This window comes from Citrobacter sp. Cpo045 (assembly GCF_030332875.1).
In the GTDB taxonomy this organism is placed as follows: domain Bacteria; phylum Pseudomonadota; class Gammaproteobacteria; order Enterobacterales; family Enterobacteriaceae; genus Citrobacter; species Citrobacter portucalensis.
The window spans coordinates 1-57,671 of record NZ_JAOWGZ010000076.1; the positions used below are offsets into that span (position 1 = coordinate 1).

The window sequence follows — 57,671 nt, forward strand, 5'->3', positions numbered from 1 at the left end:
AAAAATCGGCCCAGATCCGCGAAATTTTAATCAACGAGTCAGCTTGGGAAGACATGACCTGCTTATTCGCACCTTCCCTAGGTTCTTTCTATATCTCCGGTTATCAGCAAGATTACTGGGGACTGGCGGGATATGAGCGCACGGTATCTGTCGGTTATAACCAGAACTGGGAACGGATCCGATTTATGCTCAACTATTCGTTGACGCAAACGCCAACCTCACATCGAGATGAGCAGGTTTCATTTACTGTCAGTATTCCCTTAGATAAATGGTTACCCAGTGCCTGGGCGAATTATACTTATACAGATAACCGTCATCGTAGTCAGCAACATCTGATTGGGATCAGTGGTACTGCATTGCAGGATGATAACCTCAATTATAATCTCCAGCAGTCCTGGGGGAATAATGGAATGGGGGAGAATGGAAGTATGAATGCCACCTGGCAAGGCTCATTTGGCTCTGTTTCTGGTGGGTACAATTATGACAACAACAGCCGGCAAGTGAATTATAAGTTACAAGGTGGGATTATCGGCCATGCTGGCGGGTTTACTTTAGCACAGTCGCTACCTGAAACGGTGACCTTAGTCGATGCCGACGATGGGCCTGATATTAAAGTAGAAAACAGTACCGGCGTATATACTGATTCCTATGGCTACGCTGTTATTCCATATGCCTCACCCTATCGAACGAATAACATTATATTGAATACGGCAAGTAACCCGCAGGTTGATATTGAGGAGCCCGTCAAACAGGTGATTCCTTCGCGTGGTGCGGTCACACTGGCAACATTTTCTGCACGCACCGGTATACGTGTTTTGTTAACGCTACAACATAATGGAAATAACGTTCCTTTCGGCGCGCTTGCGGCATTGGCAGGGGAAAACGAAAAAAATTATGCCAGTATCGTGGGTGATAATGGACAGGTTTATTTAACCGGTGTATCGGCAGGCGATCGCGTTATGGTGAAGTGGGGTGAGAAAGCAACACAGCAGTGTACCGCGCAGATTGCTATTCCTGCCGATGAACTTACCAACAAAACCGTTGCTATATTAGCGGCAGAGTGTAAATAAAGGTGAAAGTGATAATGATATCCTTCATTAGGTATGTGATTGTATTTTTTGTACTAAACTGGTCAGTGGTAAGTTATGCTTCATGTTATTATAAAAATGATACGACAGCTGCAACCTATACGGTCACCGTTCCGACTATTAACGCTCAGCGCGATGTCCCTGCAGGAACTGTCCTATGGGATAGCGGTTATCTTAGTGCTCCAAATCAATCGGATATATTTTGTAATGGGGTGCACCCAATCTATCGTGGATATGATGACTCATCATTGACGCTGGTAAATGGTGTTGAAGAATATGTTTATCAGACGAATAACCCAGGCATTGGGATTAAAATTTGGTGGTTGTCTGTTGATAGTGGCAAAAGCTACTCACCAAGTGATGCCCGTATTTTTTATTCTCCGGCAAAGGCCGAGGGTAATAAAACATGTAAGGGGTGTGAATACACAAATGTATCGGCAATGTTTGAGGTGCGATTAATCTCAACCGGGCAACCTATTACAGATACTCCCTTGCAATTATCACGATTTAGTGCTTCCCGAATATATGAATCCGCCGCCCAACTTCATATTAACTTTACCGATGCAGATGTGGTAGTTAACAGTGCCAGTTGTGTACTTAATAGTAAGAATATTTCTGTTAATTTGGGGCGTTACTTTAAAACTGTCAGCCTGAATAACCCGGGTGATACTGGTGATGCGGTTGATTTTAAAATTGATTTGACGTGCGATCAGGATACCAATGTCAATGTATTATTTTCTGGTACAACGGCAGCAGGCGATAGCACTATTCTGACATTAAATGACCTTGATTCTCCGACGTCTGCGCAAGGTGTCGGTGTACAAATTTTATATAACGATCGGTTAGTGAATTTTGGCGAGCTCCTGTCCACGATAAAAAATGGTGCAGAAGGGAGCGTCGCTCTGCCGTTTAAAGCTCACGTCATACGTTTAAATGAGAACTTGCGGGCCGGCGAAATCAACGCCACGGCGACCTTTGATATGATTTACCGCTAGCGGTTATTTTTTAAGCGTAAGAATAATATGCAGGGAATGATATTGCCGATCTTGTCGGCAATATCAATACGTCGAAAAATCAGCGTCATTCCACTCTGAAAGTGTTGTCGAGTTTGCTGTAGCCCAGCCCGTTGATTTTTTTCACTTTGATTTGCACCGGAATGCGTTCTTTCATTGCTTCGACGTGGCTGATCACGCCAATGGTTTTACCGGTAGCGTTGAGTGCATCCAGTGCGTCCAGCGCGGTATCCAGCGTTTCGCTGTCCAGCGTACCGAAGCCTTCGTCGAGGAACAGGGAGTCAATTCGCGTTTTGTGGCTGACCAGATCGGACAATGCCAGCGCCAGCGCCAGACTCACCAGGAAGCTCTCGCCGCCGGAGAGCGTACGCGTGTCACGCACCGCATCGGCTTGCCAGGTATCGACCACCTCCAGCTCCAGCGCTTCGCTGGCCTTGCGCTGCAACAGATAGCGACCGTGTAGACGGGTTAACTGGTTGTTGGCAAGCCAGACCAGGTTATCCAGCGTCAGTCCCTGGGCAAATTTGCGGAACTTATCTCCCTCTTTCGAGCCGATCAGCGCATTCAGATAGCCCCAGTCTTCGACCTGCTGCGCGACTTTTTCAATCTCCTGCATCAGCGCCTGCTGCTGCTGGCGGTTTTCAGTATCCTGCCTGAGCTGCTGGCGAATTTCTCCCTGACGAGTGGTGTTATCCCGCAGCAGTTGGGTGAGCTGCGCCAGCGTGTCGCGAAGATGTTGTGCCGTGAGCGTGAGATCCACCCCGGTTGGTTGCTGCTGTTGATGAGTCGCCAGCGCCTGCTGGGCCTGATTAAGCAGCGTTTGTGCCTGTTGTTGCTGGACTTCCAGCGATTGTTTCAACAGCTCAAGACGGTTGAAGGTCTCTTCATCCAGCAAGGCGGCGATAAAGGCGTCACGATTGTCAAAGATGCTGGCCTGCAATGCGGCATCAAACTGCGCCTGAATGTCCGCGGCGCGCTGAACGTCCTGTGCTTCCTGCTGCTGCAAGGTTTGCCACTGTCCCTGTAAAGAGAGGCAATCGTCGTGCACCTGCCGCCAGTTTTCCAGCGACAGATCCTCAATGTTTTCAGAAAGCGCCTCAGATTCTGGCAGCGTTTCCAGCAGCGGCGCAAGCTGGGCAATCCGGGCCTGTAACTCAGTCAGTTCATTCTGGCGCTGTTGCCACATTTGCGCTTCGTTCGCCCGTTCGCTTAACCATGAGGCGACGTCATCCTCGGGCGGAAGGGCCAGGCCATGACGGTCCAGCTCTGAGGTTAACGTTGCCTGGCGCTGGTCAATATGCTGTTGGAGTTGAGTAATCTGTTCGGTATGCGCGGCGATTTGCGCCTGCAGGGTATGACGCAAGCTTAACTGGTGAAGCTGTTGTTCGTACTCTTCCTGAGCGGCCAGCCACGGGGCAATGTCATCCTGCGGTTGTAGCGATACGTTGAGGCTGGCGGTAACGGTCAGCCACTCTTGAGTAAGTGCTTGCTCCTCCTGAGAAAGCCTCTGTGCTTCATGTTCATCGCGCTGAAGTTGCTGCGTTATCGCCTCAAGCTGCCCGCGCAGGGTTGAACCCTCATCGGCCAGCGTTTTGACCTCTTTTTCCAGCGCTTCACGTCGTGCCTGATTTACGCTCAGCTCAAGCGTCTGGTAACGCGCGATAGCCGGATGTGTAATAGAGCCACAAAGCGGACAAGGTTTGCCGGATTCCAGTAATGCCCGATGGCTTTCCAGATCTTTGATGCGGGCTTCCTGCTCGCAAATGAGTCTCACATCGGCAAGTTGCTGATTTTTATCTTTATAGCGCTGACGTTTCTCGGCAAGTACCGCGTTGCGCTGGGTCAGCTCTTGCTGGCGCTGCACCAGTGAAGCGCGTAGCTGTGCCAGCTGCTTTTGCTTCGGGGCGATTTGCCCGTGCAGATTACTGAGGCGCTGGCGTAGTGGACGAAGCTGCACATGTTGCGCCAGCGCTTCTGTCACTTCCTGCGGCGAAAGGGTCAACGTGGGAAGCTGCAGGGCATCGAGCTTACGTGTGTCGTTCTCCCGCAGCTGTTGCCACTGGCGTAGCTGGGCGCTGGCGTCGGACTGTTGCGCCAGCAGCGCTTTCCATCCTGCCAGTTCGCTACTCCATAAGCGGAAGCGGTCATGTTCGTTCAGCCAGTCGGTTAACGTCTGTTGTTCGGCGAGTATCGCGGTCGATTGCGTGTGCGCCTGCTGACGGATACGCCCGCGCAGCGCTAAGCTGCTTTGTAAGCGAGTATTCACTTCCTGAATCTTCTGGCGCGTACGCTCGATAGTAGCCGTTTGTTCCTGGATTCGCTCCCAGTGAGGGCGCAATGCTCTGGCCGGCTGCGCCAGGCTCAGCGCTGCCAGCTGCGGCTGCGCGTCTTCTTGCGCCTGAAGTGCTGCCTCTAATGCCTGCTGGTGGCGGTTTATGTCCGTCTGAAGCTCATTTTGCCGAATAAGCCAGTTGAGGTGCTGTTGCTGGGTTTGTTGGCTGGTAAGGTATTGTTTTTCTTCGTCAGTAAGTACCTGCAAACTTTCCGTCAGGGACTGCACCTGCTCTGGTGCTAACAGCGCCACGCCACTGGCCTGGGCCTGCAGTTTTTCCAGCTCCGTACGCGCCGACTTGTGCTTTTCAAACACCATGGCGGAGATTTGGCCGTAGATCTCAGTACCAGTTAACTCCTCCAGAAGCTCGGCGCGCTCTTTCGGTTTGGCATTAAGAAAGGCGGCAAACTGGCCCTGAGACAGTAGCATCGAACGGGTAAAACGCCCGTAATCCAGCCCGGTAAGCTCGGCTGTCATCTCCAGCTTGTCTTTGACTTTATCGGCGAGGATTTTACCGTCAGCGCAGCGGGCTAGCTCTACGCGCGGGACCTGCAGGTTGCCCTCGGGCTGATTGCGCGCCCGGTTCTGGCTCCAGAATGCGCGGTAGGCTTCGCCGCGCACCTCAAACTCAACTTCGGCCAGACACTCCGCGGTATCGCGAGTCATCAGGTCGTTTTGCGACTGTGACACGGTATTCAGGCGCGGTGTTTCGTGGTACAGGGCGAGGCAAATCGCGTCCAGCAGGGTGGTTTTCCCCGCGCCCGTTGGCCCGGTAATGGCGAACAACCCGTTGCTGGCAAAAGGTTCTGCTGTGAAATCGACTTTCCATTCTCCCTTCAGGGAGTTGAGGTTCTTCAGGCGCAGGCTGAGAATTTTCATGCTTCACTCTCCCCGGCAAGCGTGTGTAAGGTTGCGCTAAACAGCTGATTCAACCGCTCACGCTGAGGCTCCTCGAGCTCTTCCAGCGCCAGGCGGCGGTCAAAAACTTCCGTTACGCTTAGCTCGCTTAACGTTTCGCGTCGTTCATTGGCCATAATACGTTCACGTTGTTCTCGACTGCGGCGCACCAATAACACCTCGACCGGTAAATCTTCGGTTAAGGCCTGGATCTTACGTTGCATGTCATGCAGATAGTCGTCGGTGGTGATTTCAATATCCAGCCATATCGGCGGCTCTTGTGGCACGTTACGCCACTGCTCAAGCTGGGCGGTAATGGCGGCTAAATCGCCTTTCAGTACCGCAAGCGGCTGGGTGACCGGTACGGTGAGATTTTCAACGGCCCTGAGTTTCCCCGCTTCGAAACTCACCAGATGTACACATTTGCTTTTGCCGCACTCGTCAAAACTGAGGGCAATCGGTGAACCGCAGTAGCGAATATGGTCCGTCCCGCCGATAACCTGCGCCCGATGAATATGCCCCAGTGCGATGTAGTCCGCGGGTGGAAAGTTTTGCGCCGGAAAGGCGTCCAGCGTACCGATATAAATGTCACGTACGGCGTCACTTTTACTGGCGCCAACGGTGGTCAAATGCCCGGTCGCAATGATGGGCAGGTTTCGATCGCCACGCAGCGTGCAGGCGTCCTGATACTGCTGCTGGTAATAGTCGGTGATCGCCCCCAGCAGATGCTGCTGTTTTTCTTGTCCGGTTAGCCCGGCCTGGCTGGTAATGATGTCACGTGGTCGTAAGAAAGGAACCGGACACAGGATCGCTCCCGGCGTGCCATCACGTTGCGGCAGCACCTGCGGCGCATGGCCGGCGCTGGCAACGACCGTGGTGTTGAGAAACGCCAGAATATCGCGGGATTCATTGAGCGTGGCGACGGAATCGTGGTTGCCTGCCAGCACGACCAGATGACAGCCAGTTTGCTGCAAATTGACGACAAAACGGTTATACAGCTCACGGGCGTAGCTTGGCGGTGAGCCGGTATCGAAAATATCGCCCGCCACAATAATGGCATCCACCTGCTGGGATTGTGCCGTTTCCAGCAGCCAGTCGAGAAAGGCCTGATGTTCAGCGGCGCGGCTCTTGCTGTAGAAATTTTGGCCCAGATGCCAGTCAGACGTGTGAAGGATGCGCATAAGAGTTCCATGACGATAAAACAGTGGCGGGGATTATAACCTTTCAAGGACGGTAATATCTTGTCTCCGGGCTGTCATAATTCGTCTGGCTGCGTTAAACCTGGACTATCTTTTCATAAATCTGTCATAAAACTGACGCATAATGGCACCGTATTGATGGCAAACGATTTAATTATAAACAGGGCAAATCATGGCGAGACGTATTCTGGTCGTAGAAGATGAAGCTCCAATTCGTGAAATGGTCTGCTTCGTGCTCGAGCAAAACGGTTTTCAACCCGTAGAAGCCGAAGACTATGACAGTGCTGTGAACCAACTCAATGAACCCTGGCCGGATCTCGTCCTGCTTGACTGGATGCTTCCCGGCGGCTCGGGTCTACAGTTTATTAAGCATCTCAAGCGCGAAGCCATGACGCGGGACATCCCCGTAATGATGCTGACGGCGAGGGGAGAAGAGGAAGATCGCGTCCGGGGTCTGGAAACCGGTGCGGATGATTATATTACCAAGCCGTTTTCTCCCAAGGAGCTGGTGGCGCGTATTAAAGCTGTGCTGCGTCGAATTTCCCCCATGGCGGTGGAAGAGGTTATTGAGATGCAGGGGCTGAGTCTTGATCCCACATCGCATCGCGTGATGACCGGCGAAGAACCGCTGGATATGGGGCCGACCGAATTCAAACTGTTGCACTTCTTTATGACTCACCCCGAGCGTGTATACAGTCGTGAACAACTCCTCAATCATGTCTGGGGAACCAATGTCTACGTGGAAGACCGGACAGTGGATGTGCATATCCGTCGCTTACGTAAAGCGCTGGAGCACAGCGGACACGATCGTATGGTGCAGACAGTTCGCGGGACGGGATATCGTTTTTCGACCCGCTTCTGACTGACAAGAATCAGGGCCTGATGGATTAGGCCGTTTATGGAGTAAGACGTTTGCTAGAACGATTGTCATGGAAAAGGTTGGTACTGGAGCTGATCCTGTGCTGCATACCGGCATTTATCCTTAGCGCTTTTTTCGGTTACCTGCCCTGGTTTTTACTGGCGTCGGTAACGGGCCTGCTTATCTGGCATTTCTGGAATTTATTACGTTTATCCTGGTGGTTATGGGTCGACAGAAGTATGACGCCGCCGCCGGGGCGAGGCAGTTGGGAGCCGTTGTTATATGGGCTGCATCAAATGCAGCTTCGCAACAAAAAGCGCCGTCGAGAACTGGGTAACCTGATTAAACGTTTTCGCAGCGGGGCGGAATCCCTACCCGACGCGGTGGTGTTGACCACCGAAGAAGGCGGTATCTTCTGGTGTAACGGACTGGCTCAGCAGGTTCTGGGACTGCGTTGGCCGGACGATAGCGGGCAAAATATTCTTAACCTGCTGCGCTACCCGGAATTCACACAATATCTGAAAACGCGCGATTTTAGCCGGCCAATCAATCTGGTGCTCAATACCGGACGGCATCTGGAAATTCGCGTGATGCCCTATACCGATAAGCAATTGTTGATGGTGGCGCGCGACGTTACCCAGATGCACCAACTGGAAGGTTCACGGCGTAACTTTTTCGCCAACGCCAGCCATGAGTTGCGCACACCGCTGACGGTGCTGCAAGGCTACCTGGAAATGATGCAGGAGCATCCGCTGGAAGGGACAACGCGCGAAAAAGCACTGCATACCATGCGTGAACAAACGTACCGTATGGAAGGCCTGGTGAAACAGCTGCTGACGCTGTCAAAAATTGAAGCTGCGCCGACGTTGCAGCTGAATGAGAAAGTCGATGTACCCATGATGCTGCGCGTGATCGAGCACGAAGCGCAAACCCTGAGCCAGCATAAACATACGTTTACCTTTGATGTCGATAACAGCCTGAATGTGCGAGGCAACGAGGAGCAGTTGCGTAGCGCTATCTCGAATCTCGTGTACAACGCGGTTAACCACACACCAGCAGGAACGCACATTACCGTACGCTGGCATCATGTGGCGTCGGGGGCGGAGTTTTGCGTGGAAGACAACGGTCCGGGCATTGCCCCCGAGCATATTCCACGTTTGACCGAACGTTTTTATCGTGTGGATAAGGCGAGATCGCGACAAACGGGTGGTAGCGGGCTGGGGCTGGCTATCGTGAAACATGCGCTGCATCACCACGACAGCCGTTTGAACATCGAAAGCGAACCAGGCAAAGGGACGCGATTTAGTTTCATGATCCCGGAACGTTTCATTGCCAAAAGTAACGGCTAAGACGTATTCGTAAGATAATCTTTCCAAAAGCCAGCGCAAGCTGGTTTTTTTTATGTGGTCAATAGATGCCTCCTGAATTTCACGACGTTTGATTGTTTTTTGTTCGAACTATTACCCATACCTTTTTCCATGAAATGGTGTTTTGTGCTAACCCTATTTTTCATATCGCTATATTGTTCTGGTTTTTGGATCCCACCTTGCTTTAAAACGTTATAAGCGTTTAAATTGCGCTCCAGGTGCTGTCATACCGACTGCATTTACGCGGTAAATCGAAAAACTATTCTTCGCCGCGCCAGGTCGGGAGTGTTTCCCGCTGGAATTGAGCAAAAATGCCGCTGTATTGTCCCCCAGGAAAAGGCAAAAATTTACTATTTTCAACACCACATCCACAGGCAGTAAGACTTTATGACCCATCAGTTAAAATCGCGCGATATTATCGCTTTGGGATTTATGACATTTGCACTGTTCGTTGGTGCAGGTAACATCATCTTCCCCCCAATGGTTGGTTTGCAGGCAGGTGAACACGTCTGGACTGCGGCTTTTGGCTTTTTGATTACGGCCGTTGGCCTGCCGGTACTTACCGTTGTCGCGCTGGCGAAAGTCGGCGGTGGTGTGGACCGACTGAGCACGCCTATCGGTAAAGTTGCCGGTCTGCTGCTGGCGACCGTTTGCTATCTGGCCGTTGGGCCGTTATTCGCTACCCCGCGTACCGCGACGGTCTCTTTCGAAGTCGGGATTGCACCGCTGACTGGTGACTCTGCGCTGCCGCTGTTTATCTATAGCGTTATCTATTTCGCGATTGTCATTCTGGTTTCGCTTTATCCGGGCAAACTGCTGGATACGGTGGGTAATTTCCTGGCACCGCTGAAAATCCTGGCGCTGGTGGTCCTGTCTGTCGCTGCAATCGTCTGGCCAGCAGGCCCGATCAGTAATGCGATGGAAGCCTATCAAACTGCGGCGTTTTCTAATGGCTTCGTGAACGGGTATCTGACCATGGATACGCTGGGCGCGATGGTGTTTGGTATTGTTATCGTTAACGCCGCTCGCTCGCGTGGTGTTACTGAAGCGCGTCTGCTGACTCGTTATACCGTTTGGGCGGGTTTAATGGCGGGTGTGGGCTTAACGCTGCTGTATCTCGCGCTGTTCCGTCTGGGTTCAGATAGCGCGATTCTGGTCGATCAGTCTGCTAACGGCGCGGCGATTCTGCATGCGTATGTTCAGCACACCTTTGGCGGTGCAGGAAGCTTCCTGCTGGCGGCGCTGATTTTCATCGCCTGTCTGGTCACCGCGGTTGGCCTGACCTGTGCGTGCGCAGAGTTCTTTGCCCAGTACGTTCCACTGTCTTATCGCACGCTGGTATTTATCCTCGGCGGCTTCTCGATGGTGGTTTCTAACCTGGGTCTGAGCCATCTGATTCAGATCTCTATTCCGGTGCTGACGGCTATCTATCCGCCATGTATCGCACTGGTTGTATTAAGCTTTACCCGCTCATGGTGGCATAATTCTTCCCGCGTCATTGCTCCTGCGATGTTTATCAGCCTGATTTTTGGTATCCTTGATGGCATTAAAGCTTCTGCAATTGGCGACGTGTTACCGGCCTGGACCCAGCGTTTACCGCTGGCGGAGCAGGGGCTGGCGTGGTTGATGCCAACAGTCGTGATGGTGGTCCTGGCAGTTATCTGGGATCGCGCCGCGGGTCGACAAGTGACCTCCAGCGCACACTAATATCACTGACAATAAGTTTTAACCACGGGGCTATTAACATGGCCCCGTGGTTTTTTTATTGTGTTAACAGGTTAGGAATCGATGGAAAGTAATAACAAGCTAAAGCGTGGGCTGAGCACCCGGCACATCCGCTTTATGGCATTAGGTTCAGCAATTGGTACCGGGCTGTTTTACGGCTCGGCCGACGCTATCAAAATGGCGGGGCCAAGCGTATTGCTGGCCTATATTATCGGCGGTGTCGCGGCGTACATTATTATGCGTGCGCTGGGCGAAATGTCTGTTCATAACCCGGCAGCCAGCTCCTTCTCGCGCTACGCGCAGGAAAACCTCGGACCGCTGGCAGGCTACATTACCGGCTGGACCTACTGTTTTGAAATCCTGATTGTCGCCATTGCCGACGTGACAGCCTTCGGCATATACATGGGCGTCTGGTTCCCGGCGGTACCGCACTGGATTTGGGTACTCAGCGTGGTTCTGATTATCTGCGCCATCAACCTGATGAGCGTGAAGGTGTTTGGTGAGCTGGAGTTCTGGTTCTCGTTCTTCAAAGTCGCCACCATTATCATCATGATTGTCGCCGGTTTCGGTATCATCATTTGGGGGATTGGCAACGGCGGGCAACCTACCGGTATCCATAACTTATGGAGCAACGGTGGCTTCTTCAGCAACGGCTGGCTCGGCATGGTGATGTCGCTGCAAATGGTGATGTTTGCCTATGGCGGGATTGAGATTATCGGGATTACCGCAGGCGAAGCCAAAGACCCGGAAAAATCTATTCCGCGCGCCATCAACTCCGTACCAATGCGTATCCTGGTGTTTTATGTGGGGACGCTGTTCGTCATTATGTCTATCTACCCGTGGAACCAGGTGGGTACCGACGGTAGCCCGTTCGTTATGACGTTCCAGCATATGGGCATTACCTTTGCTGCCGGGATCCTCAACTTTGTGGTTCTGACTGCGTCGTTGTCGGCTATTAACTCTGACGTCTTCGGTGTGGGGCGTATGCTACACGGCATGGCGGAGCAGGGCAGTGCCCCGAAAATGTTCGCCAAGACGTCGCGTCGTGGCGTGCCGTGGGTGACGGTAATGGTGATGACTATCGCGCTGCTGTTTGCGGTGTATCTTAACTACATCATGCCGGAAAACGTCTTCCTGGTGATCGCCTCTTTGGCGACCTTCGCCACGGTATGGGTGTGGATTATGATCCTGCTGTCGCAGATTGCTTTCCGTCGTCGTCTGCCGCCGGATGAGGTCAAAGCGCTGAAATTTAAAGTACCGGGTGGGGTCACGACGACTGTTGTTGGCCTGATTTTCCTGGTCTTTATCATCGCGCTCATCGGCTATCATCCGGATACCCGCATTTCGCTGTACGTCGGCTTTGCGTGGATTGTCCTGCTGCTGGTCGGATGGGGATTCAAGCGCCGTCGCGAGCGCCAACTGGCTGAAGCACAGTAATATTTTTGCCGGGTAGCTTTGCGTTACCCGGCAAGTTTCTCCTCCCCCGAACTCCTCCCCCAATAAACGTTAAGATGATGAGTGATCCTGCACTTCGCTATGGCAAGGTGACGTCATTATCATCAAAGGGGATACGTGATGTTGAACGCCTGGCACCTTCCGGTTGCCCCATTTGTTAAGCAAAACAAAGATCAACTGACGATTACATTATGGCTGGCGGGGGAAAATCCACCCCAGCGGGTGACGCTACGCGCAGAAAACGATAACGAAGAGATTTCGCTGGCTATGCACAAGCAGCGCAGCCAGCCGCAGCCGGGTGTGACCGCGTGGCGAGCGGCGATCGATCTCTCCAGCGGGCAGCCTCGTCGACGCTATAGCTTTAAATTACTTTGGCTCGATCGTCAGCTGTGGTTCACCCCGCAGGGATTCAGCCGTTTTCCGCCTGCGCGTCTGGAGCAGTTTGCGGTTGATGTGCCGGATAATGGTCCGCAGTGGGTTGCCGATCAGATTTTCTATCAAATTTTCCCGGACCGTTTTGCCCGCAGCCAGTCGCGTGAAGCGGGCCAGGATAACGTCTATTACCACCACGCCGCCGGACACGACATCGTGCGGCGCGAATGGGACGAACCGCTTACGGCTCAGGCCGGTGGCTCCACGTTTTATGGCGGCGATTTGGACGGCATCAGCGAAAAGCTACCGTACCTGAAAACGTTAGGGGTCACGGCGCTGTATCTGAATCCTGTATTTACCGCCCCGAGCGTGCATAAATACGATACCGAAGATTACCGTCATGTTGATCCGCAATTTGGCGGCGACAGGGCGCTACTGCGTCTGCGGCACAACACCCAACAGCAGGGCATGCGTCTGATTCTCGACGGCGTCTTTAACCATAGCGGCGATTCGCACGCCTGGTTTGGCCGACATAATCGGGGGACAGACGGGGCGTGCCATAATCCAGAATCCCCCTGGCGCGACTGGTATCATTTCTCAGCCGACGGCGTTGCGCTCGACTGGCTGGGATATTCCAGCTTACCTAAGCTGGACTTTTCCTCGGAAAGCCTGGTGAATGAAATTTATCGTGGTGAAGACAGTATCGTCCGCCACTGGCTGAAAGCGCCGTGGAGTATGGACGGCTGGCGTCTTGATGTGGTGCACATGCTGGGAGAGGCCGGAGGCGCACGTAACAACCTACAACATGTGGCCGGAATTACGCAGGCGGCAAAAGAAACCCAGCCAGAGGCGTATGTGGTGGGTGAGCATTTTGGCGATGCGCGCCAGTGGTTGCAGGCTGATGCAGAAGATGCCGCCATGAACTATCGCGGATTTACCTTCCCCCTCTGGGGATTTCTCGCCAATACCGATATCTCATACGACCCGCAATCCATTGATGCCCAGACCTGTATGGCGTGGATGGATAACTACCGCGCGGGGTTGTCGCATCAGCAACAGCTGCGGATGTTTAATCAGCTCGACAGCCACGATACCGCCCGCTTTAAATCTCTGCTCGGTAAAGACGTCGCACGGTTACAGCTAGCGGTGGTGTGGCTGTTTACCTGGCCTGGCGTGCCCTGTATTTACTACGGTGACGAAGTGGGGCTGGACGGGAACAACGATCCGTTTTGTCGCAAACCGTTCCCGTGGCAGCCTGAAAAACAGGACGCTACTCTGCTGGCGTTGTATCAGCGGTTGGCAAAATTACGCCACCAGAATCAGGCGCTGCGCCACGGTGGTTGCCAGGTGATTTACGCCGAGGATAACGTGGTGGTGTTTGTTCGCGTGCTAAACCGACAGCGCGTCCTGGTGGCGATTAACCGTGGCCACGCTTGTGAAGTGGTCCTGCCAGCCTCGCCATTACTGAGCGTGAGTCAATGGCAGCACAAAGAGGGCAATGGCATGCTTGCCGACGATATCCTGACGTTGCCGGCGATTTCCGCCTCGGTATGGATAGGTCATTGATATAAGCGCGCAATCTCCGGGCTTGCCAGCAGCGTTTCCCGCCACCAGCGCTGTGCCAGCCCATCGCGGTTATTGCGCCATGCCATATATGCCACGTCTTTTTGGCGAAATGAGATAACCGTTTTTTCCACCAGCTCGCCCGTGGTAAGCCACGGGCTGGCAATATGGCGGGGGAGAAATCCGCAGCCCATACCGGCTCGTAGTAGCATCACCTTACTGTGGAAGTCATCGACGCGGATTTGCGCCTGTTCCTCCATCAGATTGGTTTGTAACGGATGGCAGAAGCGGGCGCTGTCGCTGATAACAATCGCCCGATGCAGGCATAACTGTTCGTTGGTCAGGCCGTCTGCTGCTGCTGCCAGCGGATGCTCAGGCGCAACGACAAACACATTGTCCAACGTGCCGAGCATTTTATAGGACCAGGCTGCAGACGTTGGCGGTTCATTAATTGCCCCCAGAATAATATCGGCTCCATTATGGGTCAGCTCCTCCCAGGAGCCCGCCAGCGTATGGTGGGTAAAACTGAGGCGAGTTTGCTTATTCAGCGCATGAAATTCATCGATAATGGGCAACAGCGCGGAGAAAGGGAAGGAGTCGTCCAGCGCAATTGCCAGCTCTTTTTCCCAGCCTGAACTCAGCTGTACCGCCTGCTTTTCGAGATCTTTTGCCGCATTCAGCAGCAAACGCCCTTTTTCCAGCATCATCAGTCCGGTATCGGTAAATTTTGCCCGGTGCCCGGAACGGTCAAGCAGCTCGATATTCAAATCGCTTTCCAGCTTCTGAATCATATAGCTGAGTGCGGCAGGGGTTTTAAACAGCGACTCGGCCGCTGCGGCAAATGAACCCTGTTTGTCGAGAGCGTCGAGAATAAGCAAAACATCCAGATTAATGCGCATAAGCAGAAAATATCCTGAAAATTAAACCCTTCTGTTGTACCGAATGAAGAAAAACAATGCCAGTGAATAAATTAGATGAGTCATGCGCATTTTTTTGATGTTGTTTAGGATATATCGCAACACAAAATTAATAGTTTCACAGGATGGTAAGTTTTCTTTAATAACTCGTTAGAAATTTCCCGCTATACTCAACAAGCTTTCTGATTCAGGATCCTGCTGCTGACGGCAGATACAGACCGTTGCCTTTTAACTTATTGATTAAGAAGGTGTGCTATGTCTATTCGGGAACTGATTGACCCTCAAAATTCTACGCTTATTTTTATTGATCATCAGCCGCAAATGTCATTCGGTGTGGCGAATATTGATCGCCAGACTTTAAAAAATAATACCGTGGCATTAGCGAAAGCCGGGAAAATATTCAATGTTCCGGTGATTTATACTTCTGTAGAAACCAAAAGTTTTAGCGGATATATCTGGCCGGAATTGTTAGCGGTTCATCCTGATGTCAAACCCATTGAACGCACCTCAATGAACTCCTGGGAAGATGCGGCGTTTGTGAAAGCAGTGGAAGCGACCGGGCGTAAAAAACTGATTATCTCCGCGCTGTGGACCGAAGTATGTCTGACTTTTCCGGCGCTGATGGCACTGGAGGCAGGCTATGAAGTTTATGTGGTAACTGATACCTCCGGCGGCACGTCCGTAGATGCTCATGAGCGTTCTATCGACCGCATGGTACAGGCAGGTGCCGTACCCGTAACCTGGCAACAGGTTCTTCTCGAGTACCAGCGCGACTGGTCCCGCAAAGAAACCTACGACGCCGTCATGGATCTGGTGCGCGAGCACAGCGGCGCCTACGGTATGGGCGTGGATTATGCCTATACCATGGTGCATGGCGCGCCGGAACGTAAAGCTTAAATACATGTCATCCTTCATGTTGCATCTTTGTTGGCTTCGCTTGCGTACCCCGGTCACTTACTTATGTAAGCTCCCGGGGATCCACAACCTTGCCGCCTCGATGCACCATGAATGATTTTGTGTATTGCTTTCCTGGCCTAAGTGGCCTGTTTCCTGTCAACAAGGAACCCTTCATGGCGCAGAACAAACATGTGACGTTGGTAATTACTCACACTCTGCTACCTGAGCAGGCGCAGAGGTATGAGCAGTGGCTGGGGAAAATCATGCCTGTAGCGGCTGAATTTCCCGGTCATCTCGGGGCGAACGTGATTCGCCCGGCAGATGGCAACAACCTGTGGAACATCATTATCCGCTTCGACACGCTTGAGCATCTGTATAGCTGGACCCAGTCCGATACGCGCCGCGTGTTGGTCGAAGAGATTGCTCCACTGCTGGCTGAAGGTGACAAAACCGAAATTCGCACCGAAGCAGCATTCTGGTTTACGCCGCCCGCGCCCCATGTACGCCAGCCCAAACGCTGGAAACAGTTTCTGATAACCCTGCTGGTGATATTTCCCAGCACCAATCTGGTGCCGTGGTTGACCGGCATTGTGCTGCCTGCAATGAAGGGCTCGTTACTCCTGCATCTCATCAATGATGCCTTTGTGGTTGCGCTGGTGGTCTGGTTCTGGATGCCCATCGTAACCCGTCTGTTTGCCGGATGGCTGAAAAAAGCCTGACCGGTATCTCAGGAGATTGTTATGTCTCAAACTGCCACACTGATTCTGACTCACGGAAAAATTCATACTCTCGACAGGCAAAGTCCGCAGGTCGAGGCGGTAGCGATCGCCAACGGAAAGATCCTGGCGACCGGTAGCCACGATCGGGTAATGAGCTTTGCCGCCGAAGGGACGCAGGTTGTCGATCTGCAAGGACATACGGTGATTCCGGGCCTGAACGATTCGCACCTGCACCTTATTCGTGGTGGACTGAATTACAACCTGGAATTGCGTTGGGAAGGCGTGCCGTCACTGGCGGACGCGCTACGCATGCTCAAAGACCAGGCTGACAGAACGCCGTCGCCACAATGGGTACGCGTGGTGGGCGGCTGGAGTGAATTCCAGTTTGCCGAACGTCGCATGCCAACCCTCGAAGAACTGAATGAAGCCGCTCCGGATACTCCGGTTTTTGTTCTGCATCTCTACGACCGGGCTTTGCTCAACCGCGCCGCGCTGAAAGCGGTTGGCTATACCAAAGCGACGCCGGATCCGGCGGGCGGTGAGATTGTGCGTGATAGCAACGGCAACCCGACCGGAATGTTGATCGCTAAACCGAACGCGATGATCCTTTACTCTACGCTGGCAAAGGGACCAAAACTGCCGCTGGAAATGCAGGTTAATTCGACCCGCCAGTTTATGCGTGAACTGAACCGTCTGGGACTGACCAGCGCCATCGATGCGGGAGGCGGCTTCCAGAACTACCCGGAAGATTACGAGATCATTGAGCAGTTACACGCCAACAAACAGATGACGGTGCGTATTGCCTACAATCTGTTTACCCAGCGTCCAAAGCAGGAACTGGAAGACTTTGAACGCTGGACCGATATGCTCAAGCCAGGGCAGGGAACCGACTTCTATCGTGCCAACGGGGCAGGGGAAATGCTGGTCTTTTCTGCAGCGGATTTTGAAGACTTCCTTCAGCCACGTCCGGATCTGCCGGAGGGTATGGAAGATGAGTTGGAGCGCGTGGTGCGACATCTGGTGGAGCATCGCTGGCCGTTCCGCCTGCACGCCACCTACGATGAATCTATCAGCCGAATGTTGGACGTATTTGAGAAAGTTAATCGTGATATCCCGTTCAATGGCCTGCACTGGTTCTTCGATCACGCCGAAACAATTACCGAACGGAACATCGAGCGTGTAAAAGCACTGGGCGGCGGGATTGCGGTCCAGCACCGTATGGCGTTCCAGGGAGAGTATTTTGTCGATCGCTACGGCAAAGATGCGGTTAAACATACGCCGCCGGTGGCGAAAATGCTGGCGGCTGACGTTCCGGTCGGGCTGGGGACTGACGCCACCCGCGTGGCCAGCTACAACCCGTGGACCGCGCTCTACTGGCTGGTTTCGGGCCGTACCGTTGGCGGGATGGCAATGTACGATGATAACAACCGTCTGCCGCGCGATGTGGCGCTGGAACTGTGGACGGCCGGTAGCGCCTGGTTTTCCAGCGAACAGGGTAAGAAAGGGCGCATCGAGAAAGATCAACTGGCCGACCTGGTGGTGCTGTCTAAAGATTACTTCAGCGTGCCGGAAGAAGAGATCAAAGGTATCGAGTCGGTGATGACCGTTGTTGATGGCAAAGTGGTTTACGCCGCCGGGCATTTCACCCCGCTGGCACCACCTGCTATTCCGATTGTGCCGGACTGGTCGCCAGTGGTGAAGGTGCCAGGGCATTATCGCTCAGCACCACCTGCTGCGGCGAAAATTGGCGCAATGGTGCAGATGCACCAGTGCTGCGGTAGCTGCGGTGTACACGGTCACCAGCATGATATTGCGCGGAAATCGGGGATTCCGGTGTCAGATGACCGGGCTTTCTGGGGCGCGCTTGGCTGTTCCTGCTTCGCGTTTTAATCGCTTATCGGATCTGCTAACAATAAAAAAGGCCCGCATTTGCGGGCCTTTTGTCGATTCATGCCAATTACAGGCTGGAAACGTTCTCGGTCAGGTATTTTGCCACGCCGTCCGGAGACGCGTTCATACCTTCTTTACCTTTTTCCCACTGTGCCGGGCAAACGTCGCCGTGCTCTTCGTGGAACTGCAGCGCGTCAACCATGCGCAGCATTTCGTCGATGTTACGACCCAGCGGCAGATCGTTAACCACCTGGTGGCGAACAACGCCGTTAGCGTCGATCAGGAAAGAACCGCGCAGCGCAACGCCCGCTTCCGGGTGCTCGATGCCGTAGGCTTTCTGGATTTCGCGTTTGATGTCAGCAACCATTGCGTATTTCACTGCACCGATGCCGCCTTTGTCGACAGGGGTGTTACGCCATGCGTTGTGGACAAATTCAGAGTCGAAGGAAACGCCAACAACTTCAACGCCGCGCTTCTGGAATTCTTCGTAACGCTTGTCGAATGCGATCAGTTCAGACGGGCAAACGAAGGTGAAGTCCATCGGCCAGAAGAACAGAACGGTGGTTTTACCGTTGGTATGCTGTTTGAAGTTGAAGTTTTCAACGATCTCACCGCTACCCAGTACCGCAGCTGCTGTGAAATCCGGAGCCTGACGAGTTACCAGTACCATATAATTCTCCTGCAAAGTTAAGGGGTTTTTGGAACGCAACGCGGGCCAGTATAGAGAGTGTTCGGGAATAAGACAAAGAGGCGCTGGCAATCAATGAGACAGGTTTTGTCTATCAATCTTTTGCCGGACGGCGGATACTGCTTATCCGGCGGGGAATGCGGGCTGCGATCAAAGGGTTTTACACCGCGCCTGTTCCATCATTTGCGGATAAAACTGCCAGAATCGTTCTTCTAACGCATCGTAATGTGTATCGAGGTCATACCATGAGTCGCGTAGGGCATCGAGCCGTGGACGGCGGCTGGCCATGCCGTTCAGGACGTTCTGGATAAAATCCATGTCCCGGTAGCGCTCAAGCCATTTCTCTGACCATATATAGTTGTTCAGATTGATAAAGCGCGGCGGCGATTCCGGCAAAATAGTGGTTACCTGGGTACGGGCATAGCGCACAAAGTCCGTCAGCGGGAAGTCAGGGGAGATTTCCGACCAATGGCGCGACAGAAAATGATCCCACATAACGTCCAGCGTAATCGGCGCGACGCGGCGCGTTTCGCTACGAAACCACTCTTTGGCTTCACGCACCTGCGGTAAGTTATCGGTCATCACGTCGATACGACGATGCATGAAGATGCCTGCTACCACATCAGGCGAGTAGTGTGTTTCCGGATTACCCCGGACAAAATCGGCCAGCAGATTGCCGGAAAGCGAGCTATCGGCAAGGTGAGCGAGATGCAAATGTGCAAGAAAATTCATAGTTAAACGTTTATCCAGAGGGGTAAAGGTTGCAGGGAGAACGCCCCGGCACTAGACTACCCGCCTCTTATTTTAGTCTGAGTCAGTGTCATGCGCGTTACCGATTTCACCTTTGAACTACCCGAATCCCTGATTGCCCACTATCCGCAAGCTGAGCGCAGTAGCTGCCGCTTGCTGTCTTTGGACGGGCCGACGGGCGCGCTGACGCACGGTACTTTCACCGATTTGCTCGATAAGCTCAACCCTGGAGACTTGCTGGTCTTTAACAACACCCGCGTCATTCCTGCGCGTCTGTTTGGTCGTAAAGCCAGCGGCGGCAAGATTGAAGTGCTGGTCGAGCGTATGCTGGATGACAAACGTATTCTGGCGCATATTCGTGCCTCGAAAGCGCCGAAACCGGGTGCCGAGCTGCTGCTGGGCGACGACGAAAGTATTAAAGCGACGATGGTCGCCCGCCATGACGCGCTGTTTGAAGTTGAGTTTAACGACGAACGCAGCGTGCTGGATATCCTCAACGCCATCGGCCATATGCCGTTGCCGCCGTATATCGACCGTCCGGATGAAGACGCCGACCGCGAGCTGTACCAGACCGTGTACAGCGAAAAACCGGGTGCCGTCGCTGCGCCGACCGCGGGTCTGCATTTTGACGATCCGCTGCTGGCTAAACTGCGCGATAAAGGCATTGAAATGGCGTTCGTCACCCTGCACGTTGGCGCGGGTACTTTCCAACCGGTGCGCGTAGACACCATCGAAGACCACATTATGCATTCCGAATATGCGGAAGTGCCGCAGGATGTAGTGGACGCGGTGCTGGCGGCGAAAGCGCGCGGTAATCGCGTGATTGCGGTAGGTACCACCTCCGTGCGTTCGCTGGAAAGTGCGGCGCAGGCGGCCAAAAACGATCTCATCGAGCCGTTCTTCGGCGATACACAAATCTTTATTTATCCAGGCTATAAATATCAGGTGATTGATGCACTGGTCACCAACTTCCACCTGCCGGAATCAACGCTGATTATGCTGGTTTCCGCATTTGCTGGTTATAAAAACACCATGCACGCCTATCATGAAGCGGTAAAAGCGGAATATCGCTTTTTTAGTTACGGGGATGCCATGTTTATCACGTACAATCCGCAGGCTATTTCTGAGCGTGTCGGGGAGTAAGTCTCCGGCATGAGTGTTTAAAACGTCGGACTGTTTTTCTGACGCAGGAGTGAAGATGAAATTTGAACTGGATACCACAGACGGTCGCGCTCGCCGCGGTCGCCTGGTTTTTGATCGTGGCGTAGTAGAAACGCCTGCTTTTATGCCGGTCGGTACTTACGGCACAGTAAAAGGCATGACGCCGGAAGAAGTTGAAGCGACCGGCGCGCAGATCATCCTCGGCAACACTTTCCACCTGTGGCTGCGCCCGGGTCAGGAAATCATGAAACTGCACGGAGATCTGCACGATTTCATGCAGTGGAAAGGGCCGATCCTCACCGACTCCGGCGGCTTCCAGGTGTTCAGCCTGGGCGATATCCGTAAGATAACCGAGCAGGGCGTGCATTTCCGTAACCCGATCAACGGCGATCCGATTTTCCTCGATCCAGAGAAGTCGATGGAGATTCAATACGATCTCGGTTCCGATATCGTGATGATCTTCGATGAATGTACACCGTATCCGGCCGACTGGGACTATGCTAAACGCTCAATGGAGATGTCTTTGCGTTGGGCGAAGCGCAGCCGTGACCGTTTTGATAGTCTCGGCAACAAAAATGCGCTTTTTGGCATCATTCAGGGCAGTGTTTACGAAGATTTACGTGATATCTCCGTCAAAGGTCTGGTAGATATCGGCTTTGATGGCTACGCTGTCGGCGGTTTGGCTGTCGGTGAGCCGAAGGAAGATATGCACCGCATTCTGGAACATGTTTGCCCGCAGATTCCGGCAGATAAACCGCGTTACCTGATGGGCGTCGGCAAACCAGAAGATCTGGTTGAAGGCGTGCGTCGCGGTATCGATATGTTTGACTGCGTGATGCCAACGCGAAATGCCCGTAATGGTCATTTGTTTGTGACTGACGGCGTGGTAAAAATTCGTAACGCGAAACATAAAAGCGACACCAGTCCGCTCGATGCTGAGTGTGATTGCTACACCTGTCGCAATTATTCGCGCGCTTACTTGCATCATCTCGACCGTTGCAACGAAATATTGGGCGCGCGACTCAACACGATTCATAACCTTCGCTACTACCAGCGTTTGATGGCGGGTTTACGCAAGGCTATTGAAGAGGGTAAATTAGAGAGCTTCGTGACCGATTTTTACCAACGTCAGGGTAGACCAGTTCCACCTGTGAACGTTGATTAATTTTAATAATGAGGGAATTTGAATGAGCTTTTTTATTTCTGATGCGGTAGCGGCAACAGGTGCTCCGGCGCAGGGCAGCCCGATGTCTCTGATTCTGATGCTGGTGGTGTTTGGTCTGATTTTCTATTTCATGATCCTGCGCCCACAGCAAAAGCGTACCAAAGAACACAAGAACCTGATGAACTCCATTGCGAAAGGCGATGAAGTACTGACTAACGGTGGTCTGGTGGGTCGCGTGACTAAAGTAGCAGAATCTGGCTACATCGCTATCGCGCTGAACGACACCACTGAAGTGGTTATCAAACGTGATTTCGTAGCTGCCGTTCTGCCGAAAGGCACCATGAAGGCGCTGTAATTTATTGTTTTCCCAAAGGGAACTGCCGTGTTAAACCGTTATCCTTTGTGGAAGTATGTCATGCTGATCGTCGTTATTGTCGTCGGTCTGCTCTATGCGCTTCCCAACCTGTATGGTGAGGATCCGGCTGTTCAAATCACTGGCGTGCGCGGTGCCGCCGCCAGTGAGCAAACGCTGATCCAGGTCCAGAAAACGTTACAAGAAGATAAAATCACACCTAAGTCTGTGGCTCTGGAAGAGGGTGCTATTCTCGCGCGCTTCGACTCCACTGATACCCAACTGCGCGCACGTGAAGTATTAATGGGCGTACTGGGCGATCAGTACGTCGTGGCGCTTAACCTTGCTCCGGCAACCCCGCGCTGGCTGGCTGCCATTCACGCAGAACCGATGAAACTCGGTCTTGACCTGCGTGGCGGCGTTCACTTCCTGATGGAAGTGGATATGGACACCGCGCTGAGTAAGTTGCAGGAACAAAATATCGATAGCCTGCGCAGCGATCTGCGTGAAAAAGGCATTCCTTATACTACCGTTCGCAAAGAAGATAACTACGGTCTGAGCATCACTTTCCGTGATAGCAGCGCCCGTGATGAAGCTATCTCTTACCTGAGCAAACGTCACCAGGATCTGGTTATTTCCAGCCAGGGCAGCAATGCTCTGCGTGCGGTAATGACCGATGCGCGCCTGAGCGAAGCCCGTGAATACGCGGTACAGCAGAACATCAACATTCTGCGTAATCGTGTTAACCAACTGGGTGTTGCTGAGCCGGTGGTACAACGTCAGGGTGCTGACCGCATTGTGGTCGAACTGCCGGGTATTCAGGATACCGCGCGTGCGAAAGAAATTCTGGGCGCAACCGCGACGCTGGAATTCCGTCTGGTAAATACCAACGTTGACCAGTCTGCTGCGGCATCCGGGCGTGTACCGGGTGATTCGGAAGTGAAACAATCTCGCGAAGGTCAGCCGGTTGTGCTGTACAAGCGCGTGATCCTGACCGGTGACCATATCACCGACTCCACTTCCAGCCAGGACGAATACAATCAGCCGCAGGTTAACATCTCGCTGGATAGCGCAGGTGGTAACATCATGTCCAACTTCACCAAGGACAACATCGGTAAGCCGATGGCGACCCTGTTCGTGGAGTACAAAGACAGCGGTAAGAAAGATGCCAACGGTCGTGCAGTACTGGTGAAACAGGAAGAGGTGATTAACATCGCCAATATCCAGTCTCGCCTGGGTAACAGCTTCCGTATCACCGGTATCAACAACCCGAACGAAGCACGCCAGCTTTCCCTGCTGTTACGTGCCGGTGCGTTGATTGCGCCGATTCAGATTGTTGAAGAACGTACCATCGGCCCAACCCTGGGTATGCAGAACATTAAACAGGGTCTGGAAGCATGTCTGGCCGGTCTGGTGGTGTCTATCCTGTTCATGATCTTCTTCTATAAGAAGTTCGGTCTGATTGCGACCAGTGCGCTGATTGCTAACCTGGTGCTGATTGTCGGTATTATGTCGTTGCTGCCGGGTGCTACGCTGAGTATGCCGGGGATTGCGGGGATCGTCTTAACCCTTGCCGTCGCGGTCGATGCGAACGTACTGATCAACGAACGTATCAAAGAAGAGTTGAGTAACGGGCGTTCGGTGCAGCAGGCCATCAATGAAGGTTATGCGGGCGCATTTAGCTCCATCTTTGATGCGAACATTACGACGCTGATCAAGGTCATCATCCTGTACGCAGTTGGCACCGGGGCAATTAAAGGGTTCGCGATTACTACCGGTATTGGTGTGGCGACGTCGATGTTTACCGCGATTGTCGGTACACGTGCCATCGTAAACCTGTTGTATGGCGGCAAGCGCGTCAAAAAGCTGTCAATCTGAGGAGTGCGAAGTGGCACAGGAATATACTGTTGAACAATTGAACCACGGCCGTAAAGTCTGGGACTTTATGCGCTGGGACTACTGGGCTTTCGGCATTTCAGGTTTCCTGCTGATTGCGGCCATCGTGGTGATGGGCGTACGCGGGTTTAACTGGGGTCTCGATTTCACCGGTGGTACGGTTATTGAAATCACGCTGGAAAAACCGGCCGATATGGACGTGATGCGCGATGCGCTGGAGAAAGCGGGCTTCGTTGATCCGCTTCTGCAGAACTTCGGCAGCAGCCACGACATTATGGTACGTATGCCGCCAACTGAAGGTGCAGACGGCGGTCAGGTGCTGGGTAGCAAAGTGTTGAGTGTGATTAACGAATCCACCAACCAAAACGCCGCGGTGAAGCGAATTGAATTCGTGGGTCCGAGCGTGGGTGCAGACCTGGCGCAAACCGGTGCGATGGCGCTGATGGCGGCGTTGATCTCCATCCTGGTGTACGTCGGTTTCCGCTTTGAGTGGCGACTGGCGGCAGGGGTAGTTATCGCGCTGGCGCACGACGTGATTATCACACTTGGGATCCTGTCGTTGTTCCATATCGAGATTGACCTGACTATCGTCGCATCACTGATGTCGGTAATCGGTTACTCGCTGAACGACAGTATCGTTGTATCTGACCGTATTCGTGAAAACTTCCGCAAAATTCGTCGCGGTACGCCTTACGAAATCTTTAACGTGTCACTGACTCAAACGCTGCACCGTACGTTGATTACGTCCGGTACAACGTTGATGGTTATTCTGATGCTGTTCCTGTTCGGTGGTCCGGTACTGGAAGGCTTCTCGCTGACGATGCTGATCGGTGTTTCCATCGGTACTGCGTCTTCTATCTACGTGGCATCGGCGCTGGCGCTGAAGCTGGGTATGAAGCGTGAGCACATGCTGCAGCAGAAGGTCGAGAAAGAAGGGGCGGATCAACCGTCGATTCTGCCTTAACCCATCCAGGAGTGAAGATACTGGAATCCCGATCGCAAGGTCGGGATTTTTTTTGCCTGTGAATTAGCGACAGGTAATTATCTTTTCCTGTCGCCACACTACTGACAGTATGCTGTCAGTAGCCCTGCCTTATAGTCCTCCTGAGATTACCCACACAGGCAGGAGGAAGTATGAGCAACGTAATTAATTGGTTTGAAATCCCCGTGGCACAAATGGACCGCGCCATCGCTTTTTATGAGCCAGTAATGCAGATTTCTTTGCGCCGGGAGAACATGGACTGCGCTGAGCTCGCCGTATTTCCGCATCAGGATCCCGCTCCCGGCGGGGCGCTGGCTAAATTTGACGGTATTACGCCTTCAACGCAGGGCGCTATTATTTATCTGCATACGGACGATTTGGCTGCAACGCTTGAACGCGTCGCCACTGCTGGCGGTCAGTGCGTGTTTGGCCCACTAGAACTGGGTCAGGACATTGGTACGATTGCGCTATTTACTGACAGCGAAGGCAATCGTGTTGGTTTACATCAACCCGCGTAATATTTTCAGCACTGAGGATTAAAATGAGCAGACGCGCCGACCGCTTGTTTCAGATTGTGCAAATCCTGCGTGGCAGGCGAGTGACAACGGCGGCGCTGCTGGCAGAGCGTCTTGAGGTTTCTGAACGGACGATTTATCGCGATATCCGCGATCTCTCTTTATCCGGTGTGCCTATTGAAGGCGAAGTGGGCAGCGGATACCGCTTAATGGCCGGGTTTGATCTACCGCCGTTGATGTTAACGCATCACGAATCAGAAGCATTGATGGTAGCGATTCGATTGCTGAAAACATGGGGTGGGGATTCACTCTCACAGGCGTTGGAATCCGCGCAGGAAAAAGTGTTGGCGATATTGCCGCCAGAGAGTCGGCGCAGAGCCGAGCAAACGCGGATTTTCGCGCCAGATTTTGGTAATCAGCCGCATTCACGTAGTGCCTTCGATCTCATACATCGCGCGGTTTCAGCCCAGCAGGTGCTGGCGCTGCATTATCGCGATGAGTCCGGGAACCTCTCCTGGCGCGACGTTCAGCCGCTGGGATTATTTTTCTGGGGCGAGCACTGGCTGCTGGTTGGCTGGTGCGAGAAGCGTGACGATTATCGTTGCTTTCGCGTTGATCGATGTCTGAAGATTACGCCACTCGACAGGCATTTTCGCGAATCGGCAGATCGCTCGCTAAGTGACTTTTTGCGTAAAGTACGCTGTGAAGACCAGCCATAAAAAAGCCAGCGGTTAAGCTGGCTTGTCTGCGAGACATTGTCTGGATTAGAAGTTGTAACCTACGACCAGGTAACCACCCCAACCGGTAGATTTCGCGCTGAAGTCGCCTTCGCCCCAGTTCAGGGTATCTCCACCTTTCCACTGACCGCCGTTGTGGAAGTAACGCGCTACGACGGAGTAGTGCCAGTGATCGTAGTTCAGCGCCAGGACGTGGCTGGACGCGATAGAGTTGCTGGTGCGGTTCGGATCATCACCCAAATCTGAGCCCCAGTCGAAGTTGGTGAAGCCGATGTAGGTCAACTGGCCGCCCCAAACCTGGGTGATCGGCACAAAGTATTTAACTTTGAAACGGTAGCCATCCCACTCGTTTTCGTTGGATGCGCCATAGTTCTGCCACTGGTATTTAGCATACACGTTCAGGGACAGACCCATCGGCAGACCGGTATCGATATCGGTACCCAGACCCATGTACCAGGTGCTCTGGCGGCTGGCTTTGTTATCACCCATATCGTAGATGTAGTTGTTGGCGAAATACCATTCTTTGAACGGACCAAAGCTCAGGTCAGCACCGGTCAGTTTGTCGATGGAGAAACGCGGTTCGATTTCCATAAACAGCGGGGAACCGTCAGACCAGATACCTTTATCGTTGCCGTTACCCCAGTCGAAAGTTTTCGGAATATCGATGTAGCCATAGAAGTCAAACCAGTCTTTTTTGGCAAACGCTTCGTATTCAAGATACACGTCGTTGTTCAGTTTCGGGGAGAAACGGGTGTGATAGCTACCCACCACGTTAACGCTTTGGTGCCACCAGTCGGACAGATATTGCGGTTTGTCATTTTCTGCTGCGTTGGCAGTAAAAGACGAGGAGAGCGCCAGCACTGCACCGGCTGCAAGTAATGTTTTTTTCATATGTATGCCACTGTTTGAAATCCCTTTCGGGAGTGAAAAATGCGCAATTTGCGTTTCTAAATATTTCGTAATTCTTCGGAGCCTATTATAAAAATCATTGTTCACAAAAATATGTCTTGTTTCACAGTTCTATCATTTACGTAATCGATTGCGTTCACGTTTGCGTACTTTAGGCGGCGAATTGTACTGGCTCCCATGAATGTTGCCAAGTTTTACCAGAAATATCGGTTATGTCAGGGGAGTAACAAAAAGAAGCAGAGTGATGTTGCGGAACGCACAAAACGTTCCGCAAAAAAGTTTATTGGCTAACAGGCTGGACATCGTGGATGCGCACAAATCCTAACTGATCTGGAGTGAGGCCATTTATCTGTAACGGAATGTCTACGTCGCTGGGAGCAAGAATACTCGCCGGAGCGTTGACCAATTGGTTATGAACGTTCACTTCCTGATAGTTGTCCGTGGTGCCTTGAATTTGCCCGTACTCGACGGTGGCGCTAAAGGCGGGTAAAGGCGTGTTGGATTCACCCTGAATTCGTAGCGTCAGGCGCGTACCATCGGCGTTCGGTGCAATGTTCACCAGCGACATGCGTAAGGTGCCAATCTGGCTGTCCAGTCGTGCCGGGGTTTTGGAGCCGGGCAGCAGATAGGCGCCGCTGGTTGATTTTGCATTCAACATATTTTGTTGCGTAATTTTTACCGTTTCCTTATTAAGCTGCGTCATCTCTTTATTCAACGTGCTAACGCTTTGATGCATCTGGCGTACTTCGCTTTGCTGTGCGCAGGCACTAAGACTAAAGAGACTTCCCACCAGGAGAATTCTTAGGTAACGTCTTGTCATTGTGATTACTTCCTTCATTGTCGCGATAGCATAATGGTAGTGTGCACTGAGCACGAAGGCATCGATCCTTTGTCTCAAAAGCGCAGCGCCTTTGTTGTCACGGCAGTTCAGGGTAAAATAGATTCTGTTAACCACTGAGGTACAGGACGCCGTATGCATTGCCCATTCTGTTTCGCCGTAGACACTAAGGTAATTGACTCTCGTCTTGTAGGCGAGGGCTCCTCGGTACGCCGCCGTCGGCAGTGTCTGGTTTGTAACGAACGTTTCACCACTTTTGAAGTGGCTGAACTTGTCATGCCGCGCGTTGTGAAAAGCAACGATGTGCGTGAACCCTTTAATGAAGAAAAGCTGCGCAGCGGCATGCTCAGAGCGCTTGAGAAACGGCCTGTCAGCGCAGATGACGTCGAAATGGCGTTAAACCATATCAAATCACAGCTGCGTGCGACGGGTGAGCGTGAGGTGCCGAGCAAGATGATTGGCAACCTGGTGATGGAGCAGTTGAAAAAGCTCGATAAAGTCGCCTACATCCGCTTTGCCTCTGTCTACCGGAGTTTCGAAGACATCAAAGAATTTGGCGAAGAGATTGCTCGCCTACAGGACTAAGCCATGCAGGATGAATTGTACATGGCGCGCGCGCTAAAGCTTGCTGCGCGCGGACGTTTTACCACTCACCCTAACCCCAACGTGGGCTGCGTGATTGTGAAAGATGGGGAGATCGTCGGTGAAGGATATCATCACCGCGCGGGCGAACCGCATGCCGAAGTTCATGCTCTGCGGATGGCCGGAGAAAAAGCGCAGGGGGCAACTGCCTACGTGACGCTTGAACCCTGTAGTCATCATGGTCGCACGCCGCCGTGTTGCGATGCGCTGATTGCGGCGGGGGTGTCGCGTGTGGTTGCGGCGATGCAGGATCCCAATCCGCAGGTCGCAGGACGTGGGCTCTACCGTTTGCAGCAGGCGGGTATCGACGTCAGCCACGGGCTGATGATGAGCGAAGTTGAGCAACTGAATAAAGGCTTCCTCAAGCGCATGCGTACGGGATTCCCGTATCTTCAGCTTAAGCTTGGCGCGTCGCTTGATGGCCGTACAGCGATGGCCAGCGGTGAAAGCCAGTGGATCACCTCGCCACAGGCGCGCCGTGATGTGCAACGCTTGCGCGCGCAAAGCCATGCCATTTTAACCAGCAGTGCTACGGTGCTGGCAGACGACCCTCAGCTTACCGTGCGTTGGTCGGAGCTTGGGGAGTCAACTCAGGCGAGTTACCCGCAGGAAGAGCTGCGTCAGCCAATCCGCATTGTTCTTGATAGCCAGAATCAGGTCACACCGGCGCACCGAATTGTGCAACAGCCTGGAGAAACCTGGATTGTCCGGACTGAAGACGACCCTCGTAGCTGGCCGGAGACGGTGCGCAGCCTGAAGGTGCCGGAACATAACGGACATCTGGATCTGGTGGTGCTAATGATGCAACTGGGCAAACAGCAAATTAACAGCATTTGGGTTGAAGCTGGCCCAACGCTCGCCGGGGCATTATTACAGGCCGGTTTGGTCGATGAGCTAATCGTGTATGTTGCGCCTAAACTGTTAGGCAGCGATGCGAGAGGATTATGTGTGCTTCCAGGCCTTGAGAAACTGGCTGACGCACCCCATTTCAAATTCAATGAGATACGCCAGGTGGGCCCGGACGTTTGCCTGCATTTAACGACTGCGTGAGGCTTTCTGATTTAGAGGAAGCAGCGCACAGAATATTATGATAAAATCCGCCCCCCTTACGGGGCCATAAATCGAACCCGAAGGAAGAATATGAACATTATTGAAGCTAACGTTGCTACCCCGGACGCTCGCGTCGCCATCACCATTGCGCGTTTCAACAACTTTATCAATGACAGCCTGCTGGAAGGTGCTATCGACGCCCTGAAACGTATTGGCCAGGTTAAAGATGAAAACATTACCGTTGTTTGGGTTCCAGGTGCATATGAGCTGCCACTGGCGGCTGACGCACTGGCAAAAACCGGTAAATACGACGCGGTGATTGCGCTCGGTACGGTGATCCGTGGCGGTACCGCGCACTTCGAATATGTGGCTGGCGGTGCAAGCAATGGCCTGGCGCATGTCGCTCAGGACAGTGGCATTCCGGTAGCCTTCGGTGTTCTGACCACCGAAAGTATTGAACAAGCCATCGAACGTGCTGGCACTAAAGCCGGTAACAAAGGCGCAGAAGCTGCACTGACTGCGCTTGAAATGATTAATGTATTGAAAGCCATCAAGGCCTGATTTTTGTAAGGGGAAATCCGTGAAACCTGCTGCTCGTCGCCGCGCCCGTGAGTGTGCCGTCCAGGCGCTCTACTCCTGGCAGTTGTCCCAGAACGACATCGCTGATGTTGAATACCAGTTCCTGGCGGAACAGGACGTTAAAGATGTCGACGTTCTGTATTTCCGTGAACTGCTGTCCGGGGTGGCGACTAACAGCGCGTACCTGGATGGATTAATGAAGCCTTACCTGTCTCGTCTGTTGGAAGAGCTGGGTCAGGTAGAAAAAGCCGTACTGCGTATTGCGCTGTTTGAATTGTCTAAACGTAGTGATGTGCCGTACAAAGTGGCCATCAACGAAGCGATTGAACTGGCAAAAACCTTCGGCGCTGAAGATAGCCACAAATTCGTGAACGGCGTACTGGATAAAGCAGCACCTGTGATTCGCCCCAACAAAAAGTAATCCCGAGGCCGGCTGGATGGTGGAACCTGTTTCCGCTGTCCCCGGCTTTTTCTTTTTTTTCTGCTGAGGCATAACGTATGGCATGTGGCGAGTTTTCCCTGATTGCCCGTTATTTTGACCGCGTAAGAACTTCTCGTCTTGATGTCGAAACCGGTATTGGTGACGACTGCGCACTTCTGAACATCCCTGAAAAACAAACGCTGGCGATCAGCACCGATACGCTGGTGGCAGGCAACCACTTTCTCCCCGACATTGATCCGACCGATCTCGCCTGGAAAGCACTGGCGGTGAATTTAAGCGATCTGGCGGCGATGGGGGCGGATCCTGCGTGGCTGACGCTGGCGCTCACGTTACCTGACGTCGATGAAGCCTGGCTGGAAGCCTTCAGCGATGGCCTGTTTGAACTCCTCAATTACTATGATATGCAGCTGATTGGCGGTGACACCACGCGTGGGCCGCTGTCGATGACGCTGGGTATTCATGGCTACGTCCCCGTTGGGCGGGCCTTAAAACGCTCTGGCGCGAAACCGGGTGACTGGATTTATGTTACCGGCACGCCGGGCGACAGTGCGGCCGGGCTGGCGATTTTGCAGAACCGATTGCAGGTTGCAGATGCAACAGACGCGGACTATCTTCTGCAACGCCATCTGCGTCCCACGCCGCGTATTTTGCAGGGACAAGCTCTGCGCGATCTGGCCAGTGCGGCTATCGATCTCTCCGATGGCCTGATTTCTGATCTTGGGCATCTCGTCAATGCCAGCGGCTGTGGCGCACGGGTTAACGTTGATGTGCTGCCATACTCCACGGCATTGTCACAGCACGTTGAGCCGGAACAGGCCCTGCGCTGGGCGCTCGCGGGTGGCGAAGATTATGAGTTATGCTTTACCGTACCGGAAATTAATCGTGGTGCGCTGGACGTGGCGCTGGGAAATCTCGGCGCAGCGTTTACCTGTATTGGGCAGATGAGCGCGGACGTGGAAGGCATTCACTTTACGCGCGATGGAAAACCCGTCACGTTTGACTGGAAAGGATATGACCATTTTGCCGCGCCTTAAAAAAGATGTCGCCAAAAGCCGTTTGAACATGCGCAATCCGTGGCACCTGTTAGCCACCGGCTTTGGCAGTGGGCTAAGCCCAATTGTTCCTGGCACGATGGGATCGCTGGCGGCGATCCCTTTTTGGTATTTAATGACCTTTCTGCCGTGGCAGCTGTATTCGCTGGTGGTGATGTTATCTATCTGTATCGGCGTTTATCTGTGCCATCAAACGGCGAAAGATATGGGCGTGCACGATCACGGTAGTATTGTCTGGGACGAGTTTGTCGGGATGTGGATTACCCTGATGGCGCTGCCGACCAACGACTGGCAGTGGGTTGCCGCCGGATTTGTGATTTTCCGTATTCTGGATATGTGGAAGCCGTGGCCGATTCGTTGGTTCGATCGCAACGTACATGGCGGGACGGGGATCATGATCGACGATATTGTGGCCGGGATACTCTCTGCCGGAATTTTGTATTTTATCGGTCATCACTGGCCGGTAGGTATCATTTAACCCTTCTCAGGGGCTATTGTAGGCCCGATAAGCGCCTCGACATCGGGCGATCAGTGCCGGATACGCTATGCTTATCCGGCCTACAATCTACAACCTCGCTTATTTAAATCCCACCACTGGATGCTGTTTGTACGGCGTTTCCAGCTCGGCAATTTGCTCCGGCTTCAACGTTAAATCTACCGCGTTGAGCAACTCATCCAGCTGTTCCTCACGTGAAGAACCAATAATTGGCGCTGCCACGCCGGGTTTGCTCAGCAGCCAGGCCAGCGCAACCTGTGCCCGCGTTACACCCAACTCCTCACTGACACCGGTCAGTCGTGCGGCGATTTGCGCGTCGTTTTCATCGCTCTCGTTGTACAAATTTTTACCGACTTCATCGGAAACCAGACGTGCGGTTGTTTCTCCCCAGGAACGCGTCAGGCGACCGCGCGCCAGCGGGCTCCATGGGATAACGGCCACGCCTTCCTGATAGCAAAGCGGCAGCATTTCGCGTTCTTCTTCGCGGTAGATTAGGTTGTAGTGATCCTGCATGCTGACGAACTGCGCCCAGCCGTGTTGCTTCTGTAAGGCCAGAGCCTGGGCAAACTGCGAAGCGTGCATGGATGAGGCGCCAATATAGCGAGCTTTACCGGCTTTCACGACGTCGTTTAGAGCCTCCAGCGTTTCTTCGATTGGCGTGTTGTAATCCCAGCGGTGAATTTGCAGGATGTCCACATAGTCCATACTCAGGCGTCTGAGGCTGTCATCAATCGAGCGCAGAATTTGTGCGCGGGATAAACCTTCCGCTAAATCATCCACCTGGTGAAAAACCTTGGTAGCGACCACGACATCTTCGCGGCGGGCGAAATCACGCAGCGCGCGGCCGACAATCTCTTCGCTGCTGCCAGCGGAGTAGCTGTTGGCGGTATCGAAAAAGTTAATGCCGCCCTCAAGGGCGTGTTTGATTATCGGGCGGCTGCTTTCTTCAGGTAGCGTCCAGGCGTGATTGCCGCGATTGGGTTCGCCAAATGTCATGCAACCCAGGCAAAGGCGGGAGACCCGTAGGTCGGTTTTTCCTAAGATGTTGTATTTCATCAATCCACTCCTGCTTAGCTCGTGATGAATTAAGCATAGCAGGAGCGGGGAGGGGATTATGCCAGCCAGGCCTTGATTTTGGTCTCAATTCCGGCGGCATTCAGACCCAGATCGGCACGAGCTTCATCCTGAGTTCCCTGCGGGATGAAGAAGTCTGGTAGGCCAATGTTCAGCACCGGGACGGGCTTACGATGGGCCATCAGCACTTCGTTTACGCCGCTGCCAGCACCACCCATAATGGCGTTCTCTTCAATGGTAACCAGCACCTCGTGTTGGGCAGCCATTTCAAGGATCAACGTTTCATCCAGTGGTTTTACAAAGCGCATATCGACCAGCGTGGCGTTCAGCGACTCTGCGACCTGAGCGGCTTCCGGCATCAGGGTGCCGAAGTTGAGAATCGCCACTTTTTCCCCGTGACGTTTCACGATGCCTTTACCAATTGGCAGTTGTTCCAGCGGGGTCAGCTCAACGCCTACCGCGTTACCGCGTGGGTAGCGCACGACCGTTGGACCATCGTTGTAGTGATAGCCGGTGAACAGCATCTGGCGGCATTCGTTTTCATCACTCGGGGTCATGATGACCATTTCCGGGATGCAGCGCAGGAAGGAGAGATCGAACGCCCCCTGGTGGGTTTGTCCATCTGCGCCAACAATCCCTGCCCGGTCAACGGCGAACAGGACCGGCAGTTTCTGGATGGCTACATCGTGCAGCACCTGATCGTAGGCGCGTTGCAGGAAGGTCGAGTAAATGGCTACCACCGGCTTGTAGCCGCCAATCGCCAGACCGGCAGCAAACGTCACAGCGTGCTGCTCGGCAATCGCCACATCGAAATAGCGGTCCGGGAACTTACGTGAAAACTCCACCATTCCGGAACCTTCGCGCATTGCCGGGGTGATTGCCATCAGCTTATTGTCTTTCGCCGCGGTCTCGCACAGCCAGTCACCGAAAATTTTTGAATAGCTCGGCAGACCGCCGCTGCTTTTCGGCAGGCATCCGCTGGACGGATCGAATTTGGGTACCGCGTGGAACGTAATCGGATCTTTTTCCGCAGGCTCATAGCCACGACCCTTTTTGGTCATGATGTGCAGGAACTGCGGGCCTTTCAGATCGCGCATGTTTTTGAGCGTAGTAATAAGCCCCTGCACGTCGTGACCGTCCACCGGACCGATATAGTTAAAGCCCAGTTCTTCAAACAGAGTCCCCGGCACAACCATACCTTTAATGTGTTCTTCGGTACGTTTGAGCAGTTCTTTAATCGGCGGCACGCCGGAGAAGACTTTCTTCCCGCCTTCGCGCAGCGATGAGTAGAGTTTGCCAGAGAGCAGCTGTGCCAGATGATTGTTCAGCGCGCCAACGTTCTCTGAAATCGACATTTCGTTGTCGTTGAGGATAACCAGCATGTCGGGCCTAATATCGCCCGCGTGGTTCATCGCTTCAAACGCCATCCCTGCGGTGATGGCACCATCACCAATCACACACACGGTACGGCGCTCTTTACCTTCTTTCTCGGCGGCAACGGCAATACCGATACCTGCGCTGATGGAGGTAGAAGAGTGCCCAACGCTCAGTACGTCATACTCGCTTTCACCGCGCCATGGGAACGGATGCAGGCCGCCTTTCTGACGAATGGTGCCGATTTTATCGCGGCGACCGGTCAGAATTTTGTGCGGATAAGCCTGATGTCCCACATCCCAGATTAACTGGTCAAACGGGGTGTTGTAGACATAGTGCAGCGCGACGGTGAGTTCCACCGTGCCCAGACCAGAGGCGAAGTGCCCGCTGGAACGGCTTACGCTGTCGAGCAAATAGCGGCGCAGTTCGTCGCAAAGCTTTGGCAGGCTCTCTTTTGGCAGCAGACGTAACTCCTGGGTGGAGTCGACCAGCGCCAGGGTCGGGTATTTGGCTATATCAAAACTCATCGCAAGCTCATGGGATATGTTGGTTTATTTATCACGCTGGATTATGTAGTCCGCTAGCGCTTCCAGTGCCGAGGTATCGAGTGACTGTGCGGCCAGCAGACTTAGCGACTGGCGGGCATCCTCGATTAAATCCCGGGCTTTATTCTGGGCTTGCTCAAGACCCAGAAGTGCAGGATAGGTACTTTTGCCAAGCTGCTGGTCAGCACCCTGACGTTTACCCAATGTTGCAGTATCGCCTACCACATCCAGGATGTCATCCTGAACCTGGAAAGCCAGACCGATGCTTTCTGCGTATTTGTCGAGTATTGGCAGGCATTCTCGCCCTTTATCGCCAGCACTTAACGCCCCCAAACGCACGGCGGCGCGAATCAATGCTCCGGTTTTATGGCGGTGAATCCGCTCCAGTGCATCCAGCTCAACCTGATGACCTTCAGCTTCCAGATCCAGCGCCTGACCGCCGCACATACCGGCGATGCCGCTGGCCTGAGCCAGTTCAGAGATCATCGCGATGCGGTCACGGTCAGTGACTTCCGGCATTGGGGCGTCGCTGATAATGGAGAATGCCAGCGTTTGTAGCGCATCTCCGGCCAGGATCGCATTTGCCTCGCCAAATTTTACGTGGCAAGTCGGCAGACCGCGTCGCAGGTCATCGTCATCCATCGCGGGCAAATCATCGTGCATCAGCGAATAGGCATGAATGCATTCGACGGCGGCAGCGGGAGCATCAAGCGTACTCAGGCTGACACCAAACATCTGACCGGTCGCATACACCAGGAACGGGCGCAGGCGTTTACCGCCTAATAATGCGCCATATTGCATGGTTTCTACCACGGGAGTGTTCTGAAAGGGCAGTGGCGCGATAAAACGGCTCAGTGCCTGGTTGGCCTGCTCAACGCAAGCCTGTAGCTGCTGCGTAAAATCCATTTACTCATTATCCGGTGTAAAAGGCGTAAGGGCGGCGTCTTCAGTATCTGACAGCAGGATTTGTACGCGCTGTTCAGCCTGTTGCAATTTGACCTGTCCCTGACGCGCCAACTGTACGCCACGTTCGAATTCGTTCAACGCTTCTTCTAACGGCAGGTCGCCGCCTTCCAGACGGGTAACAATTTGTTCCAGCTCGCTCAGCGCGGTTTCAAAACTGGCGGGCGCTTCATTTTTCTTCGGCATAATGAATGTCTGACTCTCTGTATTGGCAGCACAAGACTATGGTAACGGACTCGCACTGATAAGCAAATAACGCGCAATGTGCACAGTAGCCGCGTGATGGTGATATACTTGCGCGCCTGGATGCAGTCGCGGGTATGGGCTGCTGTATTTTTTTCCATTACAAGTCATTCAGACTTGCCTAAGAACCATTGCCGCCATGAAGTTTATCATTAAATTGTTCCCAGAAATCACCATCAAAAGCCAATCTGTGCGTTTGCGCTTTATAAAAATTCTGACAGGGAACATTCGTAACGTTTTAAAGCACTATGATGAAGACCTTGCCGTTGTCCGTCACTGGGATCACGTTGAGGTTCGCGCTAAAGATGAAAGCCAGCGCCTGGATATTCGCGACGCGCTGACCCGTATTCCGGGTATCCACCACATTCTCGAAGTAGAAGACGTGCCGTTTACCGATATGCACGATATTTTCGAGAAGGCACTGGTGCAGTATCGCGATCAACTGGAAGGTAAAACCTTCTGTGTACGCGTTAAGCGTCGCGGGAAGCATGAGTTTAGCTCCATTGAGGTGGAACGTTATGTTGGCGGTGGACTGAACCAACATATTGAATCTGCACGCGTGAAGCTGACGAAGCCGGATGTGACCGTTAATCTTGAAATCGAAAACGACCGTCTGCTGCTGGTTAAAGGCCGCTATGAAGGTATTGGTGGTTTCCCGATTGGGACGCAGGAAGACGTACTGTCGCTGATTTCCGGCGGTTTCGACTCTGGTGTATCCAGCTACATGCTGATGCGTCGCGGCTGCCGTGTACACTATTGCTTCTTTAACCTTGGCGGCGCAGCGCATGAAATCGGCGTTCGCCAGGTGGCGCATTACCTGTGGAACCGCTTCGGTAGTTCGCATCGCGTGCGTTTTGTTGCTATCAACTTTGAACCGGTGGTCGGTGAGATCCTGGAGAAAGTTGATGACGGCCAGATGGGCGTGGTTCTCAAACGTATGATGGTTCGCGCGGCGTCGAAAGTCGCTGAGCGCTACGGCGTACAGGCGCTGGTAACCGGTGAAGCACTGGGCCAGGTGTCCAGCCAGACGCTGACCAACCTGCGTCTGATCGATAACGTTTCTGACACCCTGATCCTGCGCCCGCTTATCTCCCATGATAAAGAGCACATCATCAATCTGGCGCGTGAAATTGGCACCGAAGACTTTGCCCGTACCATGCCGGAATACTGCGGTGTAATTTCAAAAAGCCCGACGGTGAAAGCGATCAAAGCGAAGATTGAGGCCGAAGAAGAAAACTTCGATTTCTCTATCCTCGATAAAGTGGTTGAAGAAGCGAACAATATCGATATTCGCGATATCGCCCAGCAGACGCAGCAGACCGTGGTAGAAGTGGAAACCGTGAGCGGTTTCGGCCCGAATGACGTAATCCTTGATATCCGTTCTGTGGATGAACAGGATGATAAACCGCTGAAGGTTGAAGGTGTGGACGTCGTTTCTCTGCCATTCTACAAGCTGAGCACTAAATTCGGCGATCTGGACCAGAGTAAAACCTGGCTGCTGTGGTGTGAACGCGGGGTGATGAGCCGTCTGCAGGCGCTTTATCTGCGCGAGCAGGGCTTTGAGAACGTGAAGGTGTATCGCCCGTAATTGAGTAAACACCGTGTTGTAGGCCGGATAAGGCGGTTACGCCTCCATCCGGCAATATAACGATATTATTCAAAACGAACGGGAAGCGTCTTCCCGTTCGACTCCCAGACCCCCTGATAGACACCGTCTTTTAATTCCAGCGTTATCTTCTCTTGCGTTTTTTCAGCCGCAGATGTCTTCAGTTCATAATGTTGATTGTCGGCTGTGTCGCATTTGCCGGTCAATTCAATCGGTGCGCCAAATTTTTGGTAAAAGTAAGCTCCTTCAAAAAAATCACCGTATTTGCAGTCCACCTTCAACACAATACGCATGCTTTTTCCCAGCGTGCCGTACATGACTTTGCCGTCAATGCCGGGCGCTGGCGAAACTGGTGTTGTACTCTTTGCGGTAGTCAGATATTGGCCGTACGGTGTGAGCTGATTTTGCAGTTCCGCGGTTGGGATTTTCGTTGTGAAATCACCCAACTCGTCGAGCGCACGGCTGGCGTGGTTGCTACAGCGTCCGTTCAGGAAAGACAGATGGTCTTTTTGCAGGGAGAATTTGTCGATGTAGTACAAACCGTCGGTGTAGGTTGCGCACGATGCGTAGAATTCGGCATAGTTAAAATCTTCACCTTTCTCTTCTTTTATTTGTTCTGGTGTTTGCGAATTATGCGCCGTAACAAAGGTATCGATTTGGCCGCGGATATCTTTTCTGGTGCGGGTGTTTAATTCGGCGATTGTAGCCCGGGAAAAGAGATCGTTAAGGGTAATTGCCGCACCGCTGGCTAAATCGAAGCTGATCGGCACATTGTACGACTCGCAATACGCCCCGCAACCTTCGATAAACATATTCATGGTCAGGATTTTTGCGTCGCGATACTCAACCGTGTAGTCAAGGTTTGCGGTGGGATTCATGGCTGATTTCGCAAACTGATTTACTGTGGCCTGTGGAGTATTGCCCGGTAGCTGATTGATAAAGCTTGCGAAAATATAATCGTTAATGCGTTTTGCAACTTTGGGGTTATCCGTCGAGGAAAACCATGGCAAGCGATACTGCATTTCAGTGCTTTCGGGATAGCGATATTCAATACTCTTTATTTCGAGTTGTGTCGCTGTGGCATAACCGGAAAGGAGCAGTAAAGCCACTCCACTCAGATATCCTTTCATTATGATTCCTTATAAGGGAGTGGCTCGAAGATTTACTCGTAATAGTTATAGATTCCCGCGGCCATCACCAGTTGTGACGCCACCTCGTGAGCTTTTTCGCGACTCACCAGAAGATCAATGATTTTCAAACCGAAATCAATGGAAGTCCCCGGTCCCTGGCTGGTTAACAGGTTGACGCGAGGATCCCATACGACGCGCTTGTCCTGCCACTGGTCAGCGGGAATTTGGTCTTTCAGCGCCGGAAAACCGGTCATGTTACCGATGGGGAAAATATCGTGTGGGACGAGTACGGTGGCGGCCGCGGCGCAAATTGCCGCGACAATGCGCCCGGAACGATGAAACTGTTTCACGGTTTCGATAAGCAGCGGGCTGTCGCGAAAACACTCGGCGCCTTTAATCCCGCCCGGTAGCACGATAATGTCGAAATCGCCGTCAGCAACTTCGACTAATGGCGCATCCGCCAGCAGCTTCACTCCGCGTGAGCACACGATCGTCAGGTCGCCATCGCTGGCGACGCTAGCGGTCGTGACCTTAATTCCGCCGCGCACCAGCAGATCGATAGTGGTGACCGCTTCGGTCTCTTCACTACCAGGGGCGAGACATACCAGTGCTTGAGCGCTCATACTCACTTTCCTTTCTCTTTACCATTTCAAACAGTTGGGCGTTTTCCGGGACGGCGATGCCGTGCGCGCGGGCGCGTTTTAACAAATATCCGGTAATGTAGTCGATCTCTGTATGACGCAGGGCACGAATGTCTTGCAGCATTGATGAGATATTTTCCGCCGTACTGTCAATCACTTGCTCGACATAATAGCGTAAATCATCCACAGATGTGTGGTGGCCTTCGCGTTCAATGACCGCGGCCACTTCCTCGCAGATGAGTGCTATTTTTTCAGGATGATGGCGTAACTCGCCGTTTGGGCAATTCCATAATGCGGTCAGCGGGTTAATGACGCAGTTGACGGCCAGCTTTCGCCACAGCTCGGCGCGAATAGTGTCGTGCCAGGCGACGTCCGGTAGCACCTCTTGCAGGACTTCAGCCAGATAACTGAAATCACCGTCTTGTTCACGTGCCGGACCAATGCGTGTTGTTCCCTGAGCGACATGAATGATGACGTTGCCGTCACGGCGTGCCGCGTGGGTGGTGGTGCCTATCAGCAGAGGTTGCTTAATGTTATGCAGCTCTTCAATTGTCCCCATGCCGTTGTGAATCAGCAGAATGGGAGTAGTTTCAGGCAGAATTGCGGCCAGGCTTTTTACCGCATCAGAAACCTGCCAGGCTTTCAGGGTGACCAATAGCAGGTCGCTTTTTGCCAAAAAGTCGGGGTCGTTTGCCGTCAGGGATTCATTAAAAACTGACCCATCCGTGTCGATCAGGTTTACGCTGCAATAGGGTTGCGGTACGCGTAGCCACCCTTGCACCTCATGTCCATGTTTGCATAGCGCGGTAAGCCAAAGCTGTCCTAGCGCTCCACATCCCAGTACGGTAATTTTCATTCTTCCTCCTCACCTGCAACAGCACCAGGTGTTAATCCATATCGGCCGTACCCCATTATTGTTCGCAGGTATCAGTACCACGTACAATTAAAGGATACAGCCTAGTATAGCGCTGTCTGTTGGGTAACTTTGCAGGTATTATGCTTCGCATCAAAAATGAAGGGAGAGGAAAAGATGCCATCTTTCGATATTGTCTCTGAAGTTGATCTTCAGGAAGCCCGTAACGCGGTAGATAACGCCAGCCGCGAAGTGGAGTCACGCTTTGATTTTCGTGGCGTTGAAGCGACTTTTGAGCTGAATGAGTCAAATAAGACGATTAAGGTGCTGAGCGAATCTGATTTTCAGGTCAATCAGTTGCTGGATATTCTGCGTGCCAAGCTGCTCAAACGCGGTATTGAAGGCACGTCGCTGGACGTACCAGAAACCTTCGTGCACAGCGGTAAAACCTGGTTTGTTGAAGCTAAGCTGAAACAAGGCATTGAAAGTGCAGTGCAAAAGAAGATCGTTAAGCTGATCAAAGACAGCAAACTGAAGGTGCAGGCGCAGATTCAGGGCGAAGAAATCCGTGTAACCGGCAAGGCGCGTGACGACCTGCAATCCGTTATGGCGCTGGTTCGCGGCGGCGACCTCGGTCAACCGTTCCAGTTCAAGAACTTCCGCGATTAAGTCGTTATGTCAGATGGCGTAAGCCGCCATCTGACAAATCTCATCTTTACGCCTGGCTGATGGCCTGCTCAACCTCAAATCGATTGGTGACTTTGCTGTCGATTTTCACGTAGGCCGAATGTTCTTTCGCGACAATTAACACTTCGCTTATCCCTTCTTTAGCCAGCAGACGCTGCTTCAGGGTGTCATCCGCAGCAATTTCAGGTGGGATTTCCACCCGCAGGCTGCTGACATACGGCGGCTCTTTCATTGTACTCGCCACCAATAACCACACTGCCGCCAGAAGCGCACCGGCCAGGAATACGGCCTGACCATCAAACATTTCAACCACCCAACCGCCGAGCGAACCGCCAATCGCCACGCCAAGAAACTGGCTGGTGGAGTAAACGCCCATTGCCGTGCCTTTATAGCCAGCCGGAGACTCTTTACTGATAAGCGAGGGGAGGAGGGCTTCCATCAGGTTGAACGCGAGGAAGAATATCTGCACGCCCGCAATCAACCCCCAGAAACGCACGTTAGCGCTCCACAATACAATCTCTGCAATAAGAATCAGTAACACGCAGGCGAGGAACACGCGTTTCATGCGGCGCTTCACTTCGGCGTAAATGATGAACGGCACCACGGAAACGAAGGACAGCAGCATCGTCACCAGATAAATTTTCCAGTGCTCTGCGGCGGGGAAGCCTGCTTTCGCCAGTTGGCCCGGTAAGGCGACGAAGGTGGACATCAGCAATATGTGCAAACACATGATGCCAAAGTTGAGCTTCAGCAGTTTGGGCTCTGCCAGCACTTTACTGAAGCTGCCTTTTACCATGCCCGACTCGCGGTTCAGCACGTGGGTTGTGCTATTGGGAACGACCCAAATGGTCAGCACGATACCCGTGGTAGCAAGGGCTGCAATCATCCAGAACAGCGCGTGTAGCCCCAGCGCATGGGTAACGATTGGTCCCAGCACCATCGCAATGGCGAAGGTGATACCAAAGCTGACGCCGATAAACGCCATCGCTTTGGTACGGTTTTGCTCACGGGTTAAGTCGGAAAGCAGCGCCATTACGGCAGCAGCAATCGCGCCAGAGCCTTGTAAAGCCCGACCAAGAATAATGCCCCAGATTGAATCGGAGAGAGCAGCAATTATGCTGCCGAGAACGAATACCGCCAGCCCGCCGACGATAAGTGGCTTACGACCAATGCGGTCAGAGAGCAGGCCAAAGGGGATTTGGAAAACGGCTTGCGCCAGACCATATATGCCGATGGCAAGGCCTATCAGCGCTTCGCTGGCACCCTGTAGCGCCATACCGTACGTGGTCAGAACCGGCAGGACCATAAACATGCCAAGCATGCGCAACGAAAATACGGTCCCTAAACCCCAGGTGGCGCGCAACTCACCGGGCGTCATTTTGTAATCGTTCATTCCCACCTCTGTATTAATTTCGCGCCTAGTGTAAAGCGCTAAGCAGGCTGGGTAAATATGCGCTTTATTAACAAATGTTGGGGTTGTGAGGGGCGTCGGCTGGAGACGAAAATGCCGGATAGCGATCTGAACGTAACTTATCCGGCCTACAAGCTATGTGCTTTTTTGTAGGCCGGATAAGGCGTCAGCCGCCATCCGGCATAGAAGGTGTGACGATTAACTTACCAGACGTAAGTCAGCAGGTTCTGCGAGTTTGGCACCATAAAGTCGACCGACATCATCACGCTGAGCGCGGTAATGGCGATGATGGAGAAACCGAACAGCTTGCGCGCCCAGACTCTGTCATCTTCCACTTTATAACCGCGCAGCGCCATGCCCAACCACCAGACGCTCACCGCCGCTGCAACAATCAGGTATTTATAACCTGCATAGCCGCCCAGGGTTAGCATCAGCGTGGCGATAGCAAACGCCACGATGTACAGCGTGATATGGTTCTTCGCGACCGAAATACCTTTCACCACCGGCAGCACCGGGATGTTGGCAGCCTGATAATCCTTGAAGCGGAAAATCGCAATCGCATAAGAGTGCGGCATCTGCCACAGGCTGAAAATAGCCAGCAGAATCAGCGCACCGCTATCGAACTCACCGGTTACGGCACAGTAGCCAATCACCGGCGGCGCAGCGCCGGAGAGTGAGCCAATCAGAGTGCCATAAACGGAATGGCGCTTCATGTACAGGCTATAAACGCCCACATAGACCACGAAGCCCATTACCCCCAGCCAGCAGGCCAGAGGGTTCGCGCCAAACCACAGCAGCATAAAGCCAGCAATACCCAGCAGGGTGGCGTATACCAGCGAGACCGCAGGGGAAATCAGACCTTTAACCAGCACGCGGTTTTTGGTCCTCTCCATCTTCCTGTCGATATCCCTGTCGATGTAGTTGTTAAATACACAACCCGACGCCACAACCAGTGACACCCCAACCAGCGTGTAGATAAACAGGGGATAATCAATGCTGCCTTTCGAGGCCAGCAGGAATCCCCCAATCACCGAGATCAGGTTGCCAAAGATGATGCCTGGTTTCGTTACTTGCAGGTATTGCTTAAACATCATAATCGCCGCTCTTAGTGCATCATCATGTTGTAGTTAAGGTTCCACATAATCCAGATGGAGCCCACAACCAGGATGGCGATGATTAGCACAGTAAAGACAAAGGCCGTCATGTTCCAACCTTCATCAGATTTGCTATTCATGTGCAGGAAGCACACCAGGTGCACCAGAATCTGTACCACTGCCATTGCCAGAATAGTTCCCAGAATGACGGCCGGTGAGGCAGAACCTGTCATCACCATCCAAAACGGAATGACCGTCAGGATGATCGACAGGATAAAACCTGTCATGTAGGTTTTTACGCTGCCATGGGATGCGCCGCCGCTCTCGTTAGAATGACTCATTACATCGCCCCCATCAGATAAACAACAGTGAACACACAGATCCACACCACATCCAGGAAGTGCCAGAACAGGCTCAGGCACATGATGCGGGTACGGTTAGTACTGGTCAGGCCGCGACGAGCAACTTGCACCATCAGCACCGCCATCCAGATAAGACCGGAGGTGACGTGCAGACCGTGCGTACCGACCAGCGCGAAGAACGCAGACAGGAAGCCGCTGCGATCCGGGCCCATACCGTTAACAATCAGGTGATGGAATTCATAGAGTTCCATCCCGATGAATCCGGCACCGAACAAGAAGGTCAACGCCAGCCAGGAGATAACCTGGCTCTTGTTGTTCTTGTACATGGCAATCGCTGCCATGCCGTAAGTAATGGAGCTGAATAACAGCAGGAATGTTTCAACCAGAACGAACGGCAGTTCAAAAATGTCCTTACCTGTCGGGCCACCTGCGGTGCCGTTCACCAGAACGGCATAGGTTGCAAACAGAATAGAGAACAGAATGCAGTCGCTCATCAGGTAGACCCAGAATCCGAAGATCTTGGTCTGGCCTGCATCGTGGTGCCCGTGTTCGTGCGCGTGGGCAGTCGCATGCGTTAAAGTATCAGTTGCCATTTTTCAGCCCTGCCTTAGTAATCTCATCGAAATGCTGGTTTTCCAGTTTTTCGACTTCCGGGACCGGCACGTAGTAATCCACGTCTTCATCAAAGCTTTTCACAATCCAGCTGATGATCATGCCTGCGAAGCTTGCAATCGCCAGCCACCAGATATGCCAGATCATGGCGAAACCAAACAGTGTTGCGAAGGCGGTAATGACGATACCGGCACCGCTGTTCTTCGGCATATGAATTTCTTCATAGTGCGCAGGCTGCTTGTACGCTTCACCTTTTTCTTTCATTTCCCAGAAGGCATCACGCTCGTGAACGTGCGGCACAACGGCAAAGTTATAGAACGGAGGCGGGGAAGAGGTTGCCCACTCCAGCGTACGACCACCCCATGGGTCACCGGTCAGGTCACGGTTCTGCTCGCGGTCGCGAATAGAAACGAAGATCTGAATCAGCTGGCACAGGATACCCAGTGCAATCAGCGCGGCACCGCAGGCGGCAACGACCAGCATCGGATGGAACTGTGGATCAATCTGCTGGCTGAGGCGACGGGTCATACCCATGAAGCCCAGCACGTACAGTGGCATAAATGCTACGAAGAAGCCGATGATCCAGAACCAGAATGCGCGTTTACCCCAGGTTTCGTTCAGCGTGAAGCCAAACGCTTTTGGCCACCAGTAGGTCATACCAGCGAAGCATCCAAATACGACGCCGCCGATGATAACGTTATGGAAGTGCGCAATCAGGAACAGACTGTTGTGCAGAACGAAGTCCGCACCCGGCACCGCCAGCAGTACACCGGTCATGCCGCCGACTGAGAAGGTGACGATAAAGCCAATCGTCCACAGCATTGCTGAGTGGAATACGATACGGCCCTGATACATGGTGAACAGCCAGTTGAAGATCTTCACCCCGGTCGGGATGGCGATAATCATGGTGGTGATACCGAAGAAGGCGTTTACGTTAGCGCCTGCACCCATGGTGAAGAAGTGGTGCAGCCAAACAACGAACGACAGAACGGTGATACACACGGTTGCCCACACCAGCGAGGTGTAACCAAACAGACGTTTACGTGAGAAGGTTGCCGCGATTTCGGAGAACACACCGAAGACTGGCAGAACCAGAATGTACACTTCCGGATGGCCCCAGGCCCAAATCAGGTTGATGTACATCATCATGTTGCCGCCCATATCGTTGGTAAAGAAATGGGTGCCCAGATAGCGATCCAGGGTCAGCAACGCGACGGTAACCGTCAGGATTGGGAAAGAAGCGATGATCAGGATGTTCGCGCACAGAGATGCCCAGCTAAACACCGGCATCTTGAACATGGTCATTCCTGGCGCACGCATCTTAATGATGGTCACAAAGAAGTTGATACCGGTCAGGGTTGTACCAATACCGGACAACTGGACTGCCCATATCCAATAGTCGACCCCGACGCTTGGACTGTACTCTATTCCCGAAAGTGGCGGATACGCCAGCCAACCGGTCTGCGCGAATTCACCCACGCCCAGAGAAAGGTTAACCAGGATTACGCCGACAACGGTGAACCAGAAGCTCAGGTTGTTCAGGAACGGGAATGCAACGTCACGTGCGCCGATCTGCAGCGGAACCACCAGGTTCATCAGACCGATAACAAATGGCATTGCCACGAAGAAGATCATAATCACGCCGTGAGCCGTGAAGATCTGGTCGTAGTGGTGAGGAGGCAGGAAGCCTGCTTCACCTGCAGAAGCCAGCGCTTGCTGACTACGCATCATGATGGCGTCGGCAAAGCCACGAATCAACATGACGATTGCGACGATGACATACATGATGCCAAGGCGTTTGTGGTCAACCGAGGTTAGCCACTCTTTCCACAGGTAGGTCCACTTACCGAAGTAAGTGATAAGGCCCAGTAAGGCCGCACCACCGATGATAATGGCAGCAATCGTAACCATGACAATAGGTTCATGGAACGGAACTGCATCCAGCGTCAATTTTCCGAACATCGTATTCTTCCTCGGCCCCTTAGTGAGCGGATTCCGCGTGGCTCATGTCCATGCCTTCCATGCCTTCGTGTGCGCTGTGCTCACCTTCGGGTTGGGTCATGTCCATGCTCTTACCGTGAGCCATAAATTTGTTAATAACGTCTTTAAACAAATCCGGTTTCACGTTGGAGAAGTATTCCACCTGGTTGTATTCGCTTGGCGCAGCCACTTTCTCGAACGCTGCCATGTCGCTCATGGTGTTCGTGGACTGTTTAGCTTTAGCAACCCATTGGTCGAATTCGGCGCGGTCCTTTGTTGCGATAGCCTTGAACTTCATACCGGAGAAGCCTGGTCCGCTATAACTTGCGGAGATACCATCATAAGTACCGACTTCGTTGGCGATCAGATGCAGTCGAGTCTGCATACCGGCCATGGCATAAATCTGGCTACCCAGACGCGGGATAAAGAAGGAGTTCATCACGGAGTTGGAAGTCACTTTGAATTCAACCGGAGTATTCGCCGGGAAGGCGATTTCATTCACGGTAGCGATACCCTGTTCCGGATAGATGAAGAACCATTTCCAGTCCATGGAAACCACTTCGATGGTAATGGGCTTCTCGTCATGCGCCAGCGGTTTGCTTGGCTCAAGAGCGTGAGTGGTTTTCCAGGTCAGAACGGCAAGGAAAATGATGATTAAGATCGGCACCGTCCAGACCACAGCTTCCACTTTATTGGAGTGTGACCAGTTCGGGCTGTACTTCGCATCTTTATTGCTTGCACGATACTTCCAGGCAAAACCAACAGCCATCAAGATGGCGGGAATAACGACAATCAACATCAGGCCAAATGCCGTCAGTATCAATGACCGTTGTTCCAGTCCAATCTGTCCTTTAGGGTCAAGCAGCGCAGAATTACAGCCACTGAGTAATGCAGTGCCTGCAATTAATGACAACCATCCCAAACTTTTATTGTATTTCCTGAGTCTCATTTAACGACCTCAATTCCACGGGACCGGGTGGCGTTTAAAGTGTGAGGGCATTTTACGGGAAGGTTACATTACTGTAAACATCTCTAGATCTGTGTTACTGGGTTCTGCCGTGCATGTCACATATGTTGCAATATATGTCGCTTTGGCTTTAAGAACCTGTTGCAACATCACGTTATAACGAAAGCGGGCAGGTGGGGGGCGTACTGAGGGCAATTGGTATAACCAATACGAAAATAAAACAATTGCTTAACAATTGATTATCAATAAACGGACAATTGAGGAACAAAAAATAAATCTTTCTTGGCTGAATCGAGTAAGGAAAATAGTATATATAAAAGGCGTCAATAATTTCCAAATTCTTTGGCGCACAAAATAACAAATATTATTTTTAGCAGTTGTTGCTTATTTCGCCGTTATAATTACGTAGGGTGATTACAACGACCAAATATGCTCGTCATACTTCAAGCTACGGGTGTGTTGGCTTTCCTCGCTCACCCCAGTCACTTACTTATGTAAGCTCCTGGGGATTTGCTGCGTCGCCGCGTGATTCGGCCTCTCGGCCTCTCCCCTACGGGGCCAGCGCAAGCGCTGTTCAAAACGCTCACGCCTTTTGTCCCGTAACTCGAATTATTTAGAGCATAAATATGCAACATCATGCCAGACGGGTTTTGCGCAATGCCAGATAATCAAGCAATCCACCAAAAACGACCCCGCAGACAGCGACCACCACTGAGACTTCAAGCAGTTCCGGCAGGAAGGAGAAGTTGGTGTAATCCAGCGCGTTCATGGTTAACAGCAGCAGCCAAACCAGCAGCAGGCAGCAGCCCGCAACTAGCGTCATTAATGCCAGACTGTATGCTCCACGAAATTCCGTGCGCGGAATGAAGCTTTCATTTTGCCAGCTATGTTCCAGGGTCTGGCGACATACCAGCAGCAGTATCAGGCCGGGGATCGCGGCAAATACGGAGAACAGATAAAACGTCGGCCAGCCGTGTGCTTCGACAAACCAACCCGCTACCGGGCCAACGTAAACGCGACCAACGGCTGAAAGCGCGGAGAGCAGGGCGAACTGGGTCGCTGAGAAGGACTTATTGCACAGCGTCATTAATAAAGCGACAAATGCCGCCGTGCCCATTCCGCCGCACAGGTTTTCAAAGAAGACGGCCGCCGCCATGCTGAACATGTGTTTGTCAGTGATGGACAGTAGCCAGTAGCCCGCATTCGACGCCCCTTGCAAGATGCCGAAAATAAGCAATGCGCGGAACAGAGAGAGGCGCTGCATCAGGATCCCACCGTACAGCGCGCCAACAATGGTCGCCAGTAGCCCCAGCGTCTTATTCACCACGCCAACTTCACCCGCATCAAACCCAACGCCGCGGATTAAAAAGGTGGTGGTCAGGCTCATGGCGAAAGCATCCCCGAGCTTATACAGCACAATAAGCAGCAGGATCAGCCATGCGTTGTTACGACCAAAGAAGTCTCGCAGCGGAGCCGCAACTGCCTGTTCCAGCGTTTTAGGCACCGGAATGGTGTCAGTTGGTTCAGGTGCTAACAGAGTGGCGATGATACAGGGAATCAACAGTGCAGCCATCAGCCAGTACATCCCTTGCCAGCCCAGCCAGCGATCGGCCATCCACAAGGCCAATCCGCCTGAAACCAGCATCCCTAATCGATAGCCCAGCACGCTGATAGCCGCGCCGGTACCGCGGTCTTCTGCGGGCAATACGTCGGTTTTCCAGGCATCAAAGACGATATCCTGCGATGCCGAGCAAAAAGCGATCACTACTGCGAGTGCGGCCATCCAGCGTAACTGTGTGCCAGGCTCCAGAAAGCCCATCGCAGCGATAGAAATTAACAACAGCACCTGGGTCGCCAGCAGCCAGCCGCGACGTCGACCTAAAAACGGTGGCGTGTAACGGTCCATCAACGGGGACCAGAGAAATTTAAATACGTAGGCCTGACCGACCAGGGAAAAGAAACCGATGGTTTTAAGATCGATATTCTCGACTGTCATCCACGCCTGAAGCGTACCGGAGGTGAGTGCGAGCGGTAAACCGGAGGCGAACCCCAGAATGAGCAGGATAGCTGAACGTGGTTGCTGAAAAATACGTAAGTATTGACTGGACATGGGCTTCTATAGGCCCGACGAACGCCGGGCCATATGGGCAGAAATTAACGAGCGTTCTGCTTGATGAAATCGTGAACGCTGGTGTCCTGAGACATATCAGCGATGGTGTCGGTCAGCACGCTGTTAACGGCATCAGCGATATTTTTGTTAGAGGCTTGCAGTGCACCTTCAACAGAATAGCTTGCGCGGTAGTTTTTGGTCATCTTGTTGCCGTTGGCGGCGGTAGCAATGATGGCGATGTCTGCTTTGGTGGCGATGTTATAGCGCACGCTACCCTGAGACACGTCAGCATACAGCTGGCTAACAATGATTTGCAGGTTGACTGCACCGTTCGGTCCAATCATATAACCGCGTGCGGTCATCTGTTTTTCCAGTACTTCTTGCAGCAGGAAACGCAGGTCGCGGGACGCGGTCAGGGTCACCAACTGGTTGTCGCGGGTGACTTTTGCCAGTGCTTGATCCTGGCGCTGGTCGGCTCCGTTGATGCTAACGGTCACACCCATCAGGCTTGGGTCCTGCTGCGGCAGGGTAATTTTCGGGGAGACTTCAATAGTGGTCGGCGGTGTTGCGCATCCAGCTAACATAAACAGCGCGACAAACGGGACGAGGATTTTTTTAAACATGCCAGGGCTCTCAGCGAATCTAAATTGTATGGTTAGAGAAAATTCCCGCCATCATAACATCGCCAACGATGAGGGGAAGTGGGTAACGCATGTAAATTCATTGTGTTGTCCGTTTTATGACTTTGTGGAGACTATAAACGGACTTTTTGCAATAAATTGGAGTGAGGAATCAGTGAACTTCATCCGTTTGAATGAGAAAATCAGACAAGCGCTAATTTTTTGTTGCTAAGGTGTAATGAAAACGGTAAAAGCGGCTAGTATTTAAAGGGATGGGTGACATCTCAGCGTTGTCGGAGGAAAAATTTCATGATGATTCGTGAGCAAATAGAAGAAAAATTAAGGGCAGCGTTCGAACCCGTGTTCCTCGAAGTTGTGGATGAAAGCTATCGTCACAATGTCCCGGCTGGTTCTGAAAGCCACTTTAAGGTTGTACTGGTTAGCGATCGCTTTACAGGTGAACGTTTTCTTAATCGTCATCGGATGATTTACAGCACGTTAACGGCGGAGCTTTCCACAACCGTTCATGCGCTTGCCCTGCATACCTACACTATTAAGGAGTGGGAAGCGTTGCAGGATACGATTTTTGCATCGCCTCCGTGTCGTGGGGCGGGAAGCATCGCGTAAAAACGGATTTGCAACAACCGACGCTTTTCCAGTATGTTGCTACAGATTATGTGAAAACGGCCTGCGGGCCGTTTTGTTTTGTCTGAATTCTGGGGCAGTCGTACAGTATTCAGACAAAAATTAGCCGGGAATTGTGAAAAAAGCCGCAGCAACGCGCGATAACCGTTCTCGACTCATAAAAGTGATGCCGCTATAATGCGCGTCTTATTTTTCGGAATGTCTTCGGGATGATTCTGACGACAGGGAATGTGATTGCTTATGAGAACATCCCAGTTCCGCGAAGCCAACAACCTGTGCTTGCGGAGAAGAGTTGACCGAGCACTGTGATTTTTTGAGGTAACAAGATGCAAGTTTCAGTTGAAACCACTCAAGGCCTTGGCCGCCGTGTAACGATTACTATCGCTGCTGACAGCATCGAGACCGCTGTGAAAAGCGAGCTGGTCAACGTAGCGAAGAAAGTGCGTATTGACGGTTTCCGCAAAGGAAAAGTACCGATGAATGTTGTTGCTCAGCGTTATGGCGCGTCTGTTCGCCAGGACGTTCTGGGTGACCTGATGAGCCGCAACTTCGTTGACGCGATCATCAAAGAAAAAATCAATCCGGCTGGCGCACCGAACTACGTTCCGGGCGAATACAAACTGGGTGAAGATTTTACTTACGCGGTAGAGTTTGAAGTTTACCCGGAAGTTGAGCTGACTGGCCTGGAAGCAATCGAAGTTGAAAAACCGGTTGTTGAAGTTACCGACGCTGACGTTGACGTAATGCTGGACACCCTGCGCAAGCAGCAGGCTACCTGGAAAGACAAAGACGGCGCTGCTGATGCAGAAGACCGTGTAACCATCGACTTCACCGGTTCTGTAGACGGCGAAGAGTTCGAAGGCGGCAAAGCGTCTGACTTCGTACTGGCGATGGGCCAGGGTCGTATGATCCCGGGCTTTGAAGAAGGCGTTAAAGGCCACAAAGCTGGCGAAGAGTTCACTATCGACGTGACCTTCCCGGAAGAATACCACGCTGAAAACCTGAAAGGTAAAGCTGCGAAGTTCGTTATCAACCTGAAGAAAGTTGAAGAACGCGAACTGCCGGAACTGACTGAAGAATTCATCAAACGTTTCGGCGTTGAAGATGGTTCCGTAGCAGGTCTGCGCGCTGAAGTCCGTAAAAACATGGAACGCGAGCTGAAAGGCGCTGTGCGTAACCGCGTTAAGTCTCAGGCGATCGAAGGTCTGGTAAAAGCTAACGACATCGACGTTCCGGCTGCTCTGATCGACAGCGAAATCGACGTTCTGCGTCGTCAGGCTGCACAACGTTTCGGCGGCAACGAGAAACAAGCTCTGGAACTGCCGCGTGAACTGTTCGAAGAACAGGCTAAGCGTCGCGTAGTTGTTGGTCTGCTGCTGGGCGAAGTGATTCGTACCAACGAACTGAAAGCTGACGAAGATCGCGTTAAAGGCCTGATCGAAGAGATGGCTTCTGCTTACGAAGATCCGAAAGAAGTTGTTGAGTTCTACAGCAAAAACAAAGAGCTGATGGACAACATGCGTAACGTCGCTCTGGAAGAGCAGGCTGTTGAAGCCGTTCTGGCGAAAGCGAAAGTGACTGAAAAAGCCACTTCCTTCAACGAACTGATGAACCAGCAGGCGTAATTCGTCGCTTTTTTAGCTCGAATTTCGTACGCAAGCCCGTCACCTTTTGGTGGCGGGTTTTTTTTTGTCACGCATTTTGCATGGGAAGAGTGCGAAAACAGCGTTTCAGTGTTAGCGTTACAACAAAAGATTGTTATGCTTGAATTATGGCGATGTCGTACCCATTACTGAGGGACTAGCTGATAATCCGTCCATAAGGTTACAATCAGCACAGCAGGTTTTTTCAAATTTTATCCAGGAGACGGAAATGTCATACAGCGGCGAACGAGATAACTTTGCACCCCATATGGCGCTGGTGCCGATGGTCATTGAACAGACCTCACGTGGTGAGCGCTCTTTTGATATCTATTCTCGTCTACTTAAGGAACGCGTCATTTTTCTGACCGGCCAGGTCGAAGACCATATGGCTAACCTGATCGTGGCGCAGATGCTGTTCCTGGAAGCAGAAAACCCAGAAAAAGATATCTACCTGTACATCAACTCCCCTGGTGGAGTGATCACTGCCGGGATGTCTATCTATGACACCATGCAGTTTATTAAGCCGGACGTCAGCACCATTTGTATGGGCCAGGCGGCCTCAATGGGTGCGTTCCTGCTGACCGCCGGGGCGAAAGGCAAACGTTTTTGCCTGCCTAACTCTCGCGTCATGATCCACCAGCCTCTGGGCGGTTACCAGGGCCAGGCTACGGATATTGAAATTCATGCCCGTGAAATCCTGAAGGTAAAAGGGCGCATGAACGAACTTATGGCGCATCATACGGGTCAATCTCTTGAGCAGATTGAACGTGATACCGAGCGCGATCGCTTCCTCTCCGCTTCTGAAGCGGTAGAGTACGGTCTGGTCGACTCGATTTTGACCCATCGTAATTAATGCCCAGTGCGCAGGTGTGCCGCTATAATTACCTGGAGCGGCACAACGCTGACTAGCGTCTTGCGCCTGAGAATGGCATTTGCGTCGTCGTGTGCGGCACAAAGAACAAAGAAGAGGTTTTGACCCATGACAGATAAACGCAAAGATGGCTCGGGCAAATTGTTGTACTGCTCTTTTTGCGGCAAAAGCCAGCATGAAGTGCGTAAGCTGATTGCCGGTCCATCCGTGTATATCTGCGACGAATGTGTTGATTTATGCAACGACATCATTCGCGAAGAGATTAAGGAAGTAGCACCGCACCGTGAACGCAGTGCGCTGCCTACGCCACATGAAATTCGCAACCACCTGGACGATTACGTTATCGGTCAGGAGCAGGCGAAGAAAGTGCTGGCGGTCGCGGTATACAACCATTACAAACGTCTGCGCAACGGCGACACCAGCAATGGCGTCGAGTTGGGCAAAAGTAACATCCTGCTGATTGGCCCGACGGGTTCCGGTAAAACGCTGCTGGCTGAAACGCTGGCGCGCCTGCTGGACGTTCCGTTCACCATGGCTGATGCCACCACGCTGACCGAAGCCGGTTATGTGGGTGAAGATGTTGAAAATATTATTCAGAAGCTGTTGCAGAAGTGCGATTACGACGTGCAGAAAGCACAGCGTGGGATCGTCTATATCGATGAGATCGACAAGATTTCTCGTAAGTCTGATAACCCATCTATTACCCGTGACGTTTCCGGCGAAGGCGTACAGCAGGCGCTGTTGAAACTGATCGAAGGGACGGTTGCTGCCGTTCCGCCACAGGGTGGTCGTAAACATCCTCAGCAGGAATTCCTGCAGGTTGATACCTCCAAGATCCTGTTTATCTGCGGTGGTGCATTTGCCGGTCTGGATAAAGTCATTGCTAACCGTGTTGAAACCGGCTCCGGCATTGGTTTTGGCGCAACGGTAAAAGCACAGTCTGATAAAGCCAGCGAAGGTGAACTGCTGTCGCAGGTCGAACCGGAAGATCTGATCAAATTTGGTCTGATCCCTGAGTTCATCGGTCGTCTGCCGGTTGTGGCAACGCTGAGCGAGCTGAGCGAAGAAGCGTTGATCCAGATCCTCAAAGAGCCGAAAAATGCCCTGACCAAGCAGTACCAGGCGCTGTTCAATCTTGAAGGTGTCGATCTGGAATTCCGTGAAGAAGCGCTGGATGCTATCGCCAAGAAAGCGATGGCGCGTAAAACCGGTGCTCGTGGCCTGCGTTCTATCGTCGAAGCTGCGCTGCTCGACACCATGTACGATCTGCCTTCTATGGAAGACGTCGAAAAAGTGGTGATCGATGAGTCGGTGATTGGCGGTCAGAGCAAGCCATTGCTGATTTACGGTAAGCCGGAAGCGCAGCAGGCATCTGGCGAATAATTCATCAATTCATACAGACATTTAATTAAAAAGGGGGGATTTTATCTCCCCTTTTATTTTTCCGTAAACATGGCGTTGAATGTGTGGGAAACATCCCCATATACTGACATACATGTTAAAGGTGGTGTGAAGCACAGTCGTACCACCTGATTACCTGGCGGAAACTAAACTAAGAGAGAGCTCTATGAATCCTGAGCGTTCTGAACGCATTGAAATCCCCGTATTGCCGTTGCGCGATGTGGTGGTTTATCCGCACATGGTCATACCCTTATTTGTAGGGCGGGAAAAATCTATCCGTTGTCTGGAAGCGGCTATGGACCATGATAAAAAAATCATGCTGGTCGCACAGAAAGAAGCGTCAACGGATGAGCCGGGTGTAAACGATCTTTTCACCGTCGGGACCGTGGCCTCTATTTTGCAGATGCTGAAACTGCCTGACGGCACCGTAAAAGTGCTGGTCGAGGGGTTACAGCGTGCGCGTATTTCTGCGCTGTCTGACAACGGCGAGCATTTCTCTGCGAAAGCAGAGTACCTTGACTCGCCTGCTATTGATGAGCGCGAACAGGAAGTGCTGGTGCGTACCGCTATCAGCCAGTTCGAAGGCTATATCAAGCTGAACAAGAAAATCCCACCAGAAGTGCTGACGTCGCTGAACAGCATTGACGATCCTGCACGTCTGGCGGATACCATCGCTGCACACATGCCGCTGAAGCTGGCTGACAAGCAGTCCGTGCTGGAGATGTCCGACGTTAACGAACGTCTGGAATATCTGATGGCGATGATGGAGTCTGAAATCGATCTGCTGCAGGTTGAGAAACGCATTCGCAACCGTGTGAAAAAGCAGATGGAAAAATCTCAGCGCGAGTACTATCTGAACGAGCAGATGAAAGCTATTCAGAAAGAACTCGGTGAGATGGACGATGCACCGGACGAAAACGAAGCGTTGAAGCGTAAAATCGACGCGGCGAAAATGCCGAAAGAGGCAAAAGAGAAAGCGGAAGCAGAACTGCAGAAGCTGAAAATGATGTCTCCTATGTCGGCGGAAGCGACCGTGGTGCGTGGCTACATCGACTGGATGGTACAGGTGCCGTGGAATGCGCGTAGCAAGGTCAAAAAAGACCTACGCCAGGCGCAGGAAATCCTCGATACCGACCATTATGGTCTGGAGCGCGTCAAAGACCGTATCCTTGAGTACCTCGCGGTTCAAAGCCGTGTAAATAAAATCAAGGGGCCGATCCTGTGTCTGGTTGGACCGCCGGGGGTAGGTAAAACCTCTCTGGGGCAGTCCATCGCGAAGGCAACTGGGCGTAAATACATCCGTATGGCGCTGGGCGGCGTGCGTGATGAAGCCGAAATTCGTGGTCACCGCCGGACCTATATCGGTTCTATGCCGGGTAAACTGATCCAGAAAATGGCCAAAGTGGGCGTTAAAAACCCGCTGTTCCTGCTTGATGAGATCGACAAAATGTCTTCCGACATGCGTGGCGATCCGGCTTCCGCACTGCTTGAGGTGCTGGATCCAGAGCAGAACGTGGCGTTCAGCGATCACTACCTGGAAGTGGACTACGATCTCAGCGACGTAATGTTTGTTGCGACCTCTAACTCCATGAATATTCCGGCACCGTTGCTGGATCGTATGGAAGTGATCCGTCTGTCCGGTTATACCGAAGACGAAAAGCTGAACATTGCCAAACGTCACCTGTTGCCGAAACAGATTGAGCGTAATGCGCTGAAAAAAGGTGAGCTGACGGTCGACGATAGCGCCATTGTGGGCATTATTCGTTACTACACCCGTGAAGCAGGCGTACGTAGTCTGGAACGTGAAATCTCTAAACTGTGCCGTAAAGCGGTGAAACAGCTGCTGCTGGATAAATCGCTGAAACATATTGAGATCAATGGCGACAACCTGCACGATTATCTGGGTGTACAGCGCTTTGACTATGGCCGCGCGGACAACGAAAACCGCGTTGGTCAGGTGACGGGTCTGGCGTGGACGGAAGTTGGCGGCGATCTGCTGACTATCGAAACCGCCTGCGTACCGGGTAAAGGTAAGTTGACCTACACCGGTTCTCTGGGTGAAGTCATGCAGGAGTCGATTCAGGCTGCGCTGACCGTGGTGCGCGCGCGTGCGGAAAAACTGGGTATTAACCCGGACTTTTACGAAAAACGCGACATCCACGTTCACGTACCTGAAGGAGCTACGCCGAAAGACGGTCCAAGTGCGGGTATTGCTATGTGTACAGCGCTGGTTTCTTGTCTTACCGGTAACCCAGTTCGCGCCGACGTGGCGATGACGGGTGAGATCACTCT

52 protein-coding genes (1 of these 52 running past the window's edge) are annotated in these 57,671 nt (G+C 52.6%); 30 read left to right on the top strand and 22 right to left on the bottom strand.

Features of this window, described 5'->3' with window-relative positions; all coding sequences use genetic code 11:
* Window positions 1-1,070 (top strand): fimbria/pilus outer membrane usher protein (locus OGY13_RS03730; protein WP_286637538.1); only part of this gene is annotated, 1,070 nt, incomplete at its 5' end.
* Between the two features lie 14 nt (window positions 1,071-1,084).
* Complete coding sequence (locus OGY13_RS03735) at window positions 1,085-2,083, top strand: fimbrial protein (protein WP_060682669.1); 999 nt, start codon at window positions 1,085-1,087, stop codon at window positions 2,081-2,083.
* An 85-nt stretch (window positions 2,084-2,168) separates the two neighbouring features.
* Here OGY13_RS03735 and sbcC read toward each other — a convergent pair whose 3' ends face one another.
* Window positions 2,169-5,312, bottom strand: a complete 3,144-nt coding sequence (sbcC, locus tag OGY13_RS03740; protein WP_213752460.1) for an exonuclease subunit SbcC — start codon at window positions 5,310-5,312, stop codon at window positions 2,169-2,171.
* Window positions 5,309-6,511: an exonuclease subunit SbcD gene (gene sbcD / locus OGY13_RS03745; protein WP_213752459.1), complete on the bottom strand. Its 1,203-nt coding sequence runs from the start codon at window positions 6,509-6,511 to the stop codon at window positions 5,309-5,311. Before sbcD ends, sbcC begins: the two co-directional genes overlap by 4 nt.
* A 190-nt stretch (window positions 6,512-6,701) precedes the next feature.
* Here sbcD and phoB point away from each other — a divergent pair, with 190 nt between their 5' ends.
* The 5 genes from phoB to malZ all read left to right on the top strand — a co-directional run bounded on the left by phoB (window position 6,702) and on the right by malZ (window position 13,873).
* Window positions 6,702-7,391 (top strand): phosphate response regulator transcription factor PhoB, encoded by a 690-nt coding sequence (gene phoB / locus OGY13_RS03750; RefSeq protein ID WP_003830970.1) that lies wholly within the window; start codon window positions 6,702-6,704, stop codon window positions 7,389-7,391.
* A 50-nt stretch (window positions 7,392-7,441) separates the two neighbouring features.
* Entirely contained in the window at window positions 7,442-8,737 is a 1,296-nt protein-coding gene (gene phoR / locus OGY13_RS03755) for a phosphate regulon sensor histidine kinase PhoR (RefSeq protein ID WP_008783921.1), read from the top strand.
* 405 nt (window positions 8,738-9,142) lie between these two features.
* Entirely contained in the window at window positions 9,143-10,462 is a 1,320-nt protein-coding gene (brnQ, locus tag OGY13_RS03760; protein ID WP_003021501.1) for a branched-chain amino acid transporter carrier protein BrnQ, read from the top strand.
* A gap of 81 nt (window positions 10,463-10,543) precedes the next feature.
* Window positions 10,544-11,917: a proline-specific permease ProY gene (proY, locus tag OGY13_RS03765; RefSeq protein ID WP_008783922.1), complete on the top strand. Its 1,374-nt coding sequence runs from the start codon at window positions 10,544-10,546 to the stop codon at window positions 11,915-11,917.
* Window positions 11,918-12,055: 138 nt separating this feature from the next.
* Window positions 12,056-13,873 (top strand): maltodextrin glucosidase, encoded by a 1,818-nt coding sequence (gene malZ / locus OGY13_RS03770; RefSeq protein ID WP_213752458.1) that lies wholly within the window; start codon window positions 12,056-12,058, stop codon window positions 13,871-13,873.
* Here malZ and OGY13_RS03775 read toward each other — a convergent pair.
* Window positions 13,867-14,769, bottom strand: a complete 903-nt coding sequence (locus OGY13_RS03775; protein ID WP_213752457.1) for a LysR family transcriptional regulator — start codon at window positions 14,767-14,769, stop codon at window positions 13,867-13,869. The two genes, malZ and OGY13_RS03775, sit on opposite strands and share 7 nt — an antisense overlap.
* A 273-nt stretch (window positions 14,770-15,042) precedes the next feature.
* On the opposite strand from OGY13_RS03775, the gene OGY13_RS03780 reads away from it, so the two are divergent.
* From OGY13_RS03780 to OGY13_RS03790, 3 genes are all read left to right on the top strand, one after another.
* Window positions 15,043-15,684 carry a hydrolase gene (locus tag OGY13_RS03780; protein WP_003021513.1) on the top strand — a complete coding sequence of 214 codons (642 nt, stop codon included), beginning with the start codon at window positions 15,043-15,045 and terminating at the stop codon, window positions 15,682-15,684.
* 173 nt (window positions 15,685-15,857) lie between these two features.
* A complete protein-coding gene (locus OGY13_RS03785) occupies window positions 15,858-16,403 on the top strand; it encodes an antibiotic biosynthesis monooxygenase (protein WP_003830975.1) in 546 nt (181 codons plus the stop codon).
* A gap of 21 nt (window positions 16,404-16,424) precedes the next feature.
* Window positions 16,425-18,293 carry an amidohydrolase gene (locus tag OGY13_RS03790; protein WP_212024197.1) on the top strand — a complete coding sequence of 623 codons (1,869 nt, stop codon included), beginning with the start codon at window positions 16,425-16,427 and terminating at the stop codon, window positions 18,291-18,293.
* Window positions 18,294-18,360: 67 nt separating this feature from the next.
* Here OGY13_RS03790 and OGY13_RS03795 read toward each other — a convergent pair whose 3' ends face one another.
* Both OGY13_RS03795 and acpH read right to left on the bottom strand, forming a co-directional pair.
* On the bottom strand, window positions 18,361-18,963 hold the full coding sequence (locus OGY13_RS03795) for a peroxiredoxin (protein WP_003021524.1): 603 nt from the start codon (window positions 18,961-18,963) through the stop codon (window positions 18,361-18,363).
* A 168-nt stretch (window positions 18,964-19,131) separates the two neighbouring features.
* Window positions 19,132-19,713 carry an ACP phosphodiesterase gene (gene acpH / locus OGY13_RS03800; RefSeq protein WP_003830978.1) on the bottom strand — a complete coding sequence of 194 codons (582 nt, stop codon included), beginning with the start codon at window positions 19,711-19,713 and terminating at the stop codon, window positions 19,132-19,134.
* A 90-nt stretch (window positions 19,714-19,803) separates the two neighbouring features.
* Here acpH and queA point away from each other — a divergent pair, with 90 nt between their 5' ends.
* The 7 genes from queA (at window position 19,804) to OGY13_RS03835 (ending at window position 26,521) form a co-directional block, all read left to right on the top strand.
* On the top strand, window positions 19,804-20,874 hold the full coding sequence (gene queA / locus OGY13_RS03805; protein ID WP_003021529.1) for a tRNA preQ1(34) S-adenosylmethionine ribosyltransferase-isomerase QueA: 1,071 nt from the start codon (window positions 19,804-19,806) through the stop codon (window positions 20,872-20,874).
* Between the two features lie 55 nt (window positions 20,875-20,929).
* Window positions 20,930-22,057: a tRNA guanosine(34) transglycosylase Tgt gene (gene tgt / locus OGY13_RS03810; protein ID WP_003021535.1), complete on the top strand. Its 1,128-nt coding sequence runs from the start codon at window positions 20,930-20,932 to the stop codon at window positions 22,055-22,057.
* A gap of 22 nt (window positions 22,058-22,079) precedes the next feature.
* Window positions 22,080-22,412, top strand: a complete 333-nt coding sequence (yajC, locus tag OGY13_RS03815; protein ID WP_003021544.1) for a preprotein translocase subunit YajC — start codon at window positions 22,080-22,082, stop codon at window positions 22,410-22,412.
* Window positions 22,413-22,439: 27 nt separating this feature from the next.
* Window positions 22,440-24,287: a protein translocase subunit SecD gene (secD, locus tag OGY13_RS03820; protein ID WP_003021547.1), complete on the top strand. Its 1,848-nt coding sequence runs from the start codon at window positions 22,440-22,442 to the stop codon at window positions 24,285-24,287.
* 10 nt (window positions 24,288-24,297) lie between these two features.
* Complete coding sequence (gene secF / locus OGY13_RS03825) at window positions 24,298-25,269, top strand: protein translocase subunit SecF (protein ID WP_003021550.1); 972 nt, start codon at window positions 24,298-24,300, stop codon at window positions 25,267-25,269.
* A 170-nt stretch (window positions 25,270-25,439) separates the two neighbouring features.
* Window positions 25,440-25,805, top strand: a complete 366-nt coding sequence (locus OGY13_RS03830) for a VOC family protein (protein WP_153753658.1) — start codon at window positions 25,440-25,442, stop codon at window positions 25,803-25,805.
* Between the two features lie 23 nt (window positions 25,806-25,828).
* A complete protein-coding gene (locus OGY13_RS03835) occupies window positions 25,829-26,521 on the top strand; it encodes a helix-turn-helix transcriptional regulator (RefSeq protein WP_032942528.1) in 693 nt (230 codons plus the stop codon).
* A 45-nt stretch (window positions 26,522-26,566) separates the two neighbouring features.
* On the opposite strand, the gene OGY13_RS03840 is transcribed toward OGY13_RS03835, so the two are convergent.
* Together OGY13_RS03840 and OGY13_RS03845 are read right to left on the bottom strand one after the other, a co-directional pair.
* Window positions 26,567-27,430 (bottom strand): nucleoside-specific channel-forming protein Tsx, encoded by an 864-nt coding sequence (locus OGY13_RS03840; protein ID WP_003021561.1) that lies wholly within the window; start codon window positions 27,428-27,430, stop codon window positions 26,567-26,569.
* Between the two features lie 298 nt (window positions 27,431-27,728).
* On the bottom strand, window positions 27,729-28,268 hold the full coding sequence (locus OGY13_RS03845; protein ID WP_128612077.1) for a SadB/YajI family lipoprotein: 540 nt from the start codon (window positions 28,266-28,268) through the stop codon (window positions 27,729-27,731).
* Between the two features lie 153 nt (window positions 28,269-28,421).
* Between OGY13_RS03845 and nrdR the strand changes: the two genes are divergently transcribed.
* The 6 genes from nrdR (at window position 28,422) to pgpA (ending at window position 32,529) form a co-directional block, all read left to right on the top strand.
* Window positions 28,422-28,871 (top strand): transcriptional regulator NrdR, encoded by a 450-nt coding sequence (nrdR, locus tag OGY13_RS03850; RefSeq protein WP_003021571.1) that lies wholly within the window; start codon window positions 28,422-28,424, stop codon window positions 28,869-28,871.
* Window positions 28,872-28,874: 3 nt separating this feature from the next.
* The gene (gene ribD / locus OGY13_RS03855) at window positions 28,875-29,978 is read left to right on the top strand and encodes a bifunctional diaminohydroxyphosphoribosylaminopyrimidine deaminase/5-amino-6-(5-phosphoribosylamino)uracil reductase RibD (RefSeq protein WP_008783929.1); all 1,104 of its coding nucleotides are present in this window, start codon (window positions 28,875-28,877) and stop codon (window positions 29,976-29,978) included.
* Between the two features lie 90 nt (window positions 29,979-30,068).
* A complete protein-coding gene (gene ribH / locus OGY13_RS03860; protein ID WP_003021575.1) occupies window positions 30,069-30,539 on the top strand; it encodes a 6,7-dimethyl-8-ribityllumazine synthase in 471 nt (156 codons plus the stop codon).
* Between the two features lie 19 nt (window positions 30,540-30,558).
* Window positions 30,559-30,978 (top strand): transcription antitermination factor NusB, encoded by a 420-nt coding sequence (gene nusB, locus OGY13_RS03865; RefSeq protein WP_000801129.1) that lies wholly within the window; start codon window positions 30,559-30,561, stop codon window positions 30,976-30,978.
* A gap of 77 nt (window positions 30,979-31,055) precedes the next feature.
* Window positions 31,056-32,033: a thiamine-phosphate kinase gene (gene thiL, locus OGY13_RS03870; protein WP_213752456.1), complete on the top strand. Its 978-nt coding sequence runs from the start codon at window positions 31,056-31,058 to the stop codon at window positions 32,031-32,033.
* Window positions 32,011-32,529 (top strand): phosphatidylglycerophosphatase A, encoded by a 519-nt coding sequence (gene pgpA, locus OGY13_RS03875; protein ID WP_003830993.1) that lies wholly within the window; start codon window positions 32,011-32,013, stop codon window positions 32,527-32,529. Before thiL ends, pgpA begins: the two co-directional genes overlap by 23 nt.
* 99 nt (window positions 32,530-32,628) lie before the next feature.
* Here the strand turns inward: pgpA and yajO are convergent, their stop codons facing one another.
* The 4 genes from yajO to xseB are packed head-to-tail and all read right to left on the bottom strand — an operon-like array spanning window position 32,629 to window position 36,689.
* The gene (gene yajO / locus OGY13_RS03880) at window positions 32,629-33,603 is read right to left on the bottom strand and encodes a 1-deoxyxylulose-5-phosphate synthase YajO (protein WP_213752455.1); all 975 of its coding nucleotides are present in this window, start codon (window positions 33,601-33,603) and stop codon (window positions 32,629-32,631) included.
* 56 nt (window positions 33,604-33,659) lie between these two features.
* Window positions 33,660-35,522, bottom strand: coding sequence for a 1-deoxy-D-xylulose-5-phosphate synthase (gene dxs / locus OGY13_RS03885; protein WP_213752454.1), 1,863 nt, complete (start codon window positions 35,520-35,522; stop codon window positions 33,660-33,662).
* Between the two features lie 24 nt (window positions 35,523-35,546).
* The gene (ispA, locus tag OGY13_RS03890) at window positions 35,547-36,446 is read right to left on the bottom strand and encodes a (2E,6E)-farnesyl diphosphate synthase (RefSeq protein ID WP_008783932.1); all 900 of its coding nucleotides are present in this window, start codon (window positions 36,444-36,446) and stop codon (window positions 35,547-35,549) included.
* Complete coding sequence (gene xseB / locus OGY13_RS03895; RefSeq protein WP_003021586.1) at window positions 36,447-36,689, bottom strand: exodeoxyribonuclease VII small subunit; 243 nt, start codon at window positions 36,687-36,689, stop codon at window positions 36,447-36,449.
* Between the two features lie 196 nt (window positions 36,690-36,885).
* Between xseB and thiI the strand changes: the two genes are divergently transcribed.
* Complete coding sequence (thiI, locus tag OGY13_RS03900; RefSeq protein WP_008783933.1) at window positions 36,886-38,334, top strand: tRNA uracil 4-sulfurtransferase ThiI; 1,449 nt, start codon at window positions 36,886-36,888, stop codon at window positions 38,332-38,334.
* Between the two features lie 65 nt (window positions 38,335-38,399).
* Here the strand turns inward: thiI and OGY13_RS03905 are convergent, their stop codons facing one another.
* Genes OGY13_RS03905 through panE form a run of 3 tightly spaced genes read right to left on the bottom strand, consistent with a single transcriptional unit; the run spans window position 38,400 to window position 40,979 of the window.
* Entirely contained in the window at window positions 38,400-39,482 is a 1,083-nt protein-coding gene (locus tag OGY13_RS03905; RefSeq protein ID WP_213752453.1) for a hypothetical protein, read from the bottom strand.
* 32 nt (window positions 39,483-39,514) lie between these two features.
* Window positions 39,515-40,105, bottom strand: a complete 591-nt coding sequence (yajL, locus tag OGY13_RS03910; protein ID WP_008783935.1) for a protein deglycase YajL — start codon at window positions 40,103-40,105, stop codon at window positions 39,515-39,517.
* Complete coding sequence (panE, locus tag OGY13_RS03915; protein ID WP_060682658.1) at window positions 40,068-40,979, bottom strand: 2-dehydropantoate 2-reductase; 912 nt, start codon at window positions 40,977-40,979, stop codon at window positions 40,068-40,070. Before panE ends, yajL begins: the two co-directional genes overlap by 38 nt.
* A gap of 174 nt (window positions 40,980-41,153) precedes the next feature.
* On the opposite strand from panE, the gene OGY13_RS03920 reads away from it, so the two are divergent.
* Complete coding sequence (locus OGY13_RS03920) at window positions 41,154-41,645, top strand: YajQ family cyclic di-GMP-binding protein (RefSeq protein ID WP_003831002.1); 492 nt, start codon at window positions 41,154-41,156, stop codon at window positions 41,643-41,645.
* 46 nt (window positions 41,646-41,691) lie between these two features.
* Here the strand turns inward: OGY13_RS03920 and OGY13_RS03925 are convergent, their stop codons facing one another.
* The 8 genes from OGY13_RS03925 to OGY13_RS03960 all read right to left on the bottom strand — a co-directional run bounded on the left by OGY13_RS03925 (window position 41,692) and on the right by OGY13_RS03960 (window position 50,822).
* Window positions 41,692-43,056: an MFS transporter gene (locus tag OGY13_RS03925; protein WP_071445875.1), complete on the bottom strand. Its 1,365-nt coding sequence runs from the start codon at window positions 43,054-43,056 to the stop codon at window positions 41,692-41,694.
* 221 nt (window positions 43,057-43,277) lie between these two features.
* A complete protein-coding gene (cyoE, locus tag OGY13_RS03930; RefSeq protein ID WP_003831005.1) occupies window positions 43,278-44,168 on the bottom strand; it encodes a heme o synthase in 891 nt (296 codons plus the stop codon).
* An 11-nt stretch (window positions 44,169-44,179) separates the two neighbouring features.
* Window positions 44,180-44,509 carry a cytochrome o ubiquinol oxidase subunit IV gene (locus tag OGY13_RS03935; protein ID WP_003831006.1) on the bottom strand — a complete coding sequence of 110 codons (330 nt, stop codon included), beginning with the start codon at window positions 44,507-44,509 and terminating at the stop codon, window positions 44,180-44,182.
* Window positions 44,509-45,123 (bottom strand): cytochrome o ubiquinol oxidase subunit III, encoded by a 615-nt coding sequence (locus tag OGY13_RS03940; protein ID WP_003831007.1) that lies wholly within the window; start codon window positions 45,121-45,123, stop codon window positions 44,509-44,511. The genes OGY13_RS03935 and OGY13_RS03940 overlap by 1 nt, the downstream gene beginning before the upstream one ends.
* Window positions 45,113-47,104 carry a cytochrome o ubiquinol oxidase subunit I gene (gene cyoB / locus OGY13_RS03945; RefSeq protein ID WP_003831008.1) on the bottom strand — a complete coding sequence of 664 codons (1,992 nt, stop codon included), beginning with the start codon at window positions 47,102-47,104 and terminating at the stop codon, window positions 45,113-45,115. Before cyoB ends, OGY13_RS03940 begins: the two co-directional genes overlap by 11 nt.
* 19 nt (window positions 47,105-47,123) lie before the next feature.
* A complete protein-coding gene (cyoA, locus tag OGY13_RS03950) occupies window positions 47,124-48,071 on the bottom strand; it encodes a cytochrome o ubiquinol oxidase subunit II (RefSeq protein ID WP_032942534.1) in 948 nt (315 codons plus the stop codon).
* A 652-nt stretch (window positions 48,072-48,723) separates the two neighbouring features.
* A complete protein-coding gene (gene ampG / locus OGY13_RS03955; protein ID WP_048214791.1) occupies window positions 48,724-50,199 on the bottom strand; it encodes a muropeptide MFS transporter AmpG in 1,476 nt (491 codons plus the stop codon).
* A gap of 44 nt (window positions 50,200-50,243) precedes the next feature.
* Window positions 50,244-50,822: a lipoprotein gene (locus OGY13_RS03960; protein ID WP_016152050.1), complete on the bottom strand. Its 579-nt coding sequence runs from the start codon at window positions 50,820-50,822 to the stop codon at window positions 50,244-50,246.
* Window positions 50,823-51,128: 306 nt separating this feature from the next.
* Here OGY13_RS03960 and bolA point away from each other — a divergent pair, with 306 nt between their 5' ends.
* From bolA to lon, 5 genes are all read left to right on the top strand, one after another.
* Window positions 51,129-51,446 (top strand): transcriptional regulator BolA, encoded by a 318-nt coding sequence (gene bolA / locus OGY13_RS03965; protein WP_003021619.1) that lies wholly within the window; start codon window positions 51,129-51,131, stop codon window positions 51,444-51,446.
* 344 nt (window positions 51,447-51,790) lie between these two features.
* The gene (gene tig, locus OGY13_RS03970; protein ID WP_003021622.1) at window positions 51,791-53,089 is read left to right on the top strand and encodes a trigger factor; all 1,299 of its coding nucleotides are present in this window, start codon (window positions 51,791-51,793) and stop codon (window positions 53,087-53,089) included.
* A gap of 247 nt (window positions 53,090-53,336) precedes the next feature.
* Window positions 53,337-53,960: an ATP-dependent Clp endopeptidase proteolytic subunit ClpP gene (gene clpP / locus OGY13_RS03975; RefSeq protein ID WP_003021624.1), complete on the top strand. Its 624-nt coding sequence runs from the start codon at window positions 53,337-53,339 to the stop codon at window positions 53,958-53,960.
* Window positions 53,961-54,086: 126 nt separating this feature from the next.
* Window positions 54,087-55,361, top strand: coding sequence for an ATP-dependent protease ATP-binding subunit ClpX (gene clpX, locus OGY13_RS03980; RefSeq protein ID WP_003831013.1), 1,275 nt, complete (start codon window positions 54,087-54,089; stop codon window positions 55,359-55,361).
* Between the two features lie 184 nt (window positions 55,362-55,545).
* A protein-coding gene (gene lon, locus OGY13_RS03985) for an endopeptidase La (protein ID WP_003831014.1) crosses the window boundary here: on the top strand, window positions 55,546-57,671 show its 5' portion. 229 nt of this gene lie beyond the right edge of the window; only the first 2,126 of its 2,355 coding nucleotides appear in the window; the start codon lies at window positions 55,546-55,548; its stop codon lies beyond the right edge, outside the window.

Bases quoted from the DNA above. Each gene is read 5' to 3' on its own strand.
- tgt (WP_003021535.1), top strand. From the start codon at position 20,930: ATGAAATTTGAACTGGATACCACAGACGGTCGCGCTCGCCGCGGTCGC.
- clpP (WP_003021624.1), top strand. From the start codon at position 53,337: ATGTCATACAGCGGCGAACGAGATAACTTTGCACCCCATATGGCGCTG.
- cyoB (WP_003831008.1), bottom strand. From the start codon at position 47,104: ATGTTCGGAAAATTGACGCTGGATGCAGTTCCGTTCCATGAACCTATT.
- OGY13_RS03845 (WP_128612077.1), bottom strand. From the start codon at position 28,268: ATGACAAGACGTTACCTAAGAATTCTCCTGGTGGGAAGTCTCTTTAGT.
- pgpA (WP_003830993.1), top strand. From the start codon at position 32,011: ATGACCATTTTGCCGCGCCTTAAAAAAGATGTCGCCAAAAGCCGTTTG.
- OGY13_RS03830 (WP_153753658.1), top strand. From the start codon at position 25,440: ATGAGCAACGTAATTAATTGGTTTGAAATCCCCGTGGCACAAATGGAC.
- yajO (WP_213752455.1), bottom strand. From the start codon at position 33,603: ATGAAATACAACATCTTAGGAAAAACCGACCTACGGGTCTCCCGCCTT.
- OGY13_RS03735 (WP_060682669.1), top strand. From the start codon at position 1,085: ATGATATCCTTCATTAGGTATGTGATTGTATTTTTTGTACTAAACTGG.
- OGY13_RS03905 (WP_213752453.1), bottom strand. From the start codon at position 39,482: ATGAAAGGATATCTGAGTGGAGTGGCTTTACTGCTCCTTTCCGGTTAT.
- proY (WP_008783922.1), top strand. From the start codon at position 10,544: ATGGAAAGTAATAACAAGCTAAAGCGTGGGCTGAGCACCCGGCACATC.
- ribH (WP_003021575.1), top strand. From the start codon at position 30,069: ATGAACATTATTGAAGCTAACGTTGCTACCCCGGACGCTCGCGTCGCC.
- OGY13_RS03835 (WP_032942528.1), top strand. From the start codon at position 25,829: ATGAGCAGACGCGCCGACCGCTTGTTTCAGATTGTGCAAATCCTGCGT.
- ribD (WP_008783929.1), top strand. From the start codon at position 28,875: ATGCAGGATGAATTGTACATGGCGCGCGCGCTAAAGCTTGCTGCGCGC.
- OGY13_RS03780 (WP_003021513.1), top strand. From the start codon at position 15,043: ATGTCTATTCGGGAACTGATTGACCCTCAAAATTCTACGCTTATTTTT.
- OGY13_RS03940 (WP_003831007.1), bottom strand. From the start codon at position 45,123: ATGGCAACTGATACTTTAACGCATGCGACTGCCCACGCGCACGAACAC.
- OGY13_RS03795 (WP_003021524.1), bottom strand. From the start codon at position 18,963: ATGGTACTGGTAACTCGTCAGGCTCCGGATTTCACAGCAGCTGCGGTA.
- OGY13_RS03785 (WP_003830975.1), top strand. From the start codon at position 15,858: ATGGCGCAGAACAAACATGTGACGTTGGTAATTACTCACACTCTGCTA.
- tig (WP_003021622.1), top strand. From the start codon at position 51,791: ATGCAAGTTTCAGTTGAAACCACTCAAGGCCTTGGCCGCCGTGTAACG.
- thiI (WP_008783933.1), top strand. From the start codon at position 36,886: ATGAAGTTTATCATTAAATTGTTCCCAGAAATCACCATCAAAAGCCAA.
- OGY13_RS03790 (WP_212024197.1), top strand. From the start codon at position 16,425: ATGTCTCAAACTGCCACACTGATTCTGACTCACGGAAAAATTCATACT.
- OGY13_RS03840 (WP_003021561.1), bottom strand. From the start codon at position 27,430: ATGAAAAAAACATTACTTGCAGCCGGTGCAGTGCTGGCGCTCTCCTCG.
- cyoA (WP_032942534.1), bottom strand. From the start codon at position 48,071: ATGAGACTCAGGAAATACAATAAAAGTTTGGGATGGTTGTCATTAATT.
- bolA (WP_003021619.1), top strand. From the start codon at position 51,129: ATGATGATTCGTGAGCAAATAGAAGAAAAATTAAGGGCAGCGTTCGAA.
- OGY13_RS03925 (WP_071445875.1), bottom strand. From the start codon at position 43,056: ATGAACGATTACAAAATGACGCCCGGTGAGTTGCGCGCCACCTGGGGT.
- yajC (WP_003021544.1), top strand. From the start codon at position 22,080: ATGAGCTTTTTTATTTCTGATGCGGTAGCGGCAACAGGTGCTCCGGCG.
- ispA (WP_008783932.1), bottom strand. From the start codon at position 36,446: ATGGATTTTACGCAGCAGCTACAGGCTTGCGTTGAGCAGGCCAACCAG.
- dxs (WP_213752454.1), bottom strand. From the start codon at position 35,522: ATGAGTTTTGATATAGCCAAATACCCGACCCTGGCGCTGGTCGACTCC.
- OGY13_RS03775 (WP_213752457.1), bottom strand. From the start codon at position 14,769: ATGCGCATTAATCTGGATGTTTTGCTTATTCTCGACGCTCTCGACAAA.
- panE (WP_060682658.1), bottom strand. From the start codon at position 40,979: ATGAAAATTACCGTACTGGGATGTGGAGCGCTAGGACAGCTTTGGCTT.
- thiL (WP_213752456.1), top strand. From the start codon at position 31,056: ATGGCATGTGGCGAGTTTTCCCTGATTGCCCGTTATTTTGACCGCGTA.
- acpH (WP_003830978.1), bottom strand. From the start codon at position 19,713: ATGAATTTTCTTGCACATTTGCATCTCGCTCACCTTGCCGATAGCTCG.
- brnQ (WP_003021501.1), top strand. From the start codon at position 9,143: ATGACCCATCAGTTAAAATCGCGCGATATTATCGCTTTGGGATTTATG.
- OGY13_RS03935 (WP_003831006.1), bottom strand. From the start codon at position 44,509: ATGAGTCATTCTAACGAGAGCGGCGGCGCATCCCATGGCAGCGTAAAA.
- sbcC (WP_213752460.1), bottom strand. From the start codon at position 5,312: ATGAAAATTCTCAGCCTGCGCCTGAAGAACCTCAACTCCCTGAAGGGA.
- ampG (WP_048214791.1), bottom strand. From the start codon at position 50,199: ATGTCCAGTCAATACTTACGTATTTTTCAGCAACCACGTTCAGCTATC.
- nrdR (WP_003021571.1), top strand. From the start codon at position 28,422: ATGCATTGCCCATTCTGTTTCGCCGTAGACACTAAGGTAATTGACTCT.
- OGY13_RS03960 (WP_016152050.1), bottom strand. From the start codon at position 50,822: ATGTTTAAAAAAATCCTCGTCCCGTTTGTCGCGCTGTTTATGTTAGCT.
- queA (WP_003021529.1), top strand. From the start codon at position 19,804: ATGCGCGTTACCGATTTCACCTTTGAACTACCCGAATCCCTGATTGCC.
- OGY13_RS03920 (WP_003831002.1), top strand. From the start codon at position 41,154: ATGCCATCTTTCGATATTGTCTCTGAAGTTGATCTTCAGGAAGCCCGT.
- yajL (WP_008783935.1), bottom strand. From the start codon at position 40,105: ATGAGCGCTCAAGCACTGGTATGTCTCGCCCCTGGTAGTGAAGAGACC.
- clpX (WP_003831013.1), top strand. From the start codon at position 54,087: ATGACAGATAAACGCAAAGATGGCTCGGGCAAATTGTTGTACTGCTCT.
- phoB (WP_003830970.1), top strand. From the start codon at position 6,702: ATGGCGAGACGTATTCTGGTCGTAGAAGATGAAGCTCCAATTCGTGAA.
- xseB (WP_003021586.1), bottom strand. From the start codon at position 36,689: ATGCCGAAGAAAAATGAAGCGCCCGCCAGTTTTGAAACCGCGCTGAGC.
- sbcD (WP_213752459.1), bottom strand. From the start codon at position 6,511: ATGCGCATCCTTCACACGTCTGACTGGCATCTGGGCCAAAATTTCTAC.
- cyoE (WP_003831005.1), bottom strand. From the start codon at position 44,168: ATGATGTTTAAGCAATACCTGCAAGTAACGAAACCAGGCATCATCTTT.
- malZ (WP_213752458.1), top strand. From the start codon at position 12,056: ATGTTGAACGCCTGGCACCTTCCGGTTGCCCCATTTGTTAAGCAAAAC.